Source organism: Chryseobacterium limigenitum, from assembly GCF_900114875.1.
Lineage (GTDB): Bacteria > Bacteroidota > Bacteroidia > Flavobacteriales > Weeksellaceae > Chryseobacterium > Chryseobacterium limigenitum.
Genome location: NZ_FPKW01000002.1, coordinates 57,672 through 115,342, shown reverse-complemented (window position 1 = coordinate 115,342; position 57,671 = coordinate 57,672). Strand labels below are relative to the sequence as shown.

At 34.9% G+C, this 57,671-nt stretch carries 49 protein-coding genes (2 of these 49 cut by a window edge); 31 read left to right on the top strand and 18 right to left on the bottom strand.

What is annotated here, in order from left to right; genetic code table 11:
* The 7 genes from pth to mfd form a co-directional block, all read right to left on the bottom strand.
* Positions 1–20, bottom strand: partial view of an aminoacyl-tRNA hydrolase gene (gene pth, locus BT156_RS03210; protein ID WP_072407177.1) — the 5' end (the start) only. 544 nt of this gene lie to the left of the window's left edge; only the first 20 of its 564 coding nucleotides appear in the window; it begins with the start codon at positions 18–20; its stop codon lies beyond the left edge, outside the window.
* A gap of 90 nt (positions 21–110) precedes the next feature.
* Positions 111–1,049 (bottom strand): hypothetical protein, encoded by a 939-nt coding sequence (locus tag BT156_RS03205; protein ID WP_072407175.1) that lies wholly within the window; start codon positions 1,047–1,049, stop codon positions 111–113.
* A 102-nt stretch (positions 1,050–1,151) separates the two neighbouring features.
* Positions 1,152–2,033 carry a hypothetical protein gene (locus BT156_RS03200; RefSeq protein ID WP_072407173.1) on the bottom strand — a complete coding sequence of 294 codons (882 nt, stop codon included), beginning with the start codon at positions 2,031–2,033 and terminating at the stop codon, positions 1,152–1,154.
* 149 nt (positions 2,034–2,182) lie between these two features.
* Positions 2,183–2,941: a hypothetical protein gene (locus tag BT156_RS03195; RefSeq protein WP_072407171.1), complete on the bottom strand. Its 759-nt coding sequence runs from the start codon at positions 2,939–2,941 to the stop codon at positions 2,183–2,185.
* 3 nt (positions 2,942–2,944) lie between these two features.
* Positions 2,945–3,760: a hypothetical protein gene (locus BT156_RS03190; RefSeq protein ID WP_072407169.1), complete on the bottom strand. Its 816-nt coding sequence runs from the start codon at positions 3,758–3,760 to the stop codon at positions 2,945–2,947.
* Positions 3,761–3,763: 3 nt separating this feature from the next.
* Positions 3,764–4,588 carry a hypothetical protein gene (locus tag BT156_RS03185; protein ID WP_072407167.1) on the bottom strand — a complete coding sequence of 275 codons (825 nt, stop codon included), beginning with the start codon at positions 4,586–4,588 and terminating at the stop codon, positions 3,764–3,766.
* 585 nt (positions 4,589–5,173) lie between these two features.
* Positions 5,174–8,545: a transcription-repair coupling factor gene (gene mfd / locus BT156_RS03180; RefSeq protein ID WP_072407165.1), complete on the bottom strand. Its 3,372-nt coding sequence runs from the start codon at positions 8,543–8,545 to the stop codon at positions 5,174–5,176.
* Between the two features lie 256 nt (positions 8,546–8,801).
* Here mfd and BT156_RS03175 point away from each other — a divergent pair, with 256 nt between their 5' ends.
* The 19 genes from BT156_RS03175 to BT156_RS03085 all read left to right on the top strand — a co-directional run bounded on the left by BT156_RS03175 (position 8,802) and on the right by BT156_RS03085 (position 34,472).
* On the top strand, positions 8,802–9,194 hold the full coding sequence (locus tag BT156_RS03175; protein WP_072407164.1) for a hypothetical protein: 393 nt from the start codon (positions 8,802–8,804) through the stop codon (positions 9,192–9,194).
* Between the two features lie 324 nt (positions 9,195–9,518).
* Positions 9,519–9,809 carry a hypothetical protein gene (locus BT156_RS03170; protein ID WP_072407162.1) on the top strand — a complete coding sequence of 97 codons (291 nt, stop codon included), beginning with the start codon at positions 9,519–9,521 and terminating at the stop codon, positions 9,807–9,809.
* A gap of 128 nt (positions 9,810–9,937) precedes the next feature.
* Positions 9,938–11,452, top strand: a complete 1,515-nt coding sequence (locus BT156_RS03165; RefSeq protein WP_072407160.1) for a GH3 auxin-responsive promoter family protein — start codon at positions 9,938–9,940, stop codon at positions 11,450–11,452.
* Positions 11,453–11,521: 69 nt separating this feature from the next.
* On the top strand, positions 11,522–11,884 hold the full coding sequence (locus BT156_RS03160; protein ID WP_072407159.1) for a hypothetical protein: 363 nt from the start codon (positions 11,522–11,524) through the stop codon (positions 11,882–11,884).
* Between the two features lie 93 nt (positions 11,885–11,977).
* Entirely contained in the window at positions 11,978–13,213 is a 1,236-nt protein-coding gene (locus BT156_RS03155; protein ID WP_072407157.1) for an MFS transporter, read from the top strand.
* A gap of 90 nt (positions 13,214–13,303) precedes the next feature.
* A complete protein-coding gene (locus BT156_RS03150; RefSeq protein ID WP_072407156.1) occupies positions 13,304–15,406 on the top strand; it encodes a T9SS type B sorting domain-containing protein in 2,103 nt (700 codons plus the stop codon).
* Between the two features lie 116 nt (positions 15,407–15,522).
* Positions 15,523–17,583, top strand: a complete 2,061-nt coding sequence (locus tag BT156_RS03145; RefSeq protein WP_072407154.1) for a T9SS type B sorting domain-containing protein — start codon at positions 15,523–15,525, stop codon at positions 17,581–17,583.
* Between the two features lie 153 nt (positions 17,584–17,736).
* Positions 17,737–19,317 carry a replicative DNA helicase gene (gene dnaB / locus BT156_RS03140; RefSeq protein WP_072407152.1) on the top strand — a complete coding sequence of 527 codons (1,581 nt, stop codon included), beginning with the start codon at positions 17,737–17,739 and terminating at the stop codon, positions 19,315–19,317.
* A gap of 11 nt (positions 19,318–19,328) precedes the next feature.
* Positions 19,329–20,276 carry a DnaB-like helicase C-terminal domain-containing protein gene (locus tag BT156_RS03135; protein ID WP_072407150.1) on the top strand — a complete coding sequence of 316 codons (948 nt, stop codon included), beginning with the start codon at positions 19,329–19,331 and terminating at the stop codon, positions 20,274–20,276.
* 54 nt (positions 20,277–20,330) lie between these two features.
* Positions 20,331–20,807 (top strand): ribonuclease HI, encoded by a 477-nt coding sequence (gene rnhA / locus BT156_RS03130; RefSeq protein ID WP_072407148.1) that lies wholly within the window; start codon positions 20,331–20,333, stop codon positions 20,805–20,807.
* 167 nt (positions 20,808–20,974) lie between these two features.
* Positions 20,975–23,230: a T9SS type B sorting domain-containing protein gene (locus tag BT156_RS03125; RefSeq protein ID WP_072407146.1), complete on the top strand. Its 2,256-nt coding sequence runs from the start codon at positions 20,975–20,977 to the stop codon at positions 23,228–23,230.
* A 246-nt stretch (positions 23,231–23,476) separates the two neighbouring features.
* Complete coding sequence (locus tag BT156_RS03120; protein WP_072407144.1) at positions 23,477–25,747, top strand: T9SS type B sorting domain-containing protein; 2,271 nt, start codon at positions 23,477–23,479, stop codon at positions 25,745–25,747.
* Positions 25,748–25,876: 129 nt separating this feature from the next.
* Complete coding sequence (locus BT156_RS03115; RefSeq protein ID WP_072407142.1) at positions 25,877–26,503, top strand: NAD(P)H-dependent oxidoreductase; 627 nt, start codon at positions 25,877–25,879, stop codon at positions 26,501–26,503.
* A gap of 31 nt (positions 26,504–26,534) precedes the next feature.
* Positions 26,535–28,106 (top strand): L-aspartate oxidase, encoded by a 1,572-nt coding sequence (gene nadB, locus BT156_RS03110; protein WP_072407140.1) that lies wholly within the window; start codon positions 26,535–26,537, stop codon positions 28,104–28,106.
* Between the two features lie 12 nt (positions 28,107–28,118).
* Positions 28,119–28,979, top strand: a complete 861-nt coding sequence (gene nadC, locus BT156_RS03105) for a carboxylating nicotinate-nucleotide diphosphorylase (RefSeq protein ID WP_072407138.1) — start codon at positions 28,119–28,121, stop codon at positions 28,977–28,979.
* Between the two features lie 209 nt (positions 28,980–29,188).
* A complete protein-coding gene (locus BT156_RS03100) occupies positions 29,189–31,858 on the top strand; it encodes a TonB-dependent receptor (protein WP_072407136.1) in 2,670 nt (889 codons plus the stop codon).
* Between the two features lie 95 nt (positions 31,859–31,953).
* Entirely contained in the window at positions 31,954–32,394 is a 441-nt protein-coding gene (locus tag BT156_RS03095; RefSeq protein ID WP_072407134.1) for a hypothetical protein, read from the top strand.
* Between the two features lie 32 nt (positions 32,395–32,426).
* Complete coding sequence (locus BT156_RS03090) at positions 32,427–33,419, top strand: aspartate-semialdehyde dehydrogenase (RefSeq protein ID WP_066753508.1); 993 nt, start codon at positions 32,427–32,429, stop codon at positions 33,417–33,419.
* A gap of 54 nt (positions 33,420–33,473) precedes the next feature.
* Positions 33,474–34,472: a cation diffusion facilitator family transporter gene (locus BT156_RS03085; protein WP_072407132.1), complete on the top strand. Its 999-nt coding sequence runs from the start codon at positions 33,474–33,476 to the stop codon at positions 34,470–34,472.
* Positions 34,473–34,622: 150 nt separating this feature from the next.
* Here BT156_RS03085 and BT156_RS03080 read toward each other — a convergent pair whose 3' ends face one another.
* The gene (locus BT156_RS03080; RefSeq protein ID WP_072407130.1) at positions 34,623–35,057 is read right to left on the bottom strand and encodes an exosortase F system-associated membrane protein; all 435 of its coding nucleotides are present in this window, start codon (positions 35,055–35,057) and stop codon (positions 34,623–34,625) included.
* Entirely contained in the window at positions 35,044–35,574 is a 531-nt protein-coding gene (xrtF, locus tag BT156_RS03075; RefSeq protein WP_072407128.1) for an exosortase family protein XrtF, read from the bottom strand. Before xrtF ends, BT156_RS03080 begins: the two co-directional genes overlap by 14 nt.
* Before the next feature lie 50 nt (positions 35,575–35,624).
* Between xrtF and BT156_RS03070 the strand changes: the two genes are divergently transcribed.
* The 6 genes from BT156_RS03070 (at position 35,625) to BT156_RS03045 (ending at position 39,806) form a co-directional block, all read left to right on the top strand.
* Entirely contained in the window at positions 35,625–36,644 is a 1,020-nt protein-coding gene (locus tag BT156_RS03070) for an aminoglycoside phosphotransferase family protein (protein WP_072407126.1), read from the top strand.
* A gap of 223 nt (positions 36,645–36,867) precedes the next feature.
* Positions 36,868–37,275: a RapZ C-terminal domain-containing protein gene (locus BT156_RS03065; protein ID WP_072407124.1), complete on the top strand. Its 408-nt coding sequence runs from the start codon at positions 36,868–36,870 to the stop codon at positions 37,273–37,275.
* A gap of 62 nt (positions 37,276–37,337) precedes the next feature.
* A complete protein-coding gene (locus BT156_RS03060; protein WP_072407122.1) occupies positions 37,338–38,051 on the top strand; it encodes a nucleotidyltransferase family protein in 714 nt (237 codons plus the stop codon).
* 8 nt (positions 38,052–38,059) lie between these two features.
* Entirely contained in the window at positions 38,060–38,812 is a 753-nt protein-coding gene (locus tag BT156_RS03055; protein ID WP_139255410.1) for an LOG family protein, read from the top strand.
* Between the two features lie 58 nt (positions 38,813–38,870).
* Complete coding sequence (locus BT156_RS03050) at positions 38,871–39,341, top strand: DUF6702 family protein (RefSeq protein ID WP_228429965.1); 471 nt, start codon at positions 38,871–38,873, stop codon at positions 39,339–39,341.
* Between the two features lie 63 nt (positions 39,342–39,404).
* Positions 39,405–39,806 carry a DUF6896 domain-containing protein gene (locus BT156_RS03045; RefSeq protein ID WP_072407116.1) on the top strand — a complete coding sequence of 134 codons (402 nt, stop codon included), beginning with the start codon at positions 39,405–39,407 and terminating at the stop codon, positions 39,804–39,806.
* Between the two features lie 49 nt (positions 39,807–39,855).
* Here the strand turns inward: BT156_RS03045 and BT156_RS03040 are convergent, their stop codons facing one another.
* Positions 39,856–41,166 carry a M949_1556 family lipoprotein gene (locus BT156_RS03040; RefSeq protein WP_072407113.1) on the bottom strand — a complete coding sequence of 437 codons (1,311 nt, stop codon included), beginning with the start codon at positions 41,164–41,166 and terminating at the stop codon, positions 39,856–39,858.
* A gap of 35 nt (positions 41,167–41,201) precedes the next feature.
* Complete coding sequence (locus BT156_RS03035) at positions 41,202–44,069, bottom strand: carboxypeptidase-like regulatory domain-containing protein (protein WP_072407111.1); 2,868 nt, start codon at positions 44,067–44,069, stop codon at positions 41,202–41,204.
* Between the two features lie 240 nt (positions 44,070–44,309).
* Here BT156_RS03035 and BT156_RS03030 point away from each other — a divergent pair, with 240 nt between their 5' ends.
* Together BT156_RS03030 and BT156_RS03025 are read left to right on the top strand one after the other, a co-directional pair.
* The gene (locus tag BT156_RS03030; protein WP_072407109.1) at positions 44,310–45,500 is read left to right on the top strand and encodes an endonuclease/exonuclease/phosphatase family protein; all 1,191 of its coding nucleotides are present in this window, start codon (positions 44,310–44,312) and stop codon (positions 45,498–45,500) included.
* Between the two features lie 48 nt (positions 45,501–45,548).
* A complete protein-coding gene (locus BT156_RS03025) occupies positions 45,549–45,965 on the top strand; it encodes a DUF6146 family protein (protein WP_072407107.1) in 417 nt (138 codons plus the stop codon).
* A gap of 54 nt (positions 45,966–46,019) precedes the next feature.
* Here the strand turns inward: BT156_RS03025 and BT156_RS03020 are convergent, their stop codons facing one another.
* Positions 46,020–46,616 (bottom strand): superoxide dismutase, encoded by a 597-nt coding sequence (locus BT156_RS03020; RefSeq protein ID WP_072407105.1) that lies wholly within the window; start codon positions 46,614–46,616, stop codon positions 46,020–46,022.
* A 201-nt stretch (positions 46,617–46,817) separates the two neighbouring features.
* The gene (rho, locus tag BT156_RS03015; protein ID WP_072407103.1) at positions 46,818–48,728 is read right to left on the bottom strand and encodes a transcription termination factor Rho; all 1,911 of its coding nucleotides are present in this window, start codon (positions 48,726–48,728) and stop codon (positions 46,818–46,820) included.
* A gap of 144 nt (positions 48,729–48,872) precedes the next feature.
* On the opposite strand from rho, the gene BT156_RS03010 reads away from it, so the two are divergent.
* From BT156_RS03010 to BT156_RS02995, 4 genes are all read left to right on the top strand, one after another.
* Complete coding sequence (locus BT156_RS03010; protein ID WP_072407101.1) at positions 48,873–49,262, top strand: DUF4293 family protein; 390 nt, start codon at positions 48,873–48,875, stop codon at positions 49,260–49,262.
* A gap of 168 nt (positions 49,263–49,430) precedes the next feature.
* Positions 49,431–50,351, top strand: a complete 921-nt coding sequence (locus BT156_RS03005; RefSeq protein ID WP_072407736.1) for a M28 family peptidase — start codon at positions 49,431–49,433, stop codon at positions 50,349–50,351.
* Positions 50,352–50,529: 178 nt separating this feature from the next.
* Positions 50,530–52,368, top strand: coding sequence for an ABC transporter ATP-binding protein (locus BT156_RS03000; RefSeq protein WP_072407099.1), 1,839 nt, complete (start codon positions 50,530–50,532; stop codon positions 52,366–52,368).
* A gap of 23 nt (positions 52,369–52,391) precedes the next feature.
* The gene (locus BT156_RS02995; protein WP_072407097.1) at positions 52,392–52,739 is read left to right on the top strand and encodes a DUF1801 domain-containing protein; all 348 of its coding nucleotides are present in this window, start codon (positions 52,392–52,394) and stop codon (positions 52,737–52,739) included.
* 55 nt (positions 52,740–52,794) lie between these two features.
* On the opposite strand, the gene BT156_RS02990 is transcribed toward BT156_RS02995, so the two are convergent.
* From BT156_RS02990 to BT156_RS02970, 5 genes are all read right to left on the bottom strand, one after another.
* Entirely contained in the window at positions 52,795–54,597 is a 1,803-nt protein-coding gene (locus tag BT156_RS02990) for a hypothetical protein (protein WP_072407095.1), read from the bottom strand.
* A 349-nt stretch (positions 54,598–54,946) separates the two neighbouring features.
* Positions 54,947–55,267, bottom strand: a complete 321-nt coding sequence (locus tag BT156_RS02985) for a helix-turn-helix domain-containing protein (protein WP_072407093.1) — start codon at positions 55,265–55,267, stop codon at positions 54,947–54,949.
* Between the two features lies 1 nt (position 55,268).
* On the bottom strand, positions 55,269–55,682 hold the full coding sequence (locus BT156_RS02980; protein ID WP_072407091.1) for a transposase: 414 nt from the start codon (positions 55,680–55,682) through the stop codon (positions 55,269–55,271).
* Positions 55,683–55,783: 101 nt separating this feature from the next.
* Positions 55,784–56,530: a helix-turn-helix transcriptional regulator gene (locus tag BT156_RS02975; RefSeq protein WP_228429962.1), complete on the bottom strand. Its 747-nt coding sequence runs from the start codon at positions 56,528–56,530 to the stop codon at positions 55,784–55,786.
* A gap of 797 nt (positions 56,531–57,327) precedes the next feature.
* Positions 57,328–57,671: the 3' portion of a phosphatidylserine decarboxylase family protein gene (locus BT156_RS02970; protein ID WP_072407089.1), read on the bottom strand. 313 nt of this gene lie beyond the right edge of the window; only the last 344 of its 657 coding nucleotides appear in the window; the start codon falls outside the window, past its right edge; its stop codon occupies positions 57,328–57,330.

Genomic DNA, 57,671 nt, shown 5'->3' with positions numbered 1-57,671 from the left:
CCTACGATTAAATATTTCATTGAGAAATTTTTTGCAAAATTAAGAGATAAAAAATAAAAAACTCAATCCGGTGAAGAATTGAGTTTAAATATTATTAAAAAAATTATTTCTTATAAAGGTTTATAAATAAAATTGATCCCAAATCCTTTTTTAACATAAGTCTGCGCATCATAAGTATAGTCTGTAGAGAATACATCCGGAGCAGGAATTGGCAACGAAAGATCTGTTACCGATATTCTTTTAGGATTGTTCGGCGAAAGCATTAAACTTCTGATATCCTTATAATCTGTTGATATAAGTGCAGATATTTTGTAAGCAGTAGGCAACAGCGTATAAGCGCTTATCTGAGTATCATAGTTTGAATAGGCATAACCCAATTTTTGAGTTGGTGTTCCAAATACTGTTCCTGTCGTTCCTATCATCGCCCCATAATATTTTACAGCTTTAGAGATATTATCGCCTACATATTCGTAACCTACTTTTGTATATTTTGTGTAAGCAAACGGAGTTCCTGAAACATCATCACCATTTTTCATAATGATAGAATCAAGCTTAGCTGTAGATCCGTTATATTTTAAATTAAAAATACTTTTCGTTTTTTTGAAAAGAGATTTTACTCCTAAAGTTGCAGGAGGAATCGGCGCCGCTCTTCTGAAGATCGAACGGTTTTCTGAGATAGACTCTAATCTTCCCGTATTACCATATGTAAACAATTGAGAAAAAGCGATACTGTCCTTCTCCAAGTCTCCATCTCCGTCCATATCAAGGAAACCACGGAAATTGATAGTACTTACCTTATCACCACTGAACATTACATCTGTAATAGATGCACTGTCTGTAATTACTTTTGATAAAAGCAATCCGTTATAATGATATTCGGCAATTGTATCGGCATCTGTAATTTCTCGGTACAATGCTCTAGGGCCTATTAAGCCGCTATTGTTATTTATATCTACTAATGGATCTCCATTTTCATCCAACATATCTTTACAAGAATGTATTGCAGAAAAACCTGCCAATAGTAAAACAAAATAGAAAAGTCGTTTCATTCCTTAAGGGGGATTATTTATTTTCCCAAAAATATAATTTTTTTTTGAATAAAAAGTATATATCTGCTCACATTATAATAAAACTAATAATTTAGACCGTTATTATAATGCTTTATAAACATAACTGGCAGACTGAGTCTGATCTGAAACAGGATAATTCTGAGTATCATACTGATACGTTAAATTAATAGAAATTGCTGGTGCGGGTGCCGGATATGCAAAATTCATATTTCCAACGTTATTTGAAGATAAATAATAGAAATTAGCAGGATGGATCAAACTATACATCAAGAAAAATGTTTTAGGAAGCGTTGTATAAGGATTGATCTTCGCATCATAATTGGTAAAATTGAACGTAGTTGCCAATGAAGAACCCGCCTGCGGATTTCCACTACTGTCCATTACTCCCATTACAGAAACTACTTTTGTGATGTTATCACCAGAATATGTTAATGTATTTTCCGTAAAATGAGTATAAGTAGGTGTCATCGTTCCTATCTTTTTCTTCTCCAGGATCTTTGTGATTTTTCCAGCAGAATCATAAGTGTAGAAATAATCACTATTTCCAACAATCGTAGATCCCGTTAGAATAGTAGATGTTGTTGCGGAAATTCTTCCATTCACGTCATAAGTAATATTAAACTCATAACCTGCACTGTTACTTGCAGTACCTGCAAACTTCACTTTAGAAATTTTTGTTCCTGTATATGTTGGTGTACCGGTAAAGAAAGAATTAGGAGTGCTTGCATCCGTAAATATACCTTTTTCCAGAACTCCGGCAGTTGTAATAAATTCCTGTTGCGTGTTACCACCGCTAATAATCTTACTTAAAATTCTTGGCCCCGTAATCGTTGGAGTTCCCCCGTTATTGTTTGTGTTGGTTGTTTTATTTTGATTGATGGGATCATCTGTTGTGTTGTCACAAGACACCAGAAATCCGAATGCAAGCCCCAGAAGAGCTTTAAATAGAAAGTTTTTACTCATGGTTAATGATTTTAATGAGGCCAAATATAATTTATTTTCCTAAAATAATGGACTAAAAAATCACATATTCATAAAAGTTAATGTTTAAAACAAAAAAAAATCTAAAAACTTGCGCCTTTAGATTTACAATTACTATTTATTATCAAAAATTAAAATGGTTGCAATACTGATGTAGTTAATACTGATTGCGACATATCTGAATTTAAAAATCCCGTGTTAACAGCTCTTCCAATTCCTATCGTTCCACCATTTAAGTTTCTTTTTGTGCAGGCAACTTTTACGGTGTAACCATTTTTTATTTCAATATTGGTAAGCGTTGCATTAAGGTTAAAGATTTTGTTGGTACCATCTGCTCCTAAAAGTACATCTGTTCTTACTGCTTTCAGTTTATCATCAACAAAAATTCCGCAGCCAAAACTCATCGATGCATTAGCATTAGCAGTATTCGCATTAACCGTCTTTTGAGCAGTAGTCTGGAATGTAAATGTGACTTTATTGGTTGCATTGGTAACAGAAAAAGTGCTTATGGTTCCTGTTAACACCGTCCAGTCTCCTGTAATATTCATATTTTCCGGATAAGGACTTATAGCCCCGTTGTTTCCTGAAAATTGTACTCCAATTTTATCAAAAACGCTGCTCATAGAAAAAAGAGACATACTGCCCATTCCGTCGGCTACTTTTATATTTTTCCAGTCATTCACGTTTAAGCTTGCATTATTATGAAATATAGTTCCTTTAGCTCCCGCAGTTCCTTTTGTAGCAGATGAAGCTCCGATTCTTATTTCTTTTCTCACATTCAGATCACCATTTATATCCAGTGTATTAACTGGCGCCGGCGTGTTTATGCCAACTTGAGCATTGGAAAATATTGCGAGAAAAGAAAAGTGTATTAATAATAGTTTTTTCATGATTTAGTTTGTTATCGCATTAAATACCTGTGGAACCTCATAAACATCTACTTTAAATGATGATTGAGAGATGTAAGAATCAATATTATCAGAAACATTGGTACCTACCCCTAATGTTATTCCTGCAGGTACGTTATAAGATTTTAATCTTGAGCAAGCTACACTCACTGAGTGCGCTCCTTTTGCCAGGTTTTGAGCAAGACCGATCTGGTTATGGGTAAGGAAAGGATTAGTTGAATTAACTGCTTTCAGATTTCCTTGTCTTAGATTTATTAATTTATCATCAACAAAAATTCCGCATGCGTAATCAATTGATGTATCTGTAGTTCCTACAACTGTAAAGTTGGCCTGAATTACTGTTTCAAACTGAAAATAAGTTTTACTTTCCGTGCTGTATACATTAAACGTCTGAGATAATCCCGGAATCTTTTTGAACTGGCTTAAACTACTAAAGTTACTGTCCTTCGTGAAAGAAGCAGATCTTGATGCAATCGTAGGTTCTTCTGAAGAAGTGAAGGTTGCACCCACTCTGTCTGAAAAAGAGTTATTATAAATTAAATAAAATTTATTGGTTTCATAATCAGGAATACGAAGAGACTTCCATGTAGGTGCAAGTCCTGCACCTTGTGAAACCAAAAGCTGATCATCTCTTCCTTCTGAAAGTTTGCTGTCTGCAGCATTCAGAACCACTAATTTTCCTCTAAGGTTAATATTTCCGTTAACATCCAGCATCGCTTTCGGCGTAGGAGTAGCTACTCCCACCTGAGCAGAAAGAGACAACCCTATTGTAGAAAATAGGACAAATAATATATTTTTCATTGATTAGTTTACTTTGTAGGTTATAAATTCGATAAGATCTATTTTAAATGCAGATTCTAAAGTGAATGCATTAGAAAGATTACTGTTGCTTGCTACAGTACGCCCAATAGCAAACTGAGCATTTGAGTTGGATACATTAATTTTCCTGCATGCAACCTCAACCTTGTGTACACCTACCGGAACGTCTGGTTCCGTATAATTCAATGTGAAAATATAATCCTGGATACCGTTTTTCTCAGAATTATTTGTTGAAGAAATCTTGTCCGGACGTACAGCTACAAGCTTACTGTTTCTGAAAATACCGCAGGTAAAGCTTACATTCTGAGATGCATCTGATGCTGAGGATTTCATTTCAACCCCGGTCTGGAATTGATACGTAAGTCTGTTGAGCCCGTTTTTAATAGTAAAGTTATTCTCAAGGCCGGCAATTGTCACCCATTTCCCTTTACTGGAATCATTGATATCATCACCAACACTGTTTTTGTAAACACTGTCGCCCAAGACTCCGTTAGAAAGAATAGTAATACCTGCTTGATCCGATGACAAATACGAATTGGTTAATTTGTACTGTCCTTCCTCCATAAAGGAGACATTGTTCAATGATTTCCACTGAGGAGAGATCCCATCTCCCTGGGAAACCAAAACCTGGCCATTTAACCCGGCATTTCCGACCTGGGTTGAAGTACCGCCGACTCTAAGTTCTTTTCTTAAGGTGGTTTTCCCGTTGACATCGAGAGTAGTTTGGGGAGTACTAATCCCAACACCCACCTGTGCGTGAGTGCAGACCGATAGCAGCCCAACCACGCATAAATACATAATTTTTTTCATAATAAGGTCTGCAAAGATAAAGAAAAAAAATCGCTTAAATAGTCCATATACATTTCGTAAATCAATAGAAATAAGCAATTTACAAGATATTTTAAATCTATAAAAAGTAGAATTATTTCCTGTCATGTTGAATTAAATCCAATTTTATTATATTTATTTGAGACAATAATTCACCTAAAGGATATTTAAATACTGATTTTTATCAACAAAGAGTGATTTTATCACATACATATATTCACCATCAGGTATCCTTCTGTGGCATTTTTATATTAGTAGAAATAATGTGCTTGAATTAATTTTTAAAGTGCATCAATCTTAAAAACTTTTCTGCAAATGGTGAAAAATATCGAATTTATATTTGTAATTTTCTAAGAATCAGGAATAAAAAAACTTACGTTACGTTAATATTATTTTATTAAAAATTTTTGTTCATTTTGAAAATACATGACGAAAATCATCTATAAAATAAATATTTCAACAAATTCTATTCATTTTCGATATTGAAAACGCCGAATTTGTTGAAATATAACGTTTTGTCTCAGATTCGATCAATTTGAGACAATATATTTTTCCCTTTAAATTGAATTAATTTTCATTTTTCAAAATCGATCTTAATAGATAATTCACCTCATCGACATTTATTACCTTATCTTTTCTCATCATAAGGTGATTTCCTTCTTTGCTTACTTTCTCCTTCAATTGGGCTTCCGCAGGATTTGAGGTTAGGTAACTAATTATATTTTTAAACTTACTTGTTTGGTAAAATTTGTCTTGAGGATTTCCCGGAAAGTATCCTAAAAACACTCCGTTTTTCATGACAATCTTTTCAAAACCGATGTCTGAGGCAAGCCATTTTAGAGCAACGCTCTTTAATAAATTAATTGCTTCATTGGGCAAACTTCCAAAACGGTCGATCAATTCCAACTCAAATTTTTGAAGATCTGCCTCATTACCTATTTCAGCAAGCTTCTGATAAAGTAACAATCGCTCTTCAGTATTAGATATATAAAAGTCTGGAAGCATTAATTCCAGATCGGTATCAATGTTGACATCTTTTACAGATTTAAAGAGTTTATTTCGATCTTCCTCATTATCAAATAAATCTTCAAAATCTTTATCGTCTTTAAGTTCTTCAAGAGCTTCCTGCATTAACTTTTGATAGGTCTCAAAACCCATTTCATTGATAAATCCACTCTGCTCGGCTCCTAATAAATCTCCGGCACCACGAATTTCCAAATCTTTCATTGCAATCTGGAAACCACTTCCAAGGTCGGAAAACTGCTCAATCGCTTCCAGACGTTTTCTTGCATCTGCAGTCATCATATCATATGGCGGAGTGATCAAGTAACAAAACGCTTTTCTGTTGCTTCGTCCTACCCTACCTCTCATCTGGTGAAGATCTGCCATCCCGAATCGCTGAGCATCATTAATAAAAATAGTGTTCGCATTCGGAACGTCTACTCCACTTTCTACAATGGTTGTGGAAACCAGAACGTCATATTTACCTTCCATGAAGTCCAGAACGTTCTTCTCGAGCTGTTTGCCTTCCATTTGCCCGTGACCCGTTATTACTCTTGCATCAGGAACCAGTCTTTGGATCAGTCCTGCAATATCTTTTAGGTTTTCAATCCTGTTATTAATAAAATAAACCTGTCCGTCTCTTTGCAGTTCGTAAGAAACTGCATCACGAATTATTTCTTCATTAAACCCAACAAGTTGTGTATCAACAGGCTGTCTGTTTGGCGGTGGCGTTTTAATTACAGATAAATCCCGCGCCGCCATCAATGAAAACTGCAATGTCCTGGGAATTGGCGTTGCCGTTAATGTCAACGTATCAACATTACTTTTTAAAGTCTTTAATTTATCTTTTACCGAAACTCCGAATTTATGTTCTTCATCAATAATTAATAAACCTAAATCTTTGAACTTAACACTTGCACTTGCCAGCTGGTGTGTTCCAATGATAATATCTACTTTTCCGTTTTTTAAAGCAGCTAATGTTTCAGATTTCTGTTTGGCGGTTCTGAAACGGTTCACATAGTCTACATTTACCGGAAAATCTTTTAATCTTTCTTTAAAACTTCTATAATGCTGAAAAGCCAGAATCGTGGTCGGAACCAAAATAGCAACCTGCTTCCCATCAGTCGCCGCTTTGAAAGCAGCACGCACAGCCACTTCCGTTTTACCAAAACCTACGTCTCCGCAGACAAGTCTGTCCATTACCGTATCGGCTTCCATATCTTTTTTTACATCAATGGTTGCTTTTTCCTGATCCGGTGTGTCTTCATAAATAAAACTTGCTTCCAGCTCATTTTGTAGATAAGAATCCGGTGTAAAAGCAAAACCTTTTGCCGTTTTTCTCTCGGCATATAATCTGATAAGGTCAAAAGCAATTTGTTTTACTTTGGCTTTTGTTTTCTGTTTTAATGATTTCCAGGCTGGCGATCCCAACTTGCTTAGAACAACTTCTTTTCCATCCGGACCGTTAAATTTTGAGATCTTGTGAAGCGAATGAATACTTACATATAATAAGTCACCGTTTTTATAGGTCAGTTTAAAACATTCCTGAATTTTACCATCATTATTCACTTTAACCAATCCCATGAATTTACCGATTCCATGGTCAATGTGAGCGATGTAATCTCCGATTTTCAGAGACATCAGGTCTTTTAAGGTAAGCTGTTCAGATTTTGCGAAGTTGTTTTTCGCTTTATACCTTTGATACCGGTCAAATATCTGATGATCTGTGTAGACCAAAAGTTTATGGTCATTATCTACAAAACCTTCATGAAGTTCAGATTTAAAACTTTTAAAAGGAACTTGATGTTCGAGCTCTTCAAAAATAGATTCGAGTCTTTCTTTTTGTTTATCCGTGGAAAAAGAGATCCATGTTTCAAAGCCTTCACCTTGCTTATCTTCTAAATCTTCAATTAATAATTCAAAGTTTTTATGAAAAGTAGGTTGTGAAGTCTGTTCAATTTTAACCTCAACAATATCTTTTAAACCTTCAATGGAAACACTGCTGAAATCAATTGTTTTAAATTTTTTATAATCAAACAAAAATTCCTGATCAGAAATAAATAATTCCTGCGGCGCTCTGTGAGCAATATCTTTACTTAAAGTTTCGAATTTTTCTAAAGACTTTTCGTAAAATGATTTAATCCTCTGAAGTCCTACAACACCATTTTTAGAAACTACAAAACTCTCTTTTGGCAACAACTGAAGCAAAGAGACTCTGGTTCCTGACACTGAAAAGTTCATATTGGAGACCAATTGAAGCTCCTTTACTTTCTCAATGGAAAGCTGGGTTTCAATATCAAAAGTTTTTATGCTCTCAACTTCATTTCCGAAGAAAGTTACACGATAAGGTTTTTCATAAGAATAAGAAAATACGTCTACAATTCCCCCTCTCACGGAAAATTCTCCCGGTTCGGACACAAAATCAGTCTGCTGGAAATTGTAGTGGGTAAGCAATTCATCCACAAAATCAAAATCAAGCTGGTCGCCCACTTTAATCTGATGAGAAATTGCTTTAAAATCTTCTTTCTTTAAAACCTTTTCCGATAAAGCTCCGGAATAGGCAACTATTACTTTCGGGGATTTGCCTGAATTTATTTTATTTAAAACTTCAGTTCTTAAAACCAAATTGGCATTCTGCGTTTTTTCAACCTGATAAGGCTCAAGGTGGGTTGCAGGGAAGTACAAAACCTTTTCTTTGCCCAAAAGATCTTCCAATTCTGTATTGACGTACAAAGCATCTTCCTTATCATCAAGCACATAAAGGATTGTATGCTTTTGCGTTAAGAAAAGCTCAGCAACAAAAATAGAAGCTGAAGAACCTGCACTTCCTCTTACAGAAATGTGTTGAGTATTTTCCAGTTGAGTAAAAATTTCTTTTCCAAATTCCTTTTTCAACAGATCCGGAAGAAACTTTTCGTTGATAGTTTTTAACTGCATAAATAGTAATGGTGTAAAACGACAAAAGCGATTTCGGGAGTTTTCCGAAACCGTTTAAGACAAAACAAATATAAGGATATTTTTTTCGACAATAAAAAAATGCGGATTGTTCAAAATTTAAAATAAATAAGCTAAAAATCATTAAATCTTAATTTTTTACTAAAAATTCTAATTAAAAGTTAAATTAATTCTATTATTTCCACTCGACATAGAATTTGGCAAATTTACCTTACAAAACTCTTAAAGAAATAATATTATGAAAAAAGCAATTAAAATTTTAGGTATCTTTATGTTGGTACTTGTCACGGCAATGTCATTCTCATCTTGCAGTAGAGATGATGATCCTACAAATAATGACTTCTTCGCCGGAACGTACAAAGGAACCATATCTTATAAGGATGGAGGAACAGACATTAACACTAATAGCGGAAGTGTATTTGTAACGAAAATTGCGAGTGGTACAAAGTATAATTTCGCATTTTCAAACAGTATTCCTGATCTTAACGGGATTGAATTTAATCAGGAAGGTGATCATACTCTAGTAATGGTAGGATCAAATGGCACATCTTATATCAGAATTGATAATAACGACTTGAAAATCCTATACATCAAGGATGGTAAAACCTGGACAGCCAACTGTACTCGTTAAACCAACTTTTCATACATATGTTAGGACCTGCTTTCGGAAACGGAAGTAGGTTTTGTTTTTATAATTGTTTTATTGAAGAAAATTAATTGAATAGAATTTTTTTAACGCAAGGGTTCGCAAGGGCGTTTCACTCAGCAACGGGTGTCTTTTGAAACAATATTTTCTGTGGTTATTTGTGAAAGTGTTTGTGGAATTTGTGTCTACCCCAAATACTTTTAATATTTTTTTAAGCTGTAATAAACTTTAGTTAAGTTTCTAAAAGTGAGTTTCTCAGCCTGATTTTTGTATAACTTTGACTCAAGAAAAACAAATAATACAATTATTATGAAAAAATTAATCACAGCAATGTCAATAGTATTGGGACTAGGATTTGCCACTGCTCAGCAAACTGCTCCCGCAACAGCTACCAAAGCCACTCATCAGGTAACAAAAACTGCTAAAACGGCAGATACAAAAGCTGCAAAAGCAGCAGACACAAAAATGGCAAAGCCTGCAACAGCGTCAATAACAGGTGTTAAAATGAAAAAAGACGGAACTCCTGACAAGAGATATAAAGAGAACCAACATCTGAAAAAAGACGGTACGCCAGACAAAAGGTATAAAGCAAGCAAATAAACTCAACTTATAGTTGTTATTTTCATAATCAAATTTCGAAGAACCGATGATACTCATTCATCGGTTTTTTTTATTTCATATTTCATTAAAATAGCATCAGATTATTTAGTTATTTATAAATTTGAACCATGTTAAACTTCCTAAAGAAAAATATAGCACTGTCTTGGGCAAAAAAACACGTCCGAAAGGCTGAAGAATTCAAGAAAAATGCAGAAAAAAACCAAGAAGATTTGCTTTTATCTTTAATAGAAACAGCAAAGAAAACGCTGTTTGGAAGAGAGCATGATTTTGAAAACATCAATTCTATTAAAGAATTTCAGGAAAGAGTTTCTGTTGCCGATTATGAAGACCTTAAACCATATATCGAAAGAGTAAAAAAAGGTCAGTCCAATATTTTATGGACAGAAACTCCGGAATATTTTGCAAAAACCTCCGGAACAACTTCCGGCTCGAAATATATTCCTATCTCAAAAGAAGGAATGCCATTTCAAATTGCCGGAGCTCAAAGCGCATTATTCCATTATATTTCTCAGAAAAACAACGCCGATTTTGTAAAAGGAAAAATGATCTTTCTACAGGGAAGCCCTGAATTGGAAGAGGTTTTCGGTATAAAAACAGGTAGACTTTCAGGGATTGTGGCTCATCACATTCCAAATTATCTTCAAAAAAACCGCTTACCGAGTTTAGAAACCAATATGATTGAAGATTGGGAAACTAAAGTCGATAAAATTGTTGAGGAAACAGAGAAAGAAAACATGACTCTGATCTCGGGAATACCGCCTTGGCTGATCATGTATTTTGAAAAATTAATTGAAAGAAACGGTAAAAAGATCAAACAGCTTTTTCCAAATCTTCAACTTATCGTTACCGGCGGAGTCAATTATGAGCCGTACCGCGATAAAATGGAAGAATTATTGGGTGGAAAAGTTGATATTATTCAAACATTTCCGGCTTCGGAAGGATTTTTTGCATTTCAGGACGATTATACGAAAGAAGGACTGTTGCTTTTAACCAATCATGGGATTTTCTACGAATTTATTCCTCTGGAAGAATACGGACGCTTCGACTCCGCTCAGCGTGACATGAAAAGATTAACCTTAAAAGAAGTTGAGCTTAATAAAGATTATGCTTTAATTTTAACGACAAATTCAGGTTTGTGGGCGTATTCAATTGGTGATGTTGTAAGATTTATTGATAAAAATCCGCACAGAATTTTGGTGAGCGGAAGAACGAAACATTTTACCTCAGCTTTCGGAGAACACGTGATTGCCTTTGAAGTGGAAGAAGCCATGAAAGCAACCGTAGAAAAATATCCTGCTCAGATCACAGAATTCCATCTTGCTCCACAGGTGAATCCTGCAGAAGGGCTTCCCTATCATGAATGGTTCATAGAATTTGAAAAAGAGCCGGAAAATTTAGATTTATTTAAAAATGAACTTGACGAGCAGCTAAGAAAACGCAACACTTATTATGATGATTTGATCTCGGGAAATATTCTCCAGAAACTTCATATCAGCAGATTAAAAAAGAATGCTTTTCATGAATATGCAAAATCTCAGGGGAAATTGGGCGGTCAAAACAAAACTCCAAGACTGGCAAATGACAGAAAAATAGCAGATTTATTAGAAATCTATAAATTTTAAACACATTTTTTTGATTCCGGAAACATATATTCGAAAAAAATTATAAATTTGGAAAACTAAAAAATTAGAATGAAAGCATCTGTACTTTTAAAATCATCTTTGTTAACGTCTTTATTTGTAATTTCTTCTTGTGCAACTACAAAATACTCAGAAGACATTTCTAAGAATAATTATTCTAACCTTGAAGCAGGAAAAATGTATGTGGTTAAAATGAAAGACGGTTCTAAAAATCAAAAAATGTTGTTCCGTAACGTAGATGGTGACAACCTTATTGGTACAGCCGGAAAAAAAGACAGCGCAGAAGTTATCATTCCAAAATCTAATGTAGCTTCAGTAAGAGACAGCAGAAAAGCGAGAATTACTGCAGGAGCTGTTGTGATTGGTGCAGCAGGTGTTGCGGCATTGGTTTTAAGTTCTTCAAGAGCTGACTAAAATAGATTTTATCTTTCAGCTTCTATTTGATTTATCATTTAAAAAATCATAATATCACTAGCCCTAAATGAATATTTAGGGCTATTTTTGTGAATGATTTCGTTTACCCCGCTAAAAACATTGCAAAATGTTGAATTCAGAAATCTTCTTACCGGGAGATTTTTTATTGTTTTAGCTTTTAGAATGCTCGCTACTTTATTGGGATGGTGGGTGTATCAATTAACAAAAGATCCGTTTTCGATCGGCTTGATCGGTCTTTCGGAAGTAATTCCGGCCGTAAGCTGTGCTTTATATGCTGGTCATGTTATTGATATGAATGAAAAAAAGAGGCTTTTACTGATTTGTAATTACGCTTATGTTTTTCTGATAGGATTATTGCTGATTCCGGCTTTCCTGAATGTACAGATGCATTTCACAGGACATCAGATCACCTATTTTATCTACGTTGTTATTTTCTTTACGGGGATTGCGAGAGCTTTTATCGGACCTATTGTGCCCTCTATGATTCCGAAAATCGTTAAAAAAGACAATCTACCAAATGCCATCACTCTAAATCAGGCAACTTTCCTTATATCATCTGTTTGCGGGCACGCAGTCGGAGGATTTCTTATTGGCTATTTTGGAGTAAAATGGACGTTGGTTGTTATCATTTCATTAATAATTTTCGCTTCAGTATTTTTCTGGCAATTAAAAAAACAATATTCTGAACATAAAAAAGAGGATGTAAACGTTGTTGAAAGTATGCGCGAGGGAATTTCTTATATATTTAAAACGAAAGAAATATTAGGCGCTTTATGCCTTGATATGTTTGCCGTTCTTTTCGGAGGTGCAGTGGCTATGATCCCGGTATTTGCGACCGATATTCTGAAAGTTGGCGCCGAAGGTTTCGGATTATTAAATGCCGCTTCCGATATTGGTTCAATGTGTATTATAACAATTCTATCAATTATTCCGTTAAGGAAGAATCAAGGAAAGGTTTTGCTTGCTGTAGTTACAGGATTTGGATTATGTATCATCGGTTTCGGATTATCACATATATATTGGCTTTCTTTTATGTTTTTGGTATTAAGCGGGATGCTTGACGGAATTTCAGTCGTGATCAGAGGAACGATTGTTCAGTTAAAAACGCCAGACCACATCAGAGGACGTGTTTTAAGTGTAAATTCTATTTTCATCATGTCGAGCAATGAAATGGGACAGTTTGAAAGTGGAGTTATGGCAAAATTACTCGGAGTAGTGCGTTCCGTGGTGTTTGGCGGTACAATGACCGTGCTTGTAGCGCTTCTTGTAGGAAGTACTAATCCCAAGCTAAGGAAAATGCAATATTAAAGCCTTTTCTCTCAATTTATTAAATAAATGATAAAAACTTCAATTCAACGTTAATAATTTTTTATATTTGCCTTATAAAACTTCCCCTTTATGAAAAAACTTCTACTCATTTTTCTGATACCTTTATGTCAGATATTTTATGCACAAGAAGATTGTGCTACAGCTTTAGCTGTTTGTGGAAACTCAGGGTTTTCCTACACACCTTCCGGATTCGGAACACAAGAGCTTCCGGACGGAAACTGTGGTATTTATGTAGAAAAATACTCTGTTTGGTATAAATTTACAATTGCCACAGCAGGAACGCTAACTTTTGTAATTACCCCTTTAACAACAGCAGCAACAGATTATGACTTTTACGTTTGGGGACCAAATGTTAATTGTGCTACTAAAGGAAACACTATTAGATGCTCGACACCCTACACAAGCGGGGCTACAGGTCTTAATATGACTTCAACAGATTTATATGATGGCGCCGGAACATCCGGTAACGGAGACGCGTGGGTAAAATATATGGATGTTTTACCGGGTCAGACGTATTATCTTTTAGTCAATAACTATTCAGCTAATACCAACGGGTTTTCATTAACTTGGGGCGGAACAGCTACTTTGGCTTCTCCATTTAATGATCCTGCTCTTACGCCAAACCCATTTATAGCGCCGGGAACGCCTAATGCAAACCCTGCAAACCCAAATGAGGTAATTGTTTGTACAAGTCCTGCAGTTTTTGATTTCAGTACTTTATCAGCGGGTATCATCAATAACAATCCAAATTTTACGGTAAGTTATCATACATCTCAAAATGATGCATTATCCGGAGCGAACCCAATTTTAACACCAATTACGGTTAATACAACAACGACGTACTATTACAGTATCCATTATACGGATCCTACAAACCCTACTAACCCGATCAACTCGTGCAGGCAGATAGGTACGTTTAAATTTAAACTCGGAAATATTACTGCTAATGATGTTACAATGAATGCTTGTAACAACAACAATGCAGGTATCGCAACATACGATCTTACCTCTACAGCTTTAGCCGTATTGAATGATCCTACTGCTACCCAGAAGTACTACCCTACAATGGCTGATCTTAATGCAGGAACCAATGAGATTACAAACCCTGCGAACTACGTATCTTCAACAGGCGTAGTTTATGTAAAAGTAACAACTCCTCAGGGTTGTGCCGATACCGCTACGATCACATTGAACTTCTTCCCGGTTGTAGTTGTAAATGACGCAACATTGAGAGCTTGTTTTATTGAAACTAACCCTTCAACAGGTTTATTTAATCTTACTAATGCTTCGGTTACAACACAGGGAGGTATAACTAAAAAATATTACCCATCTTTAACAGATGCAATAAACGGTACCAATGAAATTAGCGCCACAGCGGCAGCTGCATATACTGCTCCAAATGGTGTAATTTACATTAAAGTAACAAACGGAAACAACTGTTACGCTATAGCTAAAGTGACTCTAATTGTAATTCCTCCGGTTTATTCTACGGTGTTACAAGACAAGATCATCTGTATGGAAGACAAGACTACATTAGATGCAGGCCCTGGATTCAATGCATATGAATGGAGCACAGGAGCTACGACTCAATCTATCAGCAATGCAGGAGTTGGAACGTATTGGGTGAAATTGAAAACAGGAGACTGTACAGCAATTCAAACGGTGAAAATTTACCCTTCTGAGCAACCCGTAATCTCTACTGTTGATATTTCAACTAATAATGTTACAGTGTATGTTGTGGGTGGAACTGCTCCGTATAAATATTCAATGGACAACATCAACTGGCAGGATTCTAATATTTTCGCCAATGTACCTAGAGGTAACAACACGGTATATGTAAAAGATTCATACGACTGTGAGCCTATTCATGTTGAAATTGTTGTTCCAAACCTTATCAACGTGATCACTCCAAACGGAGATGGCGTAAATGATGTGATTGATTATTCTGCATTAGCAAATAAACAAAATCTTATATTCAACATTTTTGACAGGTATGGAACTAAGATCTTCCAGGCTGACAAGACTAATGGTTATAAATGGGACGGTACTACTAATGGTGGTAAAAAAGTTCCTACAGGAAATTACTGGTACTCTGTAACGTGGAATGAGAATGATAAAAAAAGTACTCCTTTCAAATACACAGGATGGGTAATGGTTAAAAACAGAGAATAATTAAGAATATATTAAAAAAAACCGCTTTTTCAAGCGGTTTTTTTTAATTCATGAATATTGTATTCATATTTTGTTAATATTTTCGTTATTTTTGTTTCATAAAAAGTCAGTTAAAAATGAAAAAATACCTACTTCTTTTAATCTTATTTTTTTCGCAATTATATTTTTCACAGTCGGATTGTATTACAGCCATACCCGTATGCGGAAATTCTGACCTGTCCTATACGTCTTTAGGTCACGGCGATGTTACGGAAGATCTTATGGGATGTCTTGCCTCTGATGAAAACCACTCAGTTTGGTACACATTCACTATCGCAACTTCAGGAACTCTAACCTTCATGATTACACCAAACGTTTATGCAACGGATTATGATTTTGGAGTATACGGCCCAAATCAGACTTGCGGTGCATTAAGCCCTCCCATCAGATGTAACTATGATGGCACAGATGGTCCTACGGGATTAAGCCTAACAATCACACATCCTACTGTAACAGGCAGATTGAGTGGTTTTATGAATGTAGTTGCAGGCGAAACTTACTATCTCGTAGTAGATAACTGGGATGGCAGTACAGACGGATTCTCATTAACATGGGGAGGAACCGCTACTCTAACTTCCGCATTTACAGACCCAGCATTAACGCCAAACCCCTTTATACCTCCAGGTGTAGCCGGCCCAACACCAGATGCTCCACGCGAAATCTTGAGATGTGCGCTGCCTACAACATTTGACTTTAGTACTTTAACTAATGCTATTTTAAACGGTAATCAAAACTTTACGATTACGTATCATACTACAGGTAATGATGCTGTAACAGGCAGTAACCCAATTACAGCTCCAATTACAGTAAATGCAGGAATAATATATTATTACAGAATAAAATACACAGACCCCGCAAACCCCACAAACCCCATTAATGGATGTTTCCAAACAGGAACCTTCAAGTTTGTCCAGGGAAATATTACCGCTCGGGACGCCACAATATATGCATGTAACAATAACAATATAGGTACGGGATTATTTAATTTAACAACAGCAGATGTTTATTCAGGTAACGTTACAAAAAAATATTACCCGACGATGAATGATCTGAATGCCGGAACTAATGAAATTACAAACCCTACAAACTATACTTCAGCAGAGAAAAAGGTATATGTAAAAGTAACAACAACAGACGGATGTTCTGATACTGCGGAGATCACATTAAAATTCTATCCTTTAGTGATAGTAACCGAAGCAAGTCTTGAATCTTGTTATATTGAAACAGCCATTACAACAGCAGTATTCAATTTAACAACTGCAACGGTTTCTTCGCTTACAAATCCACCTAAGAAATTCTACCAAACATTAGCTAACGCAACAAGCGGAACGAACGAAATAGGAAATCCTTCCATTTACATTAGCACAACAGGTTCTGTATATGTAAGAGTTTACAGTGCGGATGGATGTTATTCAATTGCCAAAATCAATCTTAAAGTTTTACCTCCTGTAAAATCAACTGTTCTTAAAGATAAAACAATCTGTCTTGAAGATAAAACAACATTAGACGCAGGCGCTGGATTTGACGGATACGAATGGAGCACAGGAGCAACTACACAATCAATTTCAAATGTAGGAGTTGGTGAATACTGGGTAAAACTGAAAACAGGAAAATGTTACACTTTACAATTAGTACATGTATATGCCACTCAACAGCCTGTTATCTCAAGCATTGATATCACAAACAATACAATCACAGTAAACGTAAACGGTGGAACTACGCCTTACAAATACTCTTTAGATGGTATTACCTGGCAGGATTCTAATGTATTTTCAGATCTTCCAAGAGGAGAAGTAAAAGTATATGTAAAAGATTTCTACGACTGTAACCCTATCGATGTACAGGTAACTGTTCCTAATCTTCTTAATGCGATCACGCCAAACGGAGATAACAAAAATGATTATATAGATTATTCTGCATTATCTTATAAGAAAAACCTGCAGTTTATCGTGTACGACAGATACGGAAACAAGCTTTACACAGCCGATAAAACCAGAGACTACAAATGGGACGGTACAGCAAGCGGTAAGAAAATTCTTACAGGAACTTACTGGTACAGTATCTCTTGGAACGAAAATGATAAAAACAATACTCAGACAAAATACAGCGGATGGGTACTTGTAAAAAACAGAGAATAATTTAATTCTTATATATTTAAAAATCACCTCAATTTTGGGGTGATTTTTTTATTAACACAGCCTGCCTTTTATTGATGGCATTTTAAAACAGATCTGCATGAAAATGTTAGTTACTATTTTCAGATTATTTTCGAAATAACCTATCTTTGCACAATGGCGCAGAAAGAAACATTATCATCTCTTACCCACGGAAACTTCGCGAAAGAGCTGTCAATTGCAGATGGAAAAATGCCTCCTAATGCAGTAGATTTTGAAAGATTGGTTATCGGTACTTTTTTAATTGATAAAAAAGGGCTGGATCATTCTATCGACCTTCTTACCCCTGAAGTATTTTACGATCCCAGACATCAGGTAATTTTCACGACCATTTTAAAATTATATGAGGGAAACCATCCTGTAGATCTTATGACGATTATTCAGGAACTGAAAAAAGAAGAAAAGCTTCTTTTGGCGGGTGGAGATCATTATATTGTAGAACTTACGATGGGAGTCAGCTCATCTGCGCATATTGAGTATCACGTTCGTGTTATTCTTGAAAAATATATTTTAAGAAGTTTAATTAATGTTTCTGCCAACGTGATCGATTCTTCATACAAAGAATCTACCGACGTTTTTGAACTTTTAGATAAAGCAGAACAGTCATTCTTTGAGATCACCAACGGAACCATCAAAAAAGGTTTCGACACCGCAAACTCATTAGTAAAACAGGCAATTGAAACCATTAAATCTCTAAAAGACAAAGAAGGAATCTCCGGAGTACCTTCAGGATTCAGAGATATCGATAAAGAAACAGGAGGTTGGCAAAATTCCGACCTTATCATTATTGCTGCCCGTCCCGCGATGGGAAAAACAGCATTTCTTCTTTCGATGGCGAGAAATATCGCTGTAGGACATAAAATTCCGATGGTACTTTTCTCCCTGGAGATGGCATCTGTACAGTTGATCACCAGAATGATCGCCTCCGAAACAAGAATTTCATCTGAAAAACTAAGAAAAGGAACTCTGGATGATGAAGAATGGCAAAGACTTTTCTCCAACGTTTCCGAGCTGGAAAATGCTCCGCTTTTTATTGATGAAACTCCTTCCCTTTCGATATTCGATTTCCGTGCAAAATGCCGAAGACTGGTTATGCAGCATGATGTAAAACTTATCATGGTCGATTATCTCCAGCTGATGACGGCCGGCGGTGGCGGAAAAGGCGGTGGAAACCGTGAACAGGAAATCTCCATGATCTCACGTTCATTAAAAGCAATTGCAAAAGAATTGAACGTTCCAGTAATTGCCCTTTCACAGCTTTCAAGAAGTGTGGAAACCCGCCCCGGAAAAAGACCTCAGCTTTCAGATCTAAGGGAATCCGGAGCGATTGAGCAGGATGCGGATATCGTGTCATTTATCTTCAGACCGGAATATTATAAAATTACCGTTTGGGACAATGATGAAGAAGGACAGGAAACGACAACTGAAAATCAAGCCGAGCTTATCATTGCAAAGCACAGAAATGGTGCTACAGCAGACGTTAGATTATCTTTCTTAAAACATTTTGCGAAATTTGGAGATATTGAACATGCAACCGGCGGAGGTTTTCCTTCTGATTTTGGAACGCCTGAACCAAGCGGTTTTGATAAAATTAAAACAACGATTCAACCGGGCGCAGCATTCGATTTGCCGGATAGTTCTAAACTTTCAGGTTCTTCGATGAACGACTTTGATGATGAAGATGATTTTCCTTTTTAAAATTTATTTTTATGATACCAACAGGTTTTTTTGAAATTGATAAAATAATTTACGGATTAGATACTCCTGCATTAGTTGTAATTGGAGGAACTTCAGGTGATACAATATCATTTCTGACTTCATTAATAAAGAAAATAAGTATTGATAATAAAATTCCTTCAACGTATTTTAATTTTCAATCTAACAATGATTTATTATTTAATCGTTTTTTGTCAAATATTACTGAAATTCCTCTTAAAAAATTTTTAACTAAAAATTTTAATGATGATGAGCTACATAAGATTTTTACTAAAGAAGCTTATTTAAATGATTGTCCAATCCGTTTCGAAGAAAAATTTGGTAATTTAACCATAGAAATATTCAGAGCAAAGATTGCAAATTCCATTCAACAAAGTAATTCACAAATCTTTGTTATTGACAATATAGAAATGTTACATAATTTATTATATAGTGGTGACAATAGTTTTCCAATTGACCAAACAATTCGAGAACTGAAATCAATCTCTAAAGAATTAAATATAACAATTATTTGTGGTTCAAATATTAACGACACCAATATAAATCAAAGACCAAATAAAAGACCAAAATTATTAGATTTCTATCACTATACAGAAATTGAAGAAACTGCTGATTTAGTGTTTCTTATATATGTTCCTGAACATTATAAAATTTCTATTTGGGATAATGATGATGAAGGACAGGAAACCACAACAGAAAATCAAGCTGAAATTATTATTGCAAAAAACAGAAATGGCACCACAAATAGTATGAGGCTTTCTTTTTTCAAAAATATTGCGAAATTTGAAAATTTAGATACATTTTATGGCTATAATGATTATAATAGTTTAATCAAATCTGATAAAATAAAAAACACTATTAATCTAGATTCAGCATTCAGTGTAAAAAGCAATACAACATCAATGAATGACTTTGATGATGAAGATGATTTTCCTTTTTAATCTAAAAAATTAAGTTTAAAGTTTAATAGTATTTAATTTCTACACATTCCAAATTTGAGAATCGAAATATACACAGACGGCGCCTGCAGCGGAAATCCCGGAAAAGGAGGATACGGAATTGTCATGCGCGTTCCTGAAAAAAATTATCAGAAAACATTTTCAAAAGGCTTTCGTAAAACAACCAACAACAGAATGGAACTTCTGGCTGTAATCACAGCGTTGGAAAAATTAAAATCTCCGGACAACGACATCCATGTTTTTACAGACAGCAAATACGTATCCGACGCCATCAACCAAAACTGGATCGCTGGATGGATAAAAAGAGGATGGAAAAATGTAAAAAATCCGGATCTCTGGAAAAAATTTATTGAACTTTACAATACCCACAAACCTAAAATGCACTGGATAAAAGGGCATGCAGGACATTTTGAAAACGAATTATGTGATAAATTAGCTGTTGCAGCCGCTGCTTCAGCCAACTTGGAGATTGACGCCTATTTTGAGTCTCTCGAAAACAACTCTCTTTTTTAATGTAATTTTAATAAATCTAAATTTAAGTTAACACTATTAATTATTTCTCCATTCAAACTACATTTCTTTACAAAATAATCATTATTTTCGGTAAAATTAACAGCAAATATATATTTATTGATTAGGATTTAATATCTTTACGCATCTAATTTAAACTGCGTTACTAAATGATAAAAAAACTACTCGCTTATTCCACTATTGTTTTTTCCTGTTTTTTTGGAAAAACTTTTGCTCAAACGTATCAGCTCACAGGAAATCCCGTAAATACAACAGGATGGGATATCGTTCCCTCTGCAATGGTTAATACAGACTTTATACAACTTACTACAGATCAAATCAGTCAAGTAGGGGGCATTAAACTCAACGCTCCTATAAATTTGAAATATTGTGATAAGTGGAGAGTAGAATTTGATTTTAGAATTGACGGGAACGGAACATATGCCCGGGGAGATGGAATAGCCTTCTGGTATCTGGCTAATCCACCGGCTTCCTACACAGTAGGTGGAGGTCTTGGAATTCCGAATAACGCAATAGGGCTAATGGTAGGATTTGACATCTACAACAATACTACTGATAGTGGCATGAGTAAAGTTCACCTTCTGTATGGTACAAATAATGTAAGTAGTGGCAATATCGAATTTAACAATACCGCCGGAAGCTCATTTCATTCTCCTGATCTTAACTCTACACTTCCTTTTGTAGGTGCAAATTTTAAACACGTAGAGGTAGTAGGACAAGTTGATCCCACAAACCTCAGCAATTGGATTATCACCATAAAAATAGATAATACACAAATCTTAAGTCAATCTTTTGCACCTTCTGGAGGTGCAACCACTATGACACAAGGGTACTTTGGCTTCTCAGCTTCTACAGGAGCTGCAAGTGCAAGACATTCTATTAAAAATGTAAAAATATACACTGATAAAGTTCCAATTTTACAACCTACCGTTACTCAGTCTTTTTGCCCTAATCCGGCAACAGGATCAGCAACAGTGAATTTAACTTCGTACAATAATCAATTCGTTAGCACTCCAGGTAACTACACTTTTACTTATTATGTATTAGGAAGTTCAACTCCAATTGCTAACCCAACAGCTTATCAATATAATGCCAATACAACAATAACAGTTGTTATAAAAGATAGCGCAGGAATATTGTGCGATAATGCTGACGCTAAGATACAGTTATCACTTTCGCCATTCAGCGCAAATAGTGCGACACTTACAGAATGTAACAATAACAATATAGGATCTGCAACATTCAATCTTACAACAGCGAATGTAACAGGTGTTCTCGGAGTTACCAAAAAGTACTACAAAACAATGGCAGACCTTAACGCAGGAATCAATGAGATCACCAATCCGACAGCTTACACCTCCGGAGCAGGAACTGTTTTTGTAAAAGTAACAACTCCACAAGGATGTACCGGCTCAGCACAAATAACCTTGAATTTCCATCCTCTGGTTGTTGTAAATGATGCTACTTTACGCTCATGTTTTATTGAAAGTGCACCAACAACAGCGGTATTTAATTTAACAACAGCAAATATTACAACGCTTGGCGGTACTACAAAAAAATACTATCTAACATTAGCAGACGCAACAGCAGGAACCAACGAAATTGTAAATCCTACCACATACATTTCAGCTAACACAACGGTATATGTAAAAGTTACCACTACCGCAAACGGCTGTTTCAGTTTTGCGAAAATAAATCTTGTTGTTTTAACTCCGGTTACATCATCAGTGTTAAAAGACAAGATTATATGTATAGATGCCAAAACTACTCTAGATGCAGGTGCCGGTTTTGACGGATACGAATGGAGCACAGGAGCTACGACTCAGACCATCACTAATGTTCCTGTAGGAATTTATTGGGTAAAATTAAAAACAGGAGGCTGTATCACAACTCAAATTGTAAAAGTAAACCCTTCTGTACAGCCTGTAATCTCAAGTATTGATATTAATAACAATACAATCACGGTAAATGTAATCGGAGGAACTCCACCATACAAATACTCTCTGGACGGAATCAATTGGCAGGACTCTAATTATTTCGAAAATCTCGCAAGAGGAGAAGTAAAAGTTTACGTTAAAGATTTCTACAATTGCGAACCCATCCAAGTACAGATCACGGTTCCTAATTTAATCAATGCAATTACTCCAAACGGTGATAACATTAATGATTTTATTGACTACTCTGCACTTGCCTACAAGAAAAACCTAGTTTTTACGATATTCGACAGATATGGAAACAAACTTTTCCAAGCTGATAAAATCAAAAATTACAGATGGGACGGCACTGCTTTCGGCAAGAAAATAATTACAGCTACCTACTGGTACACTATCTCTTGGAATGAAAATGACAAAAACAATACTCAAACAAAATATTCTGGCTGGGTACTTGTAAAAAATAGAGAATAATATTCTGAAAGCTCACTCCGATTTTGGAGTGAGTTTTTTTTATAAACTATATATCTAGCTCTCAGACTACTCTCAATTTTAGGACTTTATTGTTTATATTTTTAACCACAATTACATTTTTAACTATATAAATCAATTTTCATTATAATTTTATCAAAATTAATTACATAATTAACATTTTTAGAATATTAAATAATAGAAATTTAATATATTTACAACATTAACAACCCAACCAACTCGCTTCAAATGAAAAAAACTTTACTTACTTATTTTTACATCATTTTACTATGCTTGTCTGGAAAAATGTTTTCTCAGACCTATCAGCTTACAGGAAATCCTATAGTAACTACAGGATGGGACTTGGTCTCAAGCGCGAACATCGCTGGCGGTGATTTTGTACAACTCACCGCAGATCAAGGTGGCCTCTATGGCGCAATAAAACTTGCCGCTCCTATCAATTTGAAATATTGTGATAAATGGAAAGTGGAATTCGATTTTAGAATCGATGGAAACGGAACAGCAGCATTCGGAAGAGGAGACGGATTTACATTCTGGTACCTTGCGAATCCTCCAGCAGGATTTGTATCGGGGGGAGGTCTTGGAATCCCTGCAAATGCCAACGGACTGATGGTAGGTTTTGACATTTTCAACAACTCTACAGAAGGCCAAATGAGCAAAGTACATGTTTTATACGGTACCAATAATTTACCAGCAGGAAATTTCAATATCGAATATAATAACACACCTGGAAGTACTTTCCATTCTCCTGATCTTATCACAACCCAGCCTTTTGTAGGGCCAACTTACAAGCATGTTGAAGTAAACGGAGAAACAGATCCCGCAAATCCCGCAAACTGGCTTATCAAAATCAGAATCGACGGAGTATTAATTACTGATCAATCGTTTGCGCCATCAGGAGGGGCAATAGGCATGACAACCGGATATTTTGGATTTTCAGCAGCAACAGGAGGGGCAAGTGCCAGACATTCGATTAAAAATGCAAAAATTTTTATCGATAAAGTTCCAATTTTAACAAACACGATTACCCCTTTTGTATGCGTGAACCCTGCAACAGGAACAGGAACCATAGATTTAACATCATACAATACCCAATTTGTAGCAAACCCCGCCAATTACATCATCACTTATTTTGGCCCTGGCGGAGTACCCATTACAAACCCAACCAACTTTTCGTATTCAGGAAACACAACAATAACCGTAGTTGTTAAAGATCCATCATCAACATTATGTGATAACGGAGACGGTATTATTCAATTAAACCCAACCCCTTTCGCAGCAGTTGATACAACATTAACCGGATGTAACAACAATAATGCTGGAGTAGCAATATTTGACCTTACAACGGCTGCTGTAACAACGGTTGCCGGAGTAACAAAAAAATTCTACCCTACATTAGCAGATCTAAACGCAGGAACCAACGAGATTCTAAATCCAACTACCTATTCTTCTGCTCCGGGTTTTATATATGTAAAAGTAACAACTCCTCAAGGCTGCTTTTCTAATGCAAAAATTACATTGAATCATTTCGCCGTTGTAACAGTAAACGATGCAACATTAAGAGCTTGTTTCATTGAAACAAATCCTTCAACAGGTTTATTTAATCTTACGAATGCCTCCGTAACAACACAGGGAGGAATTACAAAAAAATATTATCCATCTTTAGCTGATGCACAAAACAGTACAAATGAAATTAGCGCCACAGCGGCAGCTGCATATATAGCTCCAAATGGCGTAGTTTATATTAAAGTAATAAACGGAAACGGATGTTATGCGATAGCAAAAGTAACATTAATCGTAATTGCTCCGGTTTACTCAACTGTTTTGAAGGATAAAACAATATGCATGGAAGACAAAACCACACTGGATGCAGGGCCCGGATTTAGTTCTTACCAATGGAGTACAGGAGCTACAACTCAATCTATCAGCAATGTAGGAGTTGGAACCTATTGGGTGAAATTGAAAACCGGAGACTGTATCGCCACTCAAAATGTAACAATTTCCCCTTCAGAACAGCCTGTTATTACCAATGTTGATATTTCAGCCACTACAATTACAATCAATGTGATGGGAGGAACTCCGGCTTATCAATATTCAATGGATAATATTAACTGGCAGGATTCTAATATCTTTAAAAATGTACCGAGAGGTGACAATAAAGTATATGTAAAAGATGCTTACGATTGCGAACCTATCGACATCACGATCGTTGTTCCTAATATTATCAACGTAATCACTCCAAACGGAGACGGAATAAACGATGCCATTGACTATTCTGCATTAGCGAATAAGAAAAACCTTGTCTTTAATGTATTCGACAGATACGGAGCCAAGATCCACCAAGGTGACAAATCTACAAGATACAGATGGGACGGAACCATAGCCGGAAGAAAAGTCCCTACAGGAAGCTACTGGTACTCTGTAACATGGAATGAAAATGACAAGAAAAACACTCCTTTCAAATACTCAGGCTGGGTATTGGTTAAGAATAGAGATTAATACAATATCGATTTCAAATAATAATAGAATCACTTCATTTTTTTTGGAGTGATTCTTTTTTGCATAATTTAATAAGAGATATTTCGTTTTAAGCTTATTTTATTCACATCCAATTCCTAAATTTGTCATATGAATTATTTGGAAGCTTTAAGCAGAAGATATTCTGTAAAGAAATTCAACAACGAAATCATTCCTCAGGAAACCCTTCACAACATTCTTGAGTCAGGAAAGCTGTCAGCAAGTTCGCTTGGCCTTCAACCCTATAAAATTACAGTGGTGGAAAGTGAAGAAATGAAGCAAAAATTAATTCCCGCATTTTATAATCCATCACAAATATCTACATGCTCTCATCTTATTGTCATTATTTCAAAAAAGACAATTGGAGAAAGCTATATTCAAGGTTATTTCAATCATATTTCTGAAGTAAGAGATGTCCCTTTAGCGAACCTCGATCTCTTCAAAAACAGTATCAATCAACATATTACTCAAAAAAACAACGATGAAATTTTCAATTGGGCAGAAAAACAATCTTATATAGTTTTGGCCAACTTAATGTACGCTGCGGCTATAGAAAATGTTGACACGTGTCCTATGGAAGGCTTCCGCCAGGATCTGATTGAAGAAATTCTAAACATCGATCCCAAAACAGAAAAAGTGACCGTCACTCTGGCATTAGGTTACCGTTCCGAGGAAGATCATTTCCAACACATGAAAAAAGTAAGAAAACCAAACGAAAAATTGTTTAAATTTATTTAATTATTTAGACGATTGTACTTAAAGCAAGCATATGATAAAAGCGGATGTATTAGTAATTGGTTCCGGTATTTCGGGACTTTCTTATGCCATAAAAGTTTCAGAACAACTTCCCGATGCCAAAATAATCATTGTTACGAAATCTGATGAAGACGAAAGCAACACCAAATACGCACAAGGCGGTTTAGCGGTAGTTACAGATTCTAAAAATGATAATTTTGAAAAGCATATCGAGGACACCATGCGTGCCGGAGACGGTGAAAACAAACGCGATGTTGTAGAAATGGTCGTAAGAGAAGCCCCTGCAAGATTCAACGAGATCGTAGAATGGGGCGCCAATTTCGACAAGAAAAATGGAGAATTTGCTTTAGGAAGAGAAGGCGGTCATACCGAAAACAGAATTGTTCATCATAAAGACATCACCGGTTTCGAGATCGAAAGAGCCCTTTTGGAAACGGCTAATAAAAGCCCCAATATTGAGATCTTGGATCATCATTATGTAATCGATATCATTACCCAGCACCATGTTCCGGGGAAAGAATTAAACCAGGGAGACATCCATTGCTATGGAGCCTACATTTTAGATGAAAAATCTAAAACGATAAAAAAAATCACTTCCAAAATCACTTTGGTTGCAACCGGAGGAGCCGGACATGTTTACAAAAACACCACCAACCCAAAAATTGCAACAGGAGACGGAATTGCTTTTGTAGCCCGCGCGAAAGGTCAGGTTTCAAATATGCAATACTATCAGTTTCATCCAACAGCCTTGTATAGCAAAATTGATGGAATGTTATTTTTAATTTCTGAAGCTGTCCGTGGTGATGGAGCAAAATTAAGAACAAAAAGAGGTGAAAAATTCATGCACAAATATGATGAGCGAGAAGAATTAGCCTCAAGAGATATTGTAGCAAGAGCCATTGACAATGAGATGAAAGTTTCCGGCGACGAATATGTTGGCTTAGACTGTCGCGATATGGATCACGAAAAGTTTTTGGAACATTTTCCTAATATTTATAAAAAATGTAGAGAAGAAGCCATCGATCCTTTCACTCAATTAATTCCTGTAGTTCCGGCTTGTCATTATTTGATGGGTGGAATTGAAGTTGATAAAGACGGACAATCATCCATCAAAAACCTCTTCGCAGTAGGAGAATGCACAAACTCAGGATTACACGGAGCCAACAGACTCGCTTCCAATTCCTTACTTGAAGGTTTAGTTTTCGGGCATAATGCTGCGATGAAAACAATGGCATTACTTAATCAAAATAATTTCAACTTTGATGATCTAAAAGCTGTTCCGGAGTGGAATGAAGAGGGCATGAAAATCATGGACGAAATGGTAATTGTTTCATATCTAAGAAAACAACTTCAGGAAATGATGAGCGACCTTGTCGGAATCGTAAGAAGCAACAGACGTTTAACTATGGCGCTACAAAAACATCAGGAAATTGCTGCCGCCGTTGACGAGATCTACCACTACTCTATTCTTTCGCCACAATTGTCTGAACTGAGAAATTTAACAACCGTTGCCCACCTCATCATCACCCAATCTATGGAAATGACCGAGAATAAAGGAGCATTTTACAATAAAGATTTAGCTTAAAAAGCATACAAAATGAAAAGACCAAACTACGTTACAGATAAAGTTTTAAAACAATTCATAAAAAACGCCTTAGAAGAAGACATTCAGGATGGAGACCACTCTACCCTTTCTACCATTCCGAAAGAACTGGAACAAAGTGCGAAACTTTTAGTTAAGCAAAACTGTATTTTGGCAGGTGTAGAATTGGCAGAAATTATTTTTAAAACTTTTGATAAAAACTTAAAAGTTGAAGTCTTCATTAAAGACGGAACTCCCGCAAAAGTTGGAGATGTAGCTCTAATTGTTACCGGAAGCGCAAGATCTATACTTTCCACAGAAAGACTTGTCTTAAACTGCATGCAGAGAATGAGCGGAATCGCAACCCTCACCAATGACTGGGATTCCCGATTAGTAGGCACAAAAACTAAACTTTTAGATACCAGAAAAACAACTCCTAATTTCAGAGTTTGCGAGAAATGGGCAGTTGCAATCGGCGGTGGAACCAATCACAGATACGGTCTTTACGATATGATCATGTTGAAAGACAACCACATTGATTACAACGGAAGTATCACCAATGCTGTGAAAATGGCCAAAGATTATATCAAAAAGAACAAGAAAAAACTAAAAATAGAAGTCGAAACCAGAAACCTTGAAGAAGTTGAGGAAGCCATCAAAGCAAAAGTCGACAGAATCATGCTTGATAACATGGATGTAAAAACCATGAAGCTGGCTGTAAAAATGATTAACGGCTCTTGCGAATCCGAAGCATCAGGAGGAATCACCCGTGAAATGTTAAAAGAAATCGCATCCACAGGAGTGACTTATATCTCTGCAGGAGCCCTAACTCATTCGGCAGAGAATATGGATTTGAGTCTCAAAGCGGTGAAATAGCGTTGTATTTTTAATAAAAACAACCCCTATTTGTTAAAAATTCAATAATATGATTTTTTTCATACGAAAAGTCGATTTTAGTTTAAATTTCTAACAATCAACATATTACAACTTATTAAGATTGAGTAAAAATTAACATACAGTTAATATTAGTTAAAATTTATTTCCCCAATTTTGCAGAAAATTAAATCTAACTATTACTCACGATTATGAAATTAATCAACAAATCGATACTGACTGTAGCTATTACATTGTCTACAGCTAGTGTTTATTACGCTCAAGAAACTAAAGACACTGTAAGTACAACCAGGTCTAAAGATATTGAGGAGGTAATCCTAAGAGGTGTTACTGATATCGCTAAAGATAGAAAAACACCAGTAGCGGTTTCTACAATTAAAGCTGCACAAATCCTTGAAAGACAAGGAAATCAAGAGCTTGTTGAATTACTAAATACAACACCTTCCGTATATGCTACAAAAGGTGGTGGTGGTTTCGGAGACTCTCAGATTACTATGCGTGGTTTCGAATCTAGGAACATTGCAGTAATGGTAAACGGTATGCCTGTAAATGATATGGAGGGAGGTACTGTTTATTTCTCAAACTGGACTGGATTGTCTGACGTTACAAGTACACTACAGGTACAAAGAGGTTTAGGATCTTCTAAATTAGCTATTGCTTCTGTTGGGGGTACTATGAACTTCTTAACCAAGTCTGCAGACATGAAAAAAGGAGGTGTAATAAGATTAGGAGTTGGTAATGACGACTATTTTAAAACATCATTTGCATACAATACAGGTAAATCTAACGATGGATGGTCTTCATCTATTTTAATGAGCAGACAGGCAGGAGGTACTTACATTCAAAATACTGATTATGAATCTTATGCTTATTACTTTGCATTAGGATGGGAGCCAAATAAAAAACATAACTTCCAGTTTACTTTAACATCTGCACCTCAGTGGCACGATCAAAGAACTTTCTCTCCAACAATTGGAGATTATATCAAATACAACCCTGATCATGATAATACTCCAGACAGAACATATAACTCTGATTGGGGATACTATACTAATTCAGAAGGAAAAAGCGTTTCTTTAGCTAACAGGTCAAACTACTACGCAAAACCTGTAATGATGCTTAACTGGGACTTTAATATTAGTGAAAAATCTAAATTAAGTACAGTACTATATATGTCTAATGGTAGAGGTGGTGGAACAGGCGATTTAGGAAGTTATTGGACTGGAAAATTCAATAGCAGTGGAAACCCAACAACAACAAATATTAACTCGTACAGAAGAGCAGATGGGACATATAACTATGACCAAATTTTCGCTCTGAACAACGGATTAAATGCTGGAACTCCATATCAAGTCACTGATCCTGTAACAGGAAAAAAATCAACAGTTAGAGACGGTATTGTAAGAAGAGCGAGTATCAATTCACATAACTGGTATGGTATCTTGGCAAACTTCCAACATAAAATCAATGATAACTGGAATATCTCAATCGGTACAGATGACAGATACTACTATGGATATCACTATCAAGTAGTTTCTGATCTATATAATGCAAATTCTTATCAAGAAATCGCAAATAAAAACGTAGTTCCTTACAATGTTTCAAAAACTTATGACTACAAGCAACTTTCTTGGAACCCATTTGGAGGAAAAACAGCTCCTTTAAATGAGCAAATAGGATACAGCAACGATGGAGAAGTAATCTGGTACAGTGGTTTTGGTCAAGTTGAATATTCTAAAAATAATTTGTCTGCATTCTTACAGGGGTCAGTTTCAAATCAAGGATATCAAAGAATAGATAATTTCGTTCAGGATGGAGTAACAAAACAACAAGGACAAACAGTTAATACTAAAACAGGATTCAAAAACCTTTTTGGATATAACATTAAAGGGGGCGCTAACTATAACATCAATGAAAATCATAACGTTTTTGCAAACATTGGTTATTACAGCAAACAACCTTTCTTCAACTCTGTTTATCCTAGTAACTTCCAAGTAGTTAATCCAACTTTAACTAATGAGAAAATCTTCTCTGCAGAAATTGGCTATGGTTTCAGATCTTCAAACTTTAGTGCTAACGTTAATGTATACAGAACTTCTTGGGGAGACAGATGGCTAAGAAGAACTAACCAAACTTTTACATTACCAGACAATACTACAACTACAGGATATGCTGAGATCAGTGGTATTACTGAAATTCACCAAGGAGTAGAATTTGATGCAACTTATAAAGTTACAAACTTCTTAGAACTTCAAGGTATGTTCTCTTGGGGAGATTATTATTACAAGGGTAATGCTACAGGAGCAGCGTTTGACGACAACAATAATCCGCTTACTTTATCCGGTTCTTCTACATCTACAACTCTTTATTTAGATAAAGTAAAAGTTGGAGGAACGAGCAACAACAGTATCCCGCAAATGACAGCATCATTAGGAGCTACTGTAAAACCAGTAAAAGATCTTAGTATTTTTGGAACTTGGAGATATGTTGGAAAATTATATTCTTCAATTGATATTGCAACGTTCTCTAATGAAGCAGCACAGGAAAAAGGAGTAATGAAGCTTCCTGATTTCAATTTATTTGATTTAGGAATTTCTTACAAAATCAGACTAAAAGATGCTGCTCAATACTTCACAGTGGGAGCAAACGTTTATAACTTGTTTGATACTACTTATATTTCTGATGCTTCTACAAATAATTTCACTAAAGGAGTAGGAGATTTTAAAAATAACGCAAATGCAACAGCTCAACAACAGTATGACGCATATTTGAGTACATTATACAAAGGTATTGATCCATCAAACCGTGTATTATTCGGATTCGGGAGAACATGGGCTGCAACATTATCATTCAACTTCTAATAATATAAAAACATTAGATTTTATAAATATCAATCCCGGCTTATCGCCGGGATTTTTGCTATATTTGCTTCTAGAAAAAAAGAAAAAATAGGATTATGGATTTTTACAAGATTTTTCTTAGTGCTCATAAAGGATTTGGGTATTTAGAGTTAGTTTTAATAACATTATTTGTTATTGCCCTTTTAACTACAATGTTCGGATACAGTGGAAAAGTGAATAAATTTCTAAAGAAGACCACGCTCTTCACAATGATTTTTTTCCACGTGCAGTTCTTAGTTGGAATATGTTTGTTATTCATATTCTCACCAGGTTTCAAAGCTGCTTTAGATGCTGGAACATTAATGAAAGATGCATATAGCAGACAAACATTTGTAGAACATCCATTCTCTATGCTGATTGCAGCAGTCTTAATGACAATTATCAACAAGAAAGTAAAATCTAGCGATACTATTTCTTTGAAAATTGTAATTATGGGATTAATTGCAGTTGGTCTATTTGCATTCGCGTTTCCATGGACAAGAGTCTTTGGAGCTTAATTATATATTAATTTAAATTTTTTAATCAAACAATGAAAGTAGCTGTAGTAGGTTCAACAGGAATGGTTGGACAAGTGATGCTTAAAGTTCTCGAAGAGAGAAATTTCCCTGTAACAGAATTAATTCCGGTAGCTTCGGAAAGATCTATTGGTAAACAGGTGAAGTATAAACAGGTAGATTACACTATCGTAAGCATCGACGACGCTATAGCTGCCAAACCTGATATCGCAATTTTCTCTGCAGGAGGTTCAACATCGCTTGAATATGCACCGAAATTTGCTGAAGCAGGCATTACAGTGATCGATAATTCTTCAGCTTGGAGAATGGATCCTGATAAAAAATTAGTGGTTCCGGAAATCAATGCTAATGTATTGACGAAGGAAGATAAGATCATTGCAAATCCAAACTGTTCTACGATTCAGTTGGTGATGGTTTTAGGTCCATTAAACAAAAGATATGATTTAAAAAGAGTAATTGTTTCTACTTATCAGTCTGTAACAGGAACTGGTAAAGCTGCTGTAGATCAATTAAACGGAGAAATAAACGGAGACGACTCTGTTGCAAAAGTATATCCTTATCAAATCTTCAAAAACGCACTTCCACATTGTGACGTTTTTTCTGATGATGATTATACAAAAGAAGAAATTAAATTAATGAAAGAGCCTAAAAAGATTTTAGGTGATGATACATTTAATTTAACGGCAACTGCAGTAAGAGTTCCGGTTCAGGGAGGACATTCTGAAAGTGTAAATATCGAATTTGAAAACGAATTTGAACTTGATGAAGTAAGAAAAATCTTAGCTGAAACGCCGGGAGTAATTGTAATGGACAACGTTAAAAACAACGAATATCCAATGCCTTTATATTCAGAAGGGAAAGACGAAGTTTTTGTCGGAAGAATCAGACGAGACCTCTCCCAGCCCAAAACACTGAATCTCTGGATCGTAGCAGACAATCTGCGAAAAGGAGCTGCAACCAACGCAGTACAGATCGCAGAATACCTGGTAGCAAACAACTTAGTATAAACTAACAAAATAAAAAAGAGTCTCAAAATTGAGATTCTTTTTTTTATCAAACTTATGAACGTTCAGAAGAATATCAATAAAGATAAAATAGGCTTTCAAAAATGGATCGCTGTTTTTGGAGTTATCTTATTCATCGGGAAGCTCGTTGCATGGAAACTTACAAATTCCGATGCTGTGTTTTCTGATGCGATGGAAAGTATCGTCAATGTCATCAGTGCATTTATGGGGCTTTACTCTTTACATCTTGCCGCGAAACCGAAAGACGAAGACCACCCTTACGGCCACGGAAAAGTAGAATTCGTAACATCAGGAATAGAAGGTGCTTTAATCGCCATTGCGGGCATCATGATCATCTATGAAGGCGCAAATAGTTTAATTACAGGTAAAATATTAAACAAACTTGACTGGGGAATCTGGATCATTGCCGCAACTGCAATCGTTAACTATTGCCTGGGATATATTTCCATTAAAAAAGGAGAAAGAGAAAATTCTCTGGTTCTTATTTCCTCAGGGAAGCATCTTCAATCTGATACAATTACAACGTTGGGTGTTGTAATAAGTTTAGTGATTGTTTATTTCACCAAAATTTATTGGATAGATTCTGCTGTCGCCTTACTTTTTGGAGCTTACATCATTTTTGTAGGGTACAAGATTGTCCGTAAATCCTTAAGCGGAATTATGGATGAACAAGATCCTGACTTATTAAATCAGATCGTTGCAGTTCTTGAAAATAACAGAAAAACAGAATGGATTGATATACACAACATGAAGATCCAGCAATTCGGAGCTTCCCTGCATATCGATGCTCATATCACACTTCCTTGGTATTACACCCTTCGCGATGCCCATAAAGAAATGGAAAACGTGATTATTCTTTTAGCTAAAAATACAAAACGTACCGTAGAATTTAATTTTCACATGGATGACTGCAGAACTGTTTCATGTCCGGTTTGTCAGATCGCAGACTGTCCTGTCCGCGAAAGAGAGTTTGTAAAAAGAGTTGAATGGACGGCAGAAAATGTAACCAGAGAAATCAAACACACCGTACAATAATTTCGATTTAGGTAAAACATTTTTAAGTTTTGGATAAAGCCAATTGATTAGATTGTTATGTTTTAAACGGACAAAAGCCCGTTCCTATTGATGAGAAAATTTGTGTTATTCGTGAAGAAGATTAATGGGAATTTGTGTTTAGAAATTTATTTAATTTCTTTCCCCCATTTGCTTTCTATAATAAAACAACGGAATAATCAACAGCAAAATCAAAGGCTGAATTACAAACCTTCTCATATAAAAAGAAAACAGATAACCGATTTCAAACCTGTCAGAAATGCAATACAGATAAATCGGGAACGTAATTAAGAAAATAATTGTGATCAGGAAAGCTCCCTGAATCGTCCATTCTTTATTTTTAAATATAAAATGAATGATCACACACGAGAAAAATAAGTTTAAAATAAATCTGAAAAGGTGTCCGACAATTAACCTTCCCCACTCAAAATCAGGAAAAGGAATATTTTTATTGGCTTCATGAAAATAGTTAAGAAAAGGATCATAGAAGATCGTGTCTTCAAGCGCTCTCACACCTATAAGTCCCAAAACACCTGTTATTACTAGAAACCAACTAAGAATTTTCATTTTTTAAAGCAAAGAATTTAATCCAGACAAGCCAAAGCAGAACCACAGTTCCGTAAATCACAGCCGGAAAAGCATAATCATGTGCAATTTTCCCATATTCTTTATGATCCGTAAATACAATATTCAAACCTGCAATCCTCAGTACATTCATAACATGAAGCAGTAAAAGACCAATCAGCACAAAAACAAATGTCTTTACACCTTTATAAAAAGCAAAAACAAAAGATACAAACAGAATCATTACAGAAACAGCATTGCATCCCTCCACCATTTTTGTCGCATAACCCGTTTTCACATGAAACCAAACCGATTCACCTGCAATATCATCATATAATTTTGTAGGATAACTCATGGAATTCTGAACAAACATCACCTGATCGGCAATTATTTTCGAAAAGGTGTCCAACCCCAATCCTTTAAAACCATTCAGATAAAACTGATACCCAAAAAGCAGCACCAGATAGATGATTATGAAACGCAATAAAATGCTTAAAACTGGTTTAAAATCCTTTAGCATGACGCAAAGATAAAAAATCAACTGATAATTAGTATATTTGTTTCCATATTATGACTTCCGAAAACGCAAAACGATTTTTTGAAAACTATATCGGTGAAAAATCTTATGAGTTCATCACATTAGCCCAAAGCGGTTCTGCGAGGGTAAATTTCGTGGCAACATCCGATAACAAAAAGTACATTATCACTTACAATGAAAATCTTCCTGAGAATGAAAGTTTTTTTTATTTCTCAAAGATATTTTCTGATTTAAACCTTAATACTCCTACTATTTTTGTCATTTCTGATGACCGTAAAATATATATTCAGGAGTTTTTGGGCGCGAATACACTTTCTGAAATCATTTCAAAAGAAGGCTTATCCGAGAATGTAAAATCTTTGGTAAAACAGACGTTGGAAAAACTTTTTCAGCTTCAAATTCAGACACAGGAGAAAATAGATTTCAATAAAACTTTTGAATATGAAAGCTATGATGAACTTCCCGTAATCCACGATTTATATTACTTTAAAAATTTCGTGGCCGATGTTCTGGAGCTGGAATATCACAAGTCTACCCTACTGAAAGAATTTAAAAAGATCGCCAACCTCATCGAAAATCTTGAACCGAAAGGATTGATGATCCGTGATTTTCAGGCGAGAAATTTGATGGTGAATGAAAATAATAATGTTTCATTTATCGATTATCAATCTGCGATGCAAGGACCGCTGATGTACGATGTTATTTCCTTTCTGTTTCAGGCTAAAGCCAATTTCCCTGAAGATTTAAAAAATGAAATGCTCGAATTCTACATTCAGCAATTTGAAAATAAGGAAACTCAGATTCAACTAAAAAACTCGGTTAAGCCAATTCAGCTAATGAGATTCTTACAGGTTTTAGGAGCTTACGGATTCAGAGGATTGATTCAGAGGAAACAACATTTCATTGCAAGCATTGAAAAAGGAATTGAAAATATTACAGAATTTGCTCAAACCTGGGAAAACATGAAAGATTATCCCGAGCTTGAAAAAGTGATACAACAGTTGAGTTTGGAGAAAGCAAGATTGAAAATTGAAGAAATTTTAAAAATATAAAGCCTTCGACTCCGCTCAGGCTGACACTGCATATTGGCAGTTAGTATTAGCGATGTCATCCTGAGCGGAGTCGAAGGATCTATTTAAACAAAAAACTAAGCTTAGATTCCTCAGGAATGACAAAAGAGACTGAAAATATAAAAAAATAAATGATAAGTGATCATTAATAAGCGATTTCCGAAATCAATGATCATTTATCAATAATCAATAATACCATAAAAAAATGCTACACATAGACATCCACAGTTTTTCATACAAAAAAGGAGGAATTCCTAAAGACGAATCAGGAAACGGAGGAGGTTTCACTTTCGACTGCAGAGGAATTTTAAATCCCGGAAGAGTTGAAGAATATAAAATTCAGACAGGAAACGACATCGGTGTTCAGGAATATCTTGAAACAAAAACCGAAATGCCTAAATTTTTAGAATTAATAAAAAGCATCGTTTCCATCAACATCGATAATTATCTGTCAAGAGGCTTTGAAAATCTGCAGATCAATTTCGGATGTACAGGCGGACAGCACAGATCAGTATATTCAGCGATAAAAATTGCTCAGTTTATTGAAGAAAAATATGGCGAGAAAGTTGAGATCAGCCTTCACCATGACGAACAGCACCATCTGAATTCATAAATGATTAATTTAAACCGCTTATTTTTTATCAATTATCATTCATCACTTATCAATTATAAATAATGAAAGCTTTAATTTTTGCAGCAGGAAAAGGCACCCGTCTGAAACCTTTTACAGATCATCATCCAAAAGCTTTGGCTAAGGTGAATGGCATTCCGCTTTTAGAAAGAAATATTAACTATTTAAAAAGTTTCGGGATTAATGATTTTGTCATTAACATTCATCACTTTGGAGATCAAATAGTTGAATTTTTAAAGAAAAACAATAATTTCAATTGCAATATTGAAGTTTCGGATGAAGCCAATGAACTCTTGGAAACCGGAGGTGGTTTGATTTTTGCTAGAAGATTCCTTGATCATGGGGAAGATTTTTTGATCATGAATGCTGATATTTTAACCAACATCAATATCACAGATATGGTTAAATACCACAAAAAGATAAAAGATTTTGCTACTTTAGCCGTTTCGGATAGGGAAAGTTCAAGAAAACTGCTTTTCAACGATGAATTGGTTTTAAGAGGCTGGCTCAATGTACAAACCGGCGAGCAAAGGCTGGCAGAGTTCAATAAAGGATTCAAGGCTTTGGCTTTTAGCGGGGTGCATTGTATCAACCCTATCATTTTTAACAAAATAAAAAGAACAGGCAAATTTTCTGTTATGGAAGAATATCTGGATCTGATGCAGACCGAAAAAATACACGGTTTTGTACACGACAGCATCCTGATAGATGTAGGAAGACCAGAATCTGTAATAGAAGCCGAAAAACATTTTAAATAATCTTCATGATGGAACTTGATGGCACAAGGGATGAAAGTTTAGTAAATCCTGAACTTAATATTAACGAAACAAAACTTCACAACAGTTTAAAGCAAAAAGCCTGGGACGAGATCATTACCAAGGACAGCTGGATGGTTTTCAAGGTGATGGCAGAATTTGTGGACGGCTATGAAAAACTGGCTAAAATTGGCCCGTGTGTATCTATTTTTGGCTCTGCAAGACTAAAGCCGGAAAGTAAATATTACGAAATGGCCGTAGAAATTGCTGAGAAAATCACAAAAATCGGTTTCGGAATTATCACAGGAGGAGGCCCCGGAATTATGGAGGCAGGAAATAAAGGTGCTTTCAATGCTAAAGGAAAATCGATCGGTTTAAATATTGATCTGCCTTTTGAACAGCATTTTAATCCTTACATCAACAAGTCCTACTCCATGAATTTTGATTACTTCTTCGTAAGAAAAGTAATGTTTGTAAAATATTCTCAAGGTTTCGTCGTAATGCCGGGAGGATTCGGTACCTTGGACGAGCTTACGGAAGCAATGACGTTAATTCAAACCAACAAAATAGGGAAATTCCCAATCGTTTTGGTAGGTTCTGAATTTTGGAGTGGATTACTTGACTGGTTTAAAGAAACTTTGTTAAAAGAAAAAATGATCGCAAAAGATGATCTTGATCTTTACAGAGTGGTAGACACGGCTGATGAAGCGGTTGCACACATCAAAGCGTTTTATGACAAGTATTCTGTGAACGTGAATTTTTAATTGGCATATTATTTGTGAACTATAAACTACAAGCATGATTGTAAATCTATTAATTAGAATGAAAAAACTTTTATATATATCAGGAATATTAACATTTTTTGTGTTAATGAGTTTCATGAATGTAGACTTTTTCTCTTCAATGACTAAAGTTGATTATATTGATGGAAGCAAGACGTTGAAGTTTACCACAAAGATGAATACGAACCATATTTCGGATGCCATAAAAATAAATCCCAACACAGCAGGATTTGAAGCGGAAGTAAAGAAATATGTAAATAATAACTTTGACGTGTACGTTAATGGTTCTCCAAAGACAATTACCTTCACAGGTAGCCAAGTAAGCGGAGAAACAGTTTGGGTATATTTTGAAACCAGCGGAGTTTCAGACATAAGTACCTTAAAAATTAAAAATACAATACTTTTAAGCGCTTTTCCAAAGCAGATTAACCTGGTTAATATTGCTTATAAAGGAAGTCAGAAAACAATGAACTTCCAACGAGGAAAAGAAGTGAATGAAGTTTCTTTTTAAAAGAGAAAATTTAATTTAAATAATAGACCACTGTTTTTTGCAGTGGTTTTTTTGTTTTATTTTATGATAGAAAATATACTTTTAGATTATATAGTATTTATCAAAACTTTTGAGGATTTAATTCGATCAGAATATCAATTATCTCATGACCAAAGAATTACATCAGGAATAAATTTCTATTTTCAAAGAGAAAGTGAAATTGATAATTATAAATACAGATTTCATGGTGCTGGTTGCCGATTAGAGAAAGGTGATATCATTTGTGAATACAATTATTATATAAATGATATTACTTTTACATTATGGGCTATTAAACAATTCATTATCACAAATTCTAAGTATCAAAATGAAAGCTTAAGTGATAAATGTTTAGAATTAGAACTATACAAGTTTATAGAAAGTGGGCATTTATCTTGGAAAATAGAAGATGGAGTTGCATGGGAAATCTATCAATTCAATAAATAAAAAAACCGCCTTTTGGCGGTTTTTTTATATTTAATATTTATATGTTTTATTAGTTACCAACTACTCTTACGTTATCAAGCTCCCAAGTTGCAGCAGCTGTTGTTGTAGAAGTATATTTAAATGCAATACGAACATTTTTGTTTGCAAAAGCATTTAAGCTGATATCACCAGAATACGTCCAAGTATTGAATGCCGTATTATTAGGATCTAAAATCGCTGATAAAGGTGTCCAAGTAGTTGTAGTAGGATTGCCACTGTAGTTATCTGTTACAAAAACTTCAATAGGGCTTCCTGCATATCTTACATCCGTTTCAAAAGATAATGAAGCAGAAGTAAATCCTAGTAATGAAATAGGTTTAGAAATCAACCAGTCTTCATTAGCATTATTAACACTAGCAAAACCATTCATTACAACACAAGGCTTAGGATTTCCAAACTGTTGGATATTCCAGATCTGAGCTCCTGTAACGCTTACGGCATCCCAGTTGTCTGAAAGAACACCATCGAAACCTTCGAAGAAGAATCTTTTTCCTCCAAAGTTTACATCTTTAGTACTTCTTATAAGCATTTGCCAAGAAGTATTGTAACGGCTTACAACGAAAGTAAGATCACCTTTTCCTTCAGGTACCAAAGTAGAACCGAAACTAGCAAAACCAGAGTTTCTGATAATTGTAGCATTTCCCGCTTGATCCACGATATTTCTATCTGTATCAACTCCTGCTCCTGCTACATAATTTAGATATTTTTTACCTATTTCTCCTGCAGCAAACTGTACATTCGGAACTTTTACCAACATGTTGATATATTTTTCGTCCTGAGCAATTTTAAGAGTTGCTAAATCCAAAGGCTTCATTGCTGCGATATCAAGACCATTTCCTGTACAAACTCCTGAAACGTATCTGCTAACTAAAGATCCTGGAATTCTTCCGATATCAAAACTTGGATCTACTGAACCAAGTTTTACCGCTCCTCTGTCTGTTCCTAGTCTAAGACCTTTAGCATTGATTCTGATGTGCGCTCCTACAGGAAAATCTGCATAGTTACTCGCTCTGTCAACCTCAATTTGAAGACCTACTGTAGGATTTTCAGGTTTATCCTGGAATGAAATTGTTTTGTAGAAATTTCCGTTTTCATCAGAAGAAACTACATAACCGTCAAAGATTTGGTCAGTATTAATTAAAATATATCCTGTAGTCGGTGCCTGTGCTTTGAAAGCCGCCATTGTCATAGTGGTCGCAGCAAATTTATTCTCACATTTGATTGGTGGCGTATCCCACTCATCTTTTTGCACACAAGACGTAATAGAAATTGCTGCAAATGCAACTCCTGTTACTAAATTAAAATATTTCTTTATGTTCATTTTAATAATTTTTAAAGTAGTTATTCGTATTTTTCTTAAAATCTAAACTGTAAATTCACAAAATATGATCTTCCCTGAGTATACCAATATTTCGGAGCAAACAATGAAAATTCTCTGTCAAGATCCTGAGAAAAAGTAGGATACTTAGCATTTCTTGTTTGTTCGAAACCTCCTGTAATGTATCTTTTATTATCTAAAATATTATTAACAGATGCAGAAATCAGAACATAATATTTACCGATCACCCAAGATTTCCCTGCATTAGCATTGAAGAAGAATGAAGATGGTAATTTATTTGGTTCTAAAACTCTTCTAAGATCAGATTCTGTTAAACCGTAAAACGGTGTAGAAGAAGTACTGTTTTGAGTAAACGATTCTGTTCTCACCAATGAAGATGGATCAAGATAATTATCGTCAAAATAATTCCAGTTAGCACCTACCCACCAATATTTAGGGTTGTTATAACGAAAACCTAGTGAGAACGCCTGCTGAGGAGTTCCTCCCTGACGATAGTTTTTAATATAAGATTTACCTACACTTGTGTAAGAAAGCCCGTTGGCGAAAATACCTGCCGCATCTGAAGCAAAGTAAGTCATCGGATCATTTTTATAAGTGTACTGCCCATAACTAGCTAATCCCTGTAAAGATAAAGTAGGAATAACTTTAACATCAAATCCTAATTCTACTCCCATATTTCTTTTCTTAACATCAGTCATCACCTGAGTTACAAAAGCACTCTGCACGTTGGTTTGGTTACCATCTGCATCTACACTTTCCAAAGGGATACCATCAGCAAAGAATCTTTGTACTGTAGTTTCGTTGTTTGTGTCTACTAAGAAACCTGTTAATCTCATTTTCAAGAAAGGTGTAGAGATCACATAACTAAGGTCGTTAGCGTTAACAACCATATTCTTAACATTAGGAGCTGTAGATCCGTTTACCCTAGGGTTAATGAATAAATCTTCCAAGAATGGCGCCTGAGAATAATATGCTCCGTTGTATACAATGAAGTTTCTACCATTCACTTTATAGACAGCCTGTCCTTTCATTCCATAAGTCCAGAAGTTGTAATCTGCTCCTTTTCCTTTAGAATCTTTATATAAATAATGGTTGAATAATCCTTCTCTGCTTGAAGTAGAATATCCTGCCATCGCAGAAACAAATACATCAAACTTTCCTGTAGAGAATTTCAAACCCGGATTTACTTTTACTTCCTGTCTTCTGAAAATGTAGTCGTAAGTCATTCTATCACCTACTTTTTTCGTTACATTTTGTTCTCCTTCATTATATAAACCAGATTTCCCCGGTTGGTTTGTTGCCGCAAACGGGTCTTTGTTCAGCACAAAATCAGCACCTAGAAGATCATTTACTTCTCTGTATTGCTCAGAACGGTAGTTTTGATAAGATACGTTTAATAAGAATTTAGTCGTATCATTAAAATTGTGAATAAAATGCGTTGCGGCATTCCATATTTTATCATCGCTTACGTCATTTACAAGATAATACAAAGCTCTCTTTCCTGTTTGACCGTAATAATTGTCAACAGGCTGCTGCATATTTCTTCTGTAAAGTCTGTCCCAGTTTAACTGAGTAACATTCGGATCTCCAGACTGCCATCCTGCCAATGAAGTCTGATACGCATCCTGAGACGTCGTTGTAACTCCGTTTGGACCTAAAACAGAAGCATTAGGATCTAAAGAATCATAATAACTTGGTAGGTTTCTGTAATAAGTTGGTGATGGATTTTGTACATTCTGCCAATCTAAACGAGATCCTTTATCTTTACCAAACTGATAAGAAACAGACGTCCAAAGACTTGATTTTTTATTGATTTTCCAGAAATCCTGAAGCTGGAATAAAGGCTGAAAACCTTTTCTTACTCTCTCACTTCTTTGCTCGCCATCCTGATATCCCCAATAAGAATTATAATGTACACCTCTGTAATCATAAACCTCCTGAGTACTCGGACTCGCTGTAGATCTTCTGTAAGGCGCACCGATAGCATTAAATGTTATAGTGTGCTTATCACTGAATTTTTTCTCAATACCAACGTACGCGCCGTAAGCATCATAGAAAGTTCCTTCCTGAATTCCTTCTTCTGCCCATCTTCTGGCTCCCATTACCGTAAACGCCCATCCTTTTTTGCTCATTCCTGAGGTATATCTAAGAGATGTTCTGTTTCTGTAATTTCTGTTCGTTAAAGATTGAGTAAACTGGAATCCTTTTCTATACTCACTAGCCTTCGTATTTTTATAAATAACCGAGCTGTTTCCACCGAATGCATATTCTGATGGTGAATGATTTGCTGAAATTTCAGGGTATCTTGTGATCTCGTTAAGACCACCCCAGTTTCCAAAGTCAACATTACCGTTATCAGATTTAACCATAGAAACACCATTTAACATGGATTCTCCTGATCTTCCGTCAATTCCTCTTGGACGGAACCAGTAAAATCCTAAATCAAATGCCGCGATTCTGCTGAAGACATCCTGAGAAGACTGTAGCAAACCTACTGTAGAAGCCTGGCTGTTACTGCTATCGTCATCATCATCGCTGTCTATGATTGCCAATCCCTGATCTGCATTTGTAAGGGTAGGATAAAGAGTAATTGCTCCTAGATCCTTTCTTTTCTCGTCACTGATTACATCAAACTCCATTACTTTTGTTTCGTAATTCGGTTTCGCAATCATAATCTGGTAATGCCCCGGCTGCAAATCAACAAACTGGAAATATCCAATTTTATCGGCCGTTACATCATTGTCGCTCCCTTTAAGATCTACTTCTGCCCTTTCAACGGGCTTCCCATCAGCATCTTTAAGATACGCAAATACAGTAGTCTGCGCAAAATAAAATGAAGCAGGAAGTAAAGTAAATAAAGAGACTAATGATAGTTTTTTAATCATGAGTATATTATTTTTTTTTAAATACTTTTTACCTTAATTATCAATAGGTTAAAACTTGGGGGCACAAATTTAGTCAAAATTTATAATTAACAACTTTTTTAACATTATTTTTTCTTAACATTGCAAGCTTTTAAGATAAAAGCAGGTAGCTCTTCATTAAATTATTATAAATTTACAAATAATTAAAACTGAAAGAGTTAAAAAAAAGTAAATTTGTCGATTAATTAATTTTAATATTAAATGAGAAAATTTTTAAGTTTCATTGCCGTGATTTGTACGGTAATGACTTTCGCACAACAGCAAGGTAAATTAAGAAAAGTTGCCGCAGTAGGTTTTTTAAATGTAGAAAACCTTTGGGACACGATACGTTCCGCAGATTATATAGACGGCACGAAAGACATAAAAAATCCGGCTTTTCACAGAAGTATTCCTTTGGATTCCATTAAATTTTTAGAGGCCGAAAAATATGACGGAAACTGGAGCGACAGTTCTTTAAAAGGTAAAAAAGTAGTAAGATATCAAAGTGGTTCTGAAGAGTTTACACCCAGCAGCGGTAAAAATTACAATACTAAAATTTACAACGCAAAATTGGCTAATGAAGCTAAAGTAATCTCCGAACTTGGTTCACAATACACGAAAACAGCTCCCGCAGTTGTTGGTTTAATTGAGGTTGAAAACAGACAGGTTATCCAGGACTTAATTAAGCAACCGGCTTTGGCAAAATTCGATTACGGAATTATCCATTACAACTCTTATGACTACAGAGGAATTGATGTTGCTTTGATCTATCAAAAAAGAAGATTTACGGTAACAAATTCTCTAAAAAAAGAACTGAAAGTTTACGGTGACGACGGAAGAAGAGAATACACAAGAGATATTTTGGTAGTTACAGGTTTCCTTGATAATGAAAAAGTGGCATTCTTTATGAATCACTGGCCTTCAAGAAGAGGTGGTGAAGCGATTTCTTTACCAAAAAGAAATGCAGCTGCAGCTTTACTGAAACAGCAAATGGACAGTATAAGAACAGCAGATCCATCAACGAAACTTTTTGCCATGGGAGATTTTAACGATGACCCTGTGAGTTCAAGTTTAAAAAATCATTTAAAAGCTCAGGCGAGTCCTAAAGATTTAAGCGATGCAAATCCTTATCTTAATTTGATGTATCCATTGTATAAAAAAGGAGTTGCTTCTTTGGCTTATCAGGATGCGCCAAACTTGTTTGATCAGATTATTGTTTCTAAGAATTTGATTTCCGATCAGGTAACGAAAGAATATTCTGTTTTTAAAGCTGAAATTTATGCTCCGGCATATTTAGTTAATAAAGAAGGAAATTATAAAGGCTATCCTTTCAGATCCTGGAATGGGGATCAATTTACGGGAGGTTACAGTGACCACTTTCCGGCATTTGTCATTCTTCAAAAAGAACCTTAAAATATAAAGCACTCGATTCGGGTGCTTTTTTTGTGTAACTTTATGAGCATGAAAAATTTAATTTTAATATTATTTATCATATTTATTCCTTTTAGTTGTTCATCACAAACCAGCCCTAAAAGTGATCCGGAAAAATCAGAAATGAAACCTGAGAAGAATGATGATGGCGAATGGGATATTACCGTAATAGACACCCAATTTGATTATTTTCTGAGCGCCATTGCAAAACCGATGAGCCAATATTCAGAATCTTATTTAAAAACTAAAAATACATTTCTGGTAAGCGAATGGAACTCATATTATACATCCGGACGATACCGAAATGTTATTGAATCTTCCATAGATTATGATCCGAAAGAAAATTATGGCCTAAAATTCGAATATAAGCTGTATCAGGTTTTTGCATATGTAAACTGGAAATACGGATTACGCATGAACGGACTTTCCGGAAGTGATGCTATATGACAATAAAAAAGGTTCAGAAAATTCTGAACCTTTAATTTTTATATTGTCTGAAGATTATTTGTTGAATAATTCCTCAACTTTATCCCAGTTTACAACAGAGAAAAACGCTGAAACATAATCAGGTCTTCTGTTTTGGTAATTTAAATAATAAGCATGCTCCCAAACGTCTAATCCTAAAACAGGAGTTCCTTTAATGTCCGCAACAGGCATTAACGGGTTATCTTGGTTTGGAGTAGAAGAAACAGAAACAGAACCGTCAGCATTTTTAACTAACCAAGCCCATCCAGAACCAAATCTAGTTTTAGCAGCCTCAGAAAAATCTGTTTTGAATTTTTCAAGACCACCGTAAGTCTCGATAGCCGCTTTTACGTTTCCTACAGGCTCATTGCTTCCCCCTGGAGTTAAAATTTCCCAGAATAAAGAGTGGTTGAAGTGACCTCCACCGTTATTTCTTACTGCAGGCTTGTCAGTTCCAGTCTGGCAGATCTCTTCGATCGTTTTTCCAGCTAATTCTGTACCTTCAATTGCTTTATTTAAATTGTCGATATATGCTTGGTGATGCTTTGTATGGTGAATCTCCATAGTTCTTGCATCAATAGTTGGCTCTAATGCATCGTAAGCATATCCTAATTTTGGTAATTCAAATGACATAATTTTATTTTTAATGTTATAATTCAAAGTTAGCCAATAAATGACCGATTATCAAAAATTGGGGATTATTTTAATAAATCTTTAACATTGATATAGTAGATTCTATAATACTTTTAATTAAAAAATTTAAGTTTAGAAAAAATCAAAACAAAAAGCACAGATATAAAACCTGTGCTTCTCATTTAACAATATTAAATTAAATTATTTATTCATGGACATCAAGAACTCTTCATTATTTAAAGTTCCTCTGATGTTTTTATTTACAAATTCCATTGCTTCAATAGGATTCATTTCAGAAAGATATTTTCTGAAGATCCACATTCTCTGCGAAGTAACCTCATCTAGCAATAAATCGTCTCTTCTTGTACTTGAAGAAATAAGATCAATAGCTGGATAAATTCTTCTGTTTGCAATTTTTCTGTCTAATTGAAGCTCCATGTTTCCGGTACCTTTGAATTCTTCAAAAATAACTTCATCCATTTTAGAACCTGTATCAATAAGTGCTGTTGCAATAATCGTTAAAGATCCACCGCCTTCAATCTTTCTAGCCGCACCGAAGAATCTTTTCGGCTTGTGAAGAGCATTTGCATCAACACCTCCTGAAAGAACCTTACCGGATGCAGGCGTTACCGTATTGTAAGCTCTTGCTAATCTTGTAATTGAGTCTAATAAAATCACAACATCGTGTCCGCATTCAACCATTCTCTGAGCTTTCGCTAAAACAAGGTTGGCCACTTTTACGTGCTTATCTGCCGCTTCATCAAATGTAGATGCAATAACTTCTGCATTTACACTTCTTTCCATATCGGTAACTTCTTCAGGACGTTCGTCGATCAAAAGAACCATCATATATACTTCCGGGTGATTGGATGCAATAGAATTAGCAATATCTTTCAACAACATCGTTTTACCGGTTTTCGGCTGTGCAACGATCATTGCTCTCTGCCCTTTCCCGATTGGCGCGAATAAATCAACAATTCTTGTAGAAAGCGTTGAATTATCTCCTGCCAGGTTAAATTTCTCTTCAGGGAAAAGTGGAGTTAAATATTCAAAAGCAACACGATCTTTTATAAATGCAAGATCACGGCCGTTAACTTCTACTGGTTTTAATAAAGAAAAGTATTTTTCACCTTCTTTTGGAAGTCTTACGATACCTCTTACCGTATCACCAGTTTTCAACCCGAAATTTCTGATCTGTGCTGTTGAAACATATACATCATCCGGAGAAGAAATATAACTGAAATCTGAAGAACGTAAAAATCCGTAGTTATCCGGTAATATTTCTAAAACCCCTTCAATACTTACCATTCCATCAAAATTGAACTCTTTTCTGTGTTGTTCATGATGGTCTTCGTTTCTGTCAGAATGCCTGTTTTGATTTTGATTAGGGTTCTGATTCTGATTCGAATTTTGGTTTTGATTTTGCCCTTGGTTAGGATTTTGAGCCTGTCCATGATTAGGATTTTGATTTGAACTCTGACCTTGGTTCGGGTTTTGGTTTTTATGTTGGTTTCCACTGTTCTGTGGATGGTTTTGTCCTTTTTGAGGTCTGCCCTGCGGTTGTCTTTGGGCGTTGCCAGGCTTTTCTTCTGCAACAGGAGCAGATTCCTGAGGTTCTGTATTTTTAGGAGCTTGCGTTTTTTCCTGAACAGGGTTTTCTACATTGCTTGTATTTGTAGGAAGCCTTTTTCTTTTTTTCCTTGCTGCTTCTGCCTTCGCTGCCGCATCATCATCATTTGCAGTTTCAGCTTTTGGAGCTTGAGGTTTTACTTCTTCGGAAACAATTTCTTTTTCAACAGCTTTTTCTTCTTCTTTTGGTTTTGTTTCTACCGGAGCTTTTGCCTCAGGCTTTGGTTTTGGCGTCCTTTTCGGAGCAGCCTTTTTTACAGGAGCTTTCGCTTCTTTCTCTGGCGGATTTTCTTCAGTATTCATACTGCTTTCTGTGGCGTTGAAATAATCTTTTGCAACTTTAGGGTTAGAAGCCTGAAAATCAAGAACTGCAAAGATTTTATCATTCTCATTGCTGTTTCTTGCAACTTTAACGCCCAAATCCTTTAAGATTTTAGTCAGTTCCGTTACGGATTTTGACCTTAACGTTTCTATGTTAAACATATTTAATGTAAAAATGTAATTAATTGTGAGTAAGAAAAGTAAGTCCGGTGACTATTGTTTTCAAGTACATTGTATAATGCAAATCTACACTTATTTTTGAATTGTGCAAAATTTATACTACTTTTGCCTAGAATTAAATATTCAATGCTACAAAGAATACAGACTATATGGGTTTTTCTGGCAGTTTTAGCTGCTGTGTTTCTGTTCGTTACAGGACAAGATGTTGCCGTTTTCGGTACCATTCCTGTGATAAATATTGGTAGTGTGGTACTTGTTTTGGTTGGATTACTAAGTGTATTCAGCTTTAAAAACAGAAAAAGACAAATTTTGCTGAATCATATCAGCATCATTATAAACGTTTTGTTGATTGGTGTATTGGCGTACTGGATACTAAGCTTACCCGGAGGAATTCAACTTCCTGAGAAGGGTATTGAGCCGATTTTTCCTTTGATAGCGATTATCTGTCTGCTTATTGCAAACATTTACATCCGTAAAGATGAGAGGCTCGTGAAATCTGTAGACAGACTTCGATAACCTAAACAACGATTTTTTGAGTAGAACAGCTTCTTTTTAGGAGCTGTTTTTTTGTTTTTGATTTCTAATTTTTTCTTTTCTCCCACAGATCAGTGGGAAACAAAATTTATACAGCTTATTGCAACATTTTATTTTAAATTGCGACAGATTATTAAAATTTATCTATTCATGAAAAAACTAGCTTACCTTACTCTATCCCTTTTCTCAGCATTTACTTTCGCACAGGAAGTTTCTAAGGAAAGAATAAATACTGTAATTTCAACGTTGGCATCAGACGAAATGAAAGGCCGTGAAATCGGAACTCCTGAAAATGATAATGCAGCAAACTATATTGCAAAGCTTTTCAAAGAAAATAATTTAGAATATTGTACAGGAAATTCTTATTTGGTGCCATTTACTTATAAAGGGAAAACTGTTTATAATGTTTGTGGTGTTCAAAAAGGAAAAACTGATAAATATCTAGGTTTCTCAGGACATTTCGATCACATCGGAATGAACAATAAAAGTGGCGATAATATCTATAACGGAGTGGATGACGACGCAAGCGGAATCACAACCTTAGTCGGAATCTCAGACTATTTTAAAAATAAAAAACCTGAATTCTCAATGGTTTTCATGGCATTTAATGGTGAAGAAAAAGGAATGCTGGGTTCTACAGCAATTGCTGATGATAAAAATTTAGATAAAATTTACAATAATTTATATGCTCTTTTCAATTTTGAAATGGTAGCTACAGAATCTCAATTCGGGAAAAATGCAGTTTTCATGACGGGTGATGAATTTTCTGATCTTGATGAGCTTTTCAATAAAAGTGCAGTGAACGGATTAAAAATCAACGCCGATCCTTATGCTTCTGAACAGTTATTTTACAGATCAGATAATGTCAACTTTGTGAAAAAGAAAATTATTGCTCACTCAATTTCTACAGCTGATATGACTAAAATTAAACATTATCACCAAGTGAATGACGATGTAAACATAGTTGATTTTGATAATATGAGTCAGATTATCAATAATTTCGGGAAGACACTGGAAAAATTGAGTCCTAAGAACTTCGCTCCGAAGTATAATGATAAGGTGAAATTTTAATAAAGAATAAAAGAGCGTTACCCTATAAAAGTAGCACTCTTTTTTTTAAATATAGATTTTAACAAAATCACGTTGTAACAAAAAAGATTCTATTGGGACATATTAATTAAAGTAAAATAGGATTTAGAACGTCTTATCATTATATTTTAATTAATTTTGCTATCCAATTTTTCATTGAATGAACGAATATAAAAAAATACTAAAGTTCGCGAGGCCGCACCAAAAATACATTTACGGAAGTTTATTTTTTAATCTAATGTATTCTTTATTCCAGATTGCATCCTTAGGAACTATTTTACCGGTTTTAGGAATGCTTTTCGGAACCATAAAGCCAGAGGAATACAAATCACCACCTGTTTACTCAGGAGAATTTCTTGATTTCTTCTCTTATATAAAGAATTATTCCAACTATTATGTACAAAGCTTGGTTACAGATTATGGCTCGTTGAAAGTACTTGCAGGGTTGTGTATTATTACAGCTTTTACATTTTTATTGAGAAATGTATTCCGATATTTAGGTTCATTTTTATTGATTAATTATCGTGTAGGGGTCACAAAAGACCTTCGCGGTGCTATGTATCGCAAAATATTGTCTTTACCTGTTTCATTTTTTACGGATAGCCGAAAGGGAGATATGATGTCCCGTATGTCGAATGATGTAGGGGAAGTTGAAGGTAACATTTTAGGAAGTTTAGTTGAGCTTATTAATGCTCCGTTTATGCTGATCAGTACATTGGTTACTTTATTCATTTTAAGCCCTCAAATGACCCTATTTTCATTATTGGTTTTACCTGTAATGGGAACCATGATCGCTTTGATCGGGAAAAGTCTTAAAAAAGATTCTCACGAAGCTCAGCATGAATTGGGAACATTATTTTCTATCGTAGATGAAACTCTGAAATCATCAAAAGTGATCAAGATTTTTAATGCTGATAAAATAATGGATAACAGATTTATGCAATCCATGAACAGATGGCTTTCCAGCTCGATAAGTCTGGGTAGAAAGAAAGAATTGGCATCTCCAATGAGCGAATTTCTGGGATCAATTACATTTTTGATCATCGCTTGGTACGGAGGAAAGCAGATTATTGTTGAACAAAGCATTTCACCTGCCGATTTCTTGGTATTTTTAGGAATGTTCTTCCAGATATTACCTCCTGCGAAAAGTTTATCAAGCTCAATTTCTAACATTCAGAAAGGAGAAGCTTCTTTGATGAGAGTATTGGAAATCCTGGATGCAGACGTAAAAATTGATGAAGTTGCAAATCCTGTTTCAATTTCAACACTAAATAATAACATCGAATTTAACAACATTGGATTTTACTATGATAAAGACAATGTAATTCTTAAAAATTTCTCAATTACAATTCCAAAGGGTAAAACTGTAGCTCTTGTAGGACAAAGTGGTAGCGGAAAAACAACCATTGCCAACTTACTAGCAAGATTCTATGATGTTTCTGAAGGCGAAATTTTAATTGACGGAGTGAATATCAAACATTTAAAATTAAAAGAATTCAGAGAACTTTTAGGAATGGTAACTCAGGAATCGGTATTATTTAATGATACGGTTTACAATAACATTTTGATGGGTAAGCCTGATGCCACGAAAGAAGAAGTAATTAATGCTGCTAAGATTGCTAATGCAGACATCTTCATCACTCAGCTTCCTAATGGTTATGATACCAATATCGGAGATGATGGAGGCAAACTTTCCGGAGGTCAAAAACAAAGGGTTTCTATCGCGAGAGCGGTTCTTAAAAATCCTCCAATTATGATTCTGGATGAAGCAACTTCAGCTTTGGATACTGAATCTGAAAAATTTGTACAGGATGCCCTTGAAAAAATGATGGAAAACAGAACATCCTTAGTTATCGCACACAGACTTTCAACCATCCAAAAAGCAGACTGGATCGTTGTAATGGAAAAAGGCGATATCGTAGAACAGGGAACCCACCACGAACTTATTGCAAAAAGAGGAGTTTATAACAAACTTGTTGAGCTTCAGAATTTTGATTAAATCTTTTTAAATTTTTATTTAAAATGAACCCGATACAAGAGTACTTCTACAGAATTAAAGAGCCTGAAAGAAGTACTCTTCTTTTTTTAAGGCAAAAGATATTAGAATCCGATAAAGAAAATATTACTGAACCCTTGAGTTTCGGGCTTCCATTTTTTAAATATAAAAAGAAAATGCTGTGCTATTTATATTACAGCAAAAAGCATAAGAAGCATTATGTAAGCTTTTATCATGGTGACAGAATTGAACATCCAGAATTGATTCAGGAAGGCAGAAAGAAGTTTAAAATCCTTTTGATTGAGATGGAAAAGGATCTACCTGTAGAATTGATTTTGAGTTTGATTCAGGAAGTTAAAACTTATATTAAATAAAAGGCTCGGGCGCGACTTCGTCGCACCCGAGCTTTCCATAAAATGAATTATTATATTATTGTGTATTAATTCCGCTAAATTCTGCTTGCTTAATTGCCCAAGCAATCATATTTGCGAATAAAATTGAATTCTGAACCTGCATACTTCCTGCTGCATATCCATTTCCCGCACTTCCGTAAGTAGATTTTTGAACAGGGAAATAACCTCCCGAACCTGGAGCAACAAAAGGCTCAATAGTAATACTTGGATATTGGCTTCCATTTGCATTTTCATTACTTAAAAACCCGCCATCTCCAAACCAGATAAAATTTAAGCTACTGTTTCTAAGACCTGAAATACCCGTTCTTGCAGTTGCACTATTAATTGGTTGCGCATAGCTATATGGAACAAATCCACTTGTTAATCCAGCAACATTTACTGTTGTAGAAGCGTCTTCGCCCCAGTTTTTGCCTCTTACATCTCCAAAAGGACCATTTAAAATAGGGTCATCGTTATTTGACAATGCATAAACCGAACCTGCGCCACCTCCATAAGAAGCCGAAATTGTAGGATCTGAGTATATTCCTCTTAATAAATTCTGTGCAGAACCTGTATCATCTGTTAAAGCAATTACAACACCTTTCTTATTTAAATAGCTTGCAATATATCCTGCATCAGTAGTATTTGGAGTATAGTTATATCCAATGATGACAATATCCGGTTTATTATTAAGGGCAGTCTGAAGAGCAGCCGATGATGGCGAATTTCCTAAAGAAATATGGTTAAACCCTTCATATTTCACAATACTAGAAGCTGTTGTTCCAAAATTAGTAGGAGAATCCATTAAACTTCTTGAAGGCCCTGTATAAGCACTATATCCATAAGCTGTTTCATAACCAATGTGCAATACTGTTTTCTTCGGAATTACCACGATAACATTCACGCTACAAGTTGTTGAAACTCCACCCTGGCTATCAGAAGTAATAGTAAGTGTTTTTACACTTGTAGAAGTCGGCGTTCCTGTTCCGCTCAATGTAATATTCTGATTTCCGGTAGCTGTAAAAGTACCAGAAGCACTGAAGGAAATTCCATCAACCGTATTTGTAGTAACTGTATAACTTCCCAACGCAGAAACATTCACTGGTAAAGTAATTGTATTTGAAGCCGTAAGAGCCGTTCCTACTTTGTAGACTCCATTCACTGTTGCACTTCCGCAACTCATCGTATAAACCCCTGAAGGGCTCAAAACCGTAATAGAAATTGGCGGCGTACAAGTAACATCAATTCCGTTTGCAGTAAGATCTACAGTATCCGTTTGGATATTTTGCGGAGTTCCCTGCCCTAAAACCTGAACCGTCTGAGTTCCCGTATTTAGAAAAACACCCGTTCCATAGAAATTATATCCGTTTGTTGTTGTTCCGGAAATAGTATAATTTCCAACTTTAGTTACATTGACAGAAATACTCAGATAGTTAGAGTTTGTAAGTTCTTTACCCTTCACATAAGCTCCCATCGCTTTTGAAGCAGAACAGTCAACGGTGAAAACAGACTTTCCAAGTTGACCGCAAACACTTTTCCATTCATCATCAATAAAACTCCAATAATTGAAACAATCTTCCGTTGTATTGTAAATCGTTAAACCGTCATCTTTTGGTTTGTTGATTGCGATAGCATTTCTTTGCGTCTCAGTCAATCTCGGAATAAGTATTCCCTTGTTATTATTTCCCGAAACTACATCCAAAACAGAATTTGAATTCGGAGAAGAAGTATTAATACCTACTCCACCATTATTGGTTTGTGAATAGAATTTTCCAAAATTCAGAAACAATGCAATAAGCAGGAATCCGATTTTGAATGTTGTAGATTTTGTCTTCATCATTTTTTTTAATTATAAATGTTTATTTTCTTAATTGATTAAAATTTTTAACCCAAACCAATTAATTGCAGCAAAATTATCATTAGCAAACACTTACATTACAAAATCCAGATACACAATACTACTCATGCGTAGTAAAACTCACAGAACGTCAATATTTTACATTATTTAAAAACAGGTTATAAAAGTTGAGTTATTACGTTATTATTTAAAATAACTCTAAAAACAGGAGGTTATATTTAAAAGAAAAAAACATATTTTAATTACAGACTAAAATATATTTTACATAACAAGATTATATTATAAAAAATTCAATAGCTGTTGATTTCATCATATAAATTCAAGCATTAAATCAAAATTTGTAAATGGTTTTCCATCTCGCAATCGTATTTCTGCTTATTTTAAAATGATTCGAAATCTGAGTGTTGGTCATTTTATTTTCATGCTGATATTTCAAAATCTCCAGGATAGATTCCTCATCATACGATCGAAGTCTTTGATTTTTAAATTCAACAGCACTTGAAGCTTCTCCGAAAATAAGCCTGTCAATTTTTATAACATCTATAGCTGAATGTAGAAAATTCAATTGATTTTTTATTACTTGAATTTTTAGTTTATCAGGATATTTTTCTTGCAGAATATCTAGATAGATCTGTTTGTAGTCAGGGCACATTTTATACTTTTTTCAACCATTTGGACAAGGTTGTTTTAGGAATTTTATATCTGGAAACAACATCATTTAAAGTCATTTGTTCCGTTCTTACCTTTTCGATTATAAATTTTTTAACCTCCTCCGTGTAGATATTTTTTCTAAATATGAGCGCACTCTCTTTCTTTTTCAACATTTTGCCAACCTTTGAAGGAGGAGAATAAAGTATAAGATGTCCGGTAAAAATTCTAAAAAAATCAAACCTTAAAAGCTTACACCACATCAATAAAACATCTGTATCAATTTCTTTTTGCCGATAAATTTCCCCTACCCATTTTTCGTCACAGTCTAAAAACACAGTAATCCTTTCAATAGAAATATTGAGTTCTTCAACCTTATATTGGATCAGGCTGCCAATGTGAATGTTTTCAAGATTCATAGAATACTAAATTTAAACGTAAAAGTATTCACATCATCACAAACTACAGCCTTTCTTACCTCGCAATACTACGCATGAGTATTAAAAATCAGAAGCCCGACTTATATTTTAAGAAGAAAGCTGTTAATATTTATCTCCGAAGCAATATTTAGCTTTTTTCTAATCCTGTATTTTTTACTTTCCACAGCTCTGATGCTGTTGTTTGTACATTGAGCAATTTTTTTTGTATCAAAATCAAGCTTCATTAATGCACAAAAATATAGTTCTGAATGAATTAGATTAGAATTAATTTTCAATATATCCGGAATAAAATTGGGGAAAAAGATTTGAAATTTTTCAAAAAACATCGGAGAATTATTTTCAGCCAAACTGAATATTTCCTGAATATTTTCCTCACTAAGATGATTGATCAACATTTGATGTTTCATCAATTCTGTATTGGTTTTTACAAGATCCTCGATAGTTGAATCTTTAATTTTAGTATTCTTAATTAAACCATTTATCAATTCATCTTTTTGTGCAATAAAAACAATATCCATAAGAAAAGAAGCAACAGAAAATAAAATATTCAGAAGCTTCACCGTTTTGTAATCTTCTATTTCAAAAAACCTGCTTCTCGGCAAAAAATCAAAATCAAAATAAAGACTGACAATAAAATTAATACTAATTATAAAAGCAAGAAAAAATATAGTTGCCTTATCTTTTTTATAGTGTAAATAAAAGGGTATTGCAAACAACAGAGAGAAATAAAAATATTCCACCCCCGCATTTTTTGAGGTATAGATATGAAAAAAACTCACAATGAAGGTCAGTAAAACGAAAACAAAAATAATACTGAATTTCAGCATATTTCGAAACCGCTTCGTTTTCCCTTTTACTAATATCAACAAAAGCCAAAAAAAAGTAGTAACAGTAAGAAACGTAGAAATAATTGCGTCACCAAAAAAAATAATAATAAAAACAGAATAAAACAGAAATAGAAAAAATAAAAAAAGCAAATATCTATTAATAAGATTCAGATAATTACTTTCAAAATCATCATCCATTTTTTCCGCCTCATCATTAATCATGTTAAAGAAAAATTTATAAATCATCATCTTATTTTTTATGTGTTTTAAATACTGTTTAAGTAGCTATTTGTACTTTTCAAAAAGCATTAGAACAAATATTAATATCCTTCCAAATACAACAAAAAACAAAACAAATTAAAATCTGCTCTGCAAAATCGCTGTGAATAAAAATATGATTTAAGTGTTTTTTTTAATAAGATCTGAATTCCATACAACCCCATCCTTGTATAAAAAATTCATAAATATTTACAAATATAATATATTTTAAAGATTCATTAATAGAAAAATATTATGCCGAAAATAAAAACAATGTAATTTTTTTATCTTAAAATAAATCATTCAAAAACATAACACCCTTCAATTCAAGCAATAAATTGAATTTATGAATTGTTTGTGTCTTGTACCCCAAAATTAATCAAACCAATGAATGTATATCTGAATAAAAGTACTCAATCTTACTCACGCGTAGTAAAACTCAGTACCAAATATAGTTATGAGGAATTATTTTAAGTCCAACAACAAAAAAAGGGGAAACCTTTAAGATTTCCCCTTTGACTTTTATATAAAATTATATTTTAATTTTCCTTCATTCTTGCAATCACATCCAATCCTCCTTTTGTGATATCTCCGATCTTGCAGATAATTTCTGTATCTAAAGGCAAGAAAACATCCATTCTTGAACCGAATTTGATAAAACCGAACTCATTCCCCGCTTTTGCCTGATCTCCTTCATTACAATAGAAAACGATTCTTCTTGCAACATATCCTGCAATTTGTCTGAAAACCACTTTATGATTCGTCATACTTTCAACGGCAACGGTTGTTCTTTCGTTTTCCGTAGAAGATTTCTCGTGCCAGGCAACAAGATATTTTCCCGGGTGATATTTCTTATAAATTACTTTTCCTGAAACCGGATATC

Bases quoted from the DNA above. Each gene is read 5' to 3' on its own strand.
- BT156_RS03175 (WP_072407164.1), top strand. From the start codon at position 8,802: ATGAAAAAAGCAATTAAAATTTTAGGTATCTTTATGTTGGTACTTGTC.
- BT156_RS03170 (WP_072407162.1), top strand. From the start codon at position 9,519: ATGAAAAAATTAATCACAGCAATGTCAATAGTATTGGGACTAGGATTT.
- BT156_RS03135 (WP_072407150.1), top strand. From the start codon at position 19,329: ATGATACCAACAGGTTTTTTTGAAATTGATAAAATAATTTACGGATTA.
- BT156_RS03160 (WP_072407159.1), top strand. From the start codon at position 11,522: ATGAAAGCATCTGTACTTTTAAAATCATCTTTGTTAACGTCTTTATTT.
- BT156_RS03120 (WP_072407144.1), top strand. From the start codon at position 23,477: ATGAAAAAAACTTTACTTACTTATTTTTACATCATTTTACTATGCTTG.
- BT156_RS03000 (WP_072407099.1), top strand. From the start codon at position 50,530: ATGAACGAATATAAAAAAATACTAAAGTTCGCGAGGCCGCACCAAAAA.
- nadB (WP_072407140.1), top strand. From the start codon at position 26,535: ATGATAAAAGCGGATGTATTAGTAATTGGTTCCGGTATTTCGGGACTT.
- BT156_RS03145 (WP_072407154.1), top strand. From the start codon at position 15,523: ATGAAAAAATACCTACTTCTTTTAATCTTATTTTTTTCGCAATTATAT.
- rho (WP_072407103.1), bottom strand. From the start codon at position 48,728: ATGTTTAACATAGAAACGTTAAGGTCAAAATCCGTAACGGAACTGACT.
- BT156_RS02980 (WP_072407091.1), bottom strand. From the start codon at position 55,682: ATGAATCTTGAAAACATTCACATTGGCAGCCTGATCCAATATAAGGTT.
- BT156_RS02995 (WP_072407097.1), top strand. From the start codon at position 52,392: ATGAACCCGATACAAGAGTACTTCTACAGAATTAAAGAGCCTGAAAGA.
- BT156_RS03035 (WP_072407111.1), bottom strand. From the start codon at position 44,069: ATGATTAAAAAACTATCATTAGTCTCTTTATTTACTTTACTTCCTGCT.
- BT156_RS02985 (WP_072407093.1), bottom strand. From the start codon at position 55,267: ATGTGCCCTGACTACAAACAGATCTATCTAGATATTCTGCAAGAAAAA.
- BT156_RS03155 (WP_072407157.1), top strand. From the start codon at position 11,978: ATGATTTCGTTTACCCCGCTAAAAACATTGCAAAATGTTGAATTCAGA.
- BT156_RS03060 (WP_072407122.1), top strand. From the start codon at position 37,338: ATGAAAGCTTTAATTTTTGCAGCAGGAAAAGGCACCCGTCTGAAACCT.
- BT156_RS03010 (WP_072407101.1), top strand. From the start codon at position 48,873: ATGCTACAAAGAATACAGACTATATGGGTTTTTCTGGCAGTTTTAGCT.
- BT156_RS03065 (WP_072407124.1), top strand. From the start codon at position 36,868: ATGCTACACATAGACATCCACAGTTTTTCATACAAAAAAGGAGGAATT.
- BT156_RS03205 (WP_072407175.1), bottom strand. From the start codon at position 1,049: ATGAAACGACTTTTCTATTTTGTTTTACTATTGGCAGGTTTTTCTGCA.
- BT156_RS03070 (WP_072407126.1), top strand. From the start codon at position 35,625: ATGACTTCCGAAAACGCAAAACGATTTTTTGAAAACTATATCGGTGAA.
- BT156_RS03055 (WP_139255410.1), top strand. From the start codon at position 38,060: ATGGAACTTGATGGCACAAGGGATGAAAGTTTAGTAAATCCTGAACTT.
- dnaB (WP_072407152.1), top strand. From the start codon at position 17,737: ATGGCGCAGAAAGAAACATTATCATCTCTTACCCACGGAAACTTCGCG.
- mfd (WP_072407165.1), bottom strand. From the start codon at position 8,545: ATGCAGTTAAAAACTATCAACGAAAAGTTTCTTCCGGATCTGTTGAAA.
- BT156_RS03090 (WP_066753508.1), top strand. From the start codon at position 32,427: ATGAAAGTAGCTGTAGTAGGTTCAACAGGAATGGTTGGACAAGTGATG.
- BT156_RS03200 (WP_072407173.1), bottom strand. From the start codon at position 2,033: ATGAGTAAAAACTTTCTATTTAAAGCTCTTCTGGGGCTTGCATTCGGA.
- BT156_RS03040 (WP_072407113.1), bottom strand. From the start codon at position 41,166: ATGAACATAAAGAAATATTTTAATTTAGTAACAGGAGTTGCATTTGCA.
- BT156_RS03050 (WP_228429965.1), top strand. From the start codon at position 38,871: ATGAAAAAACTTTTATATATATCAGGAATATTAACATTTTTTGTGTTA.
- BT156_RS03025 (WP_072407107.1), top strand. From the start codon at position 45,549: ATGAAAAATTTAATTTTAATATTATTTATCATATTTATTCCTTTTAGT.
- BT156_RS03045 (WP_072407116.1), top strand. From the start codon at position 39,405: ATGATAGAAAATATACTTTTAGATTATATAGTATTTATCAAAACTTTT.
- BT156_RS03185 (WP_072407167.1), bottom strand. From the start codon at position 4,588: ATGAAAAAAATTATGTATTTATGCGTGGTTGGGCTGCTATCGGTCTGC.
- nadC (WP_072407138.1), top strand. From the start codon at position 28,119: ATGAAAAGACCAAACTACGTTACAGATAAAGTTTTAAAACAATTCATA.
- BT156_RS03190 (WP_072407169.1), bottom strand. From the start codon at position 3,760: ATGAAAAATATATTATTTGTCCTATTTTCTACAATAGGGTTGTCTCTT.
- BT156_RS02990 (WP_072407095.1), bottom strand. From the start codon at position 54,597: ATGATGAAGACAAAATCTACAACATTCAAAATCGGATTCCTGCTTATT.
- BT156_RS03080 (WP_072407130.1), bottom strand. From the start codon at position 35,057: ATGAAAATTCTTAGTTGGTTTCTAGTAATAACAGGTGTTTTGGGACTT.
- BT156_RS02975 (WP_228429962.1), bottom strand. From the start codon at position 56,530: ATGCTGAAATTCAGTATTATTTTTGTTTTCGTTTTACTGACCTTCATT.
- BT156_RS03030 (WP_072407109.1), top strand. From the start codon at position 44,310: ATGAGAAAATTTTTAAGTTTCATTGCCGTGATTTGTACGGTAATGACT.
- BT156_RS03195 (WP_072407171.1), bottom strand. From the start codon at position 2,941: ATGAAAAAACTATTATTAATACACTTTTCTTTTCTCGCAATATTTTCC.
- BT156_RS03095 (WP_072407134.1), top strand. From the start codon at position 31,954: ATGGATTTTTACAAGATTTTTCTTAGTGCTCATAAAGGATTTGGGTAT.
- BT156_RS03150 (WP_072407156.1), top strand. From the start codon at position 13,304: ATGAAAAAACTTCTACTCATTTTTCTGATACCTTTATGTCAGATATTT.
- BT156_RS03005 (WP_072407736.1), top strand. From the start codon at position 49,431: ATGAAAAAACTAGCTTACCTTACTCTATCCCTTTTCTCAGCATTTACT.
- BT156_RS03165 (WP_072407160.1), top strand. From the start codon at position 9,938: ATGTTAAACTTCCTAAAGAAAAATATAGCACTGTCTTGGGCAAAAAAA.
- BT156_RS03085 (WP_072407132.1), top strand. From the start codon at position 33,474: ATGAACGTTCAGAAGAATATCAATAAAGATAAAATAGGCTTTCAAAAA.
- BT156_RS03020 (WP_072407105.1), bottom strand. From the start codon at position 46,616: ATGTCATTTGAATTACCAAAATTAGGATATGCTTACGATGCATTAGAG.
- xrtF (WP_072407128.1), bottom strand. From the start codon at position 35,574: ATGCTAAAGGATTTTAAACCAGTTTTAAGCATTTTATTGCGTTTCATA.
- BT156_RS03100 (WP_072407136.1), top strand. From the start codon at position 29,189: ATGAAATTAATCAACAAATCGATACTGACTGTAGCTATTACATTGTCT.
- BT156_RS03125 (WP_072407146.1), top strand. From the start codon at position 20,975: ATGATAAAAAAACTACTCGCTTATTCCACTATTGTTTTTTCCTGTTTT.
- BT156_RS03115 (WP_072407142.1), top strand. From the start codon at position 25,877: ATGAATTATTTGGAAGCTTTAAGCAGAAGATATTCTGTAAAGAAATTC.